Here is a 56,209-nt window from a genome sequence, read left to right as displayed (position 1 = left end):
AGCTGGCATGACATAGCCGGGTGCAGTGGTCGACATGGTTGGAGCCGAAGCCGGTGCGCACCAGCTTCTGGAACAGCCAGGCCTCCTCGTTGGAGCATTTGGCGCTGCCGAAACCGGCCAGGGCGTCGGGGCCATGCGCCGCCTTCAGGTCCACCAGCCCCCCGGCGGCCAGATCCAGCGCCTCCTCCCAGCTCGCTTCAACGAAGTGGCTCAGCGGTCGCGCCGGGTCGAAGTCGGGGTCGAGCCCCTTGGGCACGCCGGGACGGCGGACCAGCGGGGTGGTCAGGCGTGAGGGGTGGCGAGGATAGTCGAAGCCGAAGCGGCCCTTGACGCATAGCCGGCCCTGATTGGAAGGACCATCACGTCCCTCGACGAAGAGGATCCGCTCGTCCTCGGCGTGCTGACCCTTGATGTGATAGGTGAGCTGGCACCCCACGCCGCAATAGGGGCAGACGGAGTCGACGGTACGATCGGCGATCTTCGAGTCGCCGCGCCCCGTGGCGTCGATCAGGGTCGCCGGCATCAGCGCCCCGGTCGGGCAGGCCTGGACGCACTCGCCGCAGGCCACGCAGGTGCTCTCGCCCATGGGGTCGTCGAAGTCGAAGACGACCTTCGAGGCCGCGCCGCGGTGGGCCAGGCCGATGACGTCATTGCCCTGCACCTCGCGACAGGCACGCACGCAGAGGTTGCACTCGATGCAGGCATCGAGATTGACGTTCATGGCCGTGTGGGTGGTGTCGTGGCCTCCGGCATGAGGAAGGGAGGCCGCACGCTCGGCGACATGGTGAACGGTGGGCCCCTCTTGCTCGGCCCGCGCCGGCAGCCGCTCACGCACCGCGGTGGCGTCGATGGCCAGCAGATCGGCCATCGCCCAGAAGTGGCTCGAGCGGTCAGGGCCAGCGTCGCGCTCGGGCTGATCGGCGATCAGCAGCGCCATCACCCCTTCCCGGGATACGCGGGCCCGCTCGGAGGTGGCGCTCTTGACCACCATGCCGGGCGCCGCCTCGCGCAGGCAGCTCGCCGCCAGCACACGCTCGCCCTCCACTTCCACCATGCAGGCGCGACAGTTGCCGTCGGCCCGGTAGCCGGGGGCCTCCTTGAAGCACAGATGCGGAATGGTCTCGCCGGCGCGCTTGGCCACCTGCCAGAGAGTCTCGCCGGGATGGGCGTCGACCTCGGTGCCATCCAGGGTCAGGGTGAAACTTTCCTTCACACTCGGTTCTGTCATGTTCATCTCCGCTACCCCCTGACGATCACGTGCTGGCCGGCGAGCTCGTCGCGAAAATCCTTGAGCAGCCCCAGCACCGGGTTGGGCGCCGCCTGGCCCAGCCCGCAGATCGAGGCGTCCATCATCACCTGCGAGAGCCGCTGGAGCTGCTCGACATCCCATTCGGGGCGCTCGAGCAGGCTCAGCATCTTCTCGGTGCCGACCCGGCAGGGCGTGCACTGACCGCAGGATTCATCGGCGAAGAAGGCCAGCAGATTGCTGGCCACCGCGCGCAGCTCGTCCTGGTCGGAGATCACGATGACCGCGGCCGAGCCGATGAAGCAGCCCTCGGCCTGCAGGGTATCGAAGTCGAGGGGAATATCCGCCTTGGAGGCCGGCAGGATGCCGCCGGAAGCGCCGCCCGGCAGGTAGCCGGCCAGGCGATGGCCGTCGGCCATGCCGCCCCCGTACTCCTCGATCAGCTCGTTCAGGGTGATGCCCGCCGGTGCCAGGTGAACGCCGGGGCGCTTGACCCGACCCGAGACCGAGAAGCTTCTCAGGCCACTGCGACCATGGCGACCGTGACCGGCGAACCAGTCGGCGCCCTTGTCCCAGATCTCGGGAATCCAATACACGGTTTCGACGTTGTTGACCAGGGTCGGGCGGCCGAAGAGCCCTTTCTGCGCGACGAAGGGCGGGCGATGGCGCGGCTTGCCCGGCTTCCCCTCCAGCGACTCGATCATCGCCGACTCCTCACCGCAGATGTAGGCCCCGGCTCCCCGGCGCAGCACGATATAGCCCGGCGTCGCGAGGCCCGCGGCCTCGAGCTCGGCGATCGCCTCGCCGAGCACCCGATGCAGGCCGGGGTATTCGTCACGCAGGTAGATATAGAGCGCACAGGCCTCCACCGCCCAGGCGCTGATCAGTGCCCCCTCGAGGAAGCGATGCGGTGCGCGCTCCAGATAATAGCGATCCTTGAAGGTGCCGGGTTCGCCCTCGTCGGCGTTGATCGCGCAATAGCGCGGACCCGGCTCCTGGCGCACGAACGTCCACTTCTTGAAGGTGGGAAAGCCGGCACCGCCCAGGCCGCGCAGGTTGGCCCGCTCGAGCGCTTCCATCAGTGTCTCGACCGTCACGCGGCCCTCGTGGCAGTCGGCGAGCAACCGATAACCGCCCTGCTCCCGGTAGCCATCGAGGCGTTGCCAGTGAATCGCCTCGGGTTGGAAGTGGCCGGTATCGACCACCGATTCGACGCCCTCGCGGGTGGCGTAGAGCACATGGTGATGCCCCACTTCCACTACCGGTGCGGTATCGCAGCGGCCCATACAGGGCGCCCTCACCACGCGCACCGCCTGAGGATCGACACCGGCTTCCAGTTCCGCCTTGAGCGTCGCGGCACCGGCCAGCTGGCAGGACAACGAGTCGCAGACCCTCACCGTCACCTCCGGCGGCGGCGCCTGGTCGTCATGCACCACGTCGAAGTGGGCATAGAAGGTCGCCGTCTCGTAGATCGCCGCCATCGGCACGTTCATATAGGTGGCCAGCGCACGAAGGTTCACCAGCGACAGGTGATCATGGGCATCCTGGATGGCGTGCAGGTGCTCGATCAGCAGGTCTCGGCGCTGCCGCCCAGGGTCGCGGCGTTCGTCACCGAGCAGCTGGCGCAGCGCGGCCAGGGCGACCGGGGGCAGGTCACGGCCACGTGGTTTGCCGCGGAAACGACGCTGGGGAGTGAGGGTCTCGACGGTCATGGCGGGCTCGTTGTTCTCGGTGGACGTTTGCCTACCTGCGTGTTCGCTCTCGTTCTGGGCAGGGGCGGTGGGCTGTTCGACGCTTGGTTCCTGAACGATTCAGTCCGACGGGCCGGTCTCGAGCCGCTGGCGCAGCTGGAACTTCTGGATCTTCCCCGTCGAGGAGGTGGGCAGCGGGCCAAAGACGACCTTCTTGGGCACCTTGAAACGGCTGATATTCTCCCGGCAGAAACCGATCAACTCGCCTTCGCTCAGCTCGCTGCCGGGGCGCAGCTGGACGAAGGCGGCGGGAACTTCGCCCCACTTGGCATCCGCCATCGCCACGACCGCCACCTGTTCGACATCGGCGTGCCGCTGGATGATGTCCTCGACCTCCAGTGAGGAGATGTTTTCCCCGCCCGAGATGATCACGTCCTTCAGCCGATCACGAATCTTTATGTAGCCATCCGGTTCCATCACCGCCAGGTCACCGGAGTGGAACCAGCCGCCGGCGAAGGCTTCACGGGTGGCGGCTTCGTTTCGCAGGTAGCCCTTCATGACGATATTGCCGCGGAACATGATCTCGCCAACAGTCTGGCCGTCGGCGGGGACGGGGTCCAGCGTGACAGAGTCGAGCACCGCGATGCTTTCCTGCAGTGGATACGTCACGCCCTGACGGCCATTGAGCCGGATCCGCTCCTCCAGGGGAAGCTGATCCCAGCCATCCTGTTTGACGCAAATCGAGGCGGGCCCATAAGTCTCCGTCAGCCCGTAAACGTGGGTGAGTTCGATGCCGATCTTTTCCATCCGCTTGAACACGGATGCAGGCGGCGCCGCGCCAGCGATCAGCCCGGAGACCCTGTGCTCGATCATCGCCTGCGACGCATCGGCCGCATCGGCGATCATGGCGTGGACGATGGGGGCTCCGCAGAAATGGCTCACCCCGTGCTGCCCGATCAGCTTGAGAATCTGCTCGGGGTCCACGCGCCGCAGGCAGACGTTGGTACCGCCGATGGCCGCCAAGGTCCACGGGAAGCACCAACCGTTGCAGTGAAACATCGGCAGGGTCCACAGGTAGACCACCGAGGCGGGAAGGTTCCAGGCCAGCACGTTGCTGGTCGCGTTCAGGTAGGCGCCGCGATGATGGGTGACGACCCCCTTGGGGTTGCCGGTGGTGCCCGAGGTGTAACCCAGCGCAATCGCGTCCCACTCGTCGGCGGGTAACTGCCACTCCTCCCACACCGGCTGATCGGCCAGCAGCGTCTCGTAGTCGAACTCACCGATGGCACGCTCAACGCCCTGGCTCGGATCAGGCACGTTGATCACCGTGGGCGCCGGCCCTTCCAACCGGGCCAGGGCCTTTTCGACCACGTCAACGTACTCAGGATCCACCAGCAGCAGGCGCGAGCGGCTATGTTCGAGAATAAAGGCCACCGCCTCCGGATCAAGGCGGATGTTGATCGCATTCAACACGGCGCCCACCATGGGTACGCCGAAGTGAGCTTCGTACATGGCGGGGACATTCGGCAGCATGACGGCCACCGTATCGCCTCTGTTGACGCCGAATTGCCTCAACATGGAGGCGAGTCGACAGCAGCGGGCATAGGTCTGCTGCCAACTGTAACGGGTCTCGTTGTAGATCAGCGCCGTCCTGTCGGGATATACGGCGGCCGCCCGTCTGATGAAGCTCAAGGGTGAAAGCGAGACATAATTCGCCGCATTTTTCTCGAGAGCATCATTGTAATGGCAGGTTTCACTCATGGTCTTACCCCTGTTATTTTTTAAGTAAGGGTTTGCAATCCAACCTTTCAATCGGCGCGACGGCCGTACCAAGCCATTAGCTGTTCATCTGTCATCACCCCTATCACTCACCATCCCTATCAATCACCATTCCTATCAGTCGCTCCCCCTATCAACGGCCATGCGTCCATAGGAACCACGGCCTGACCGGCACTACGGCTATCTGCCGCGAACCGTGGCGCTAGCGGCCCGGCTGTTCCCAGACGGGTTTGCGCTTGGCAAGAAAGGCATCGATTCCCTCGCCTGCGTCCGGGCTCATCATGTTCTCGGCCATCACGTTGCCGGCAAAGTCGTAGGCGTCGGCCAACGCCATCTGACGCTGAGGATGAAACATGGCCTTACCAAAGCGCACGGCCGCAGGGCTCTTGCCAAGGATCGTCTCCACCTTATCGGCCACGGCGGCATCCAGATCGGCATCCGCGACGACGGCACTCACCAGCCCCCACTCCAATGCCGTATCCGCATCGATAAATTCTCCGGTCACCAGCATGTCGAACGCCCGCTTGGGAGACACGCTGCGTGACAGCGCCACGGCGGGGGTCGAGCAGAACAGGCCCACGTTGATGCCCGATACCCCGAAGCTGGACGATTGGGCAGCGATGACCAGGTCGCAGCTGGCCGCCAACTGGCACCCCGCCGCCACGGCCATGCCCTGGACCTGGGCGATGACCGGCACCGGCAGCGCGACGACACTCTTCATCACCCGGCTGCAGTTGCGAAACAGCTCCTGGTAATAGGAATGGTCGGGATTTGCACGCATCTCCCGCAGGTCATGGCCGGCGCAAAACCCTCGCCCTGCACCCTTGATCACCACACAGCGGACAGCGGGATCGGCGGCGATCGCATCCAACTCTTGCTGCAATGAGGCAAGCACTGCTTCGGAGAGCGTGTTGAATTTATCCGGTCTATTCAACGTGAGGTAGACGGCCCCTTCCTTGTCATCCCTGAGAAGAACACTTTCTGGAGACTGACTGTTATTCATAAATGACTCCCGCCAGAGATGGCTGATTAACTGCTCTTTATCGTCACCTCGGCGGTGATCGAGTGACGCTAGGAAAAGTGCCGCCAGCCCCCAGCATGGATACTGGATATCTTTTCCCGGCATCATGGCTGCGCCGAAGGTGATCTAGGGGGACAGCACGACACCTATCGCCTCCGTCCCTTTTTTCGTTTCGCTCCGGGTAGCCGACCGAGCTATCTTTCTTTGCCAGCTTCGCCAGCGGATGACGAGCCAACAGGCCGACTCGGAGAGGCATCCTGCCTCACGATACCTTCAGCGTAAGTGATCCAGGAAAGCCTTGGAAAGCGACGATTTCTAAGCCGCTGGATTAGCCTGGCTAACGCGAAGACACCCGGCAACGGCGATGATTGCCTGGGTGCACCACCTCCCTTCTCTCCCTATTCTCCCTATTCCCCGCGGGCCGTCAGCCCACCCACATGGATTACGAAAAATAAGCCAAACACTTAGAAACTCTCGCTTTACCGCTGGATCGCCTCACGAGTAGCTTGTATCTGGTAAATGGCCTCCAGGCCGTCACACTGCAAACCACGACAACTTTTACACCTATACACCTAGCTCGACAGGCGTTAACAACCTGGACAGCGACCATAGCCAAGCGCGACGACGTCCCCCATCACGGCACGCCTTGAAAAACCAGGCACCTGGAACATGAGGCGCCCCATGAGCGAATCCACGATGAAAACCATTAATGTTGAATACGCGATCATCGGTGCCGGCACCTCTGGACTTGGCGCCTACTCTAAGATCAGTCGCAAGACTGACAGCGTGTTGATGATCCAGGACGGTCCCTACGGGACGACCTGCGCGCGGGTCGGCTGCATGCCCAGCAAGTTGCTGATCACCGCGTCCGATTACGCGCACCACCTGACCACCAGCGATTTCTTCGGCGTGTCATCCGAAGGTCACGTGGATGGACACAAGGTGTTCGAAAGATTGCGCCGAGAGCGAGATCAGCGCTTTGTCGCCAACAATCTTCGCTACGTCGACAAGATCCCGCCCCATCACAAGCTCGAGGGGCGCGCCAGGTTTATCGGACCGGGCCACCTCAGGGTAGGCGACTCCGTCGAAGTCAAAGCGGAAAAGTTCATCCTCGCCTGCGGCTCCAGGCCGGCGGTGAGCCAGGTGTTCGAGCCCGTCATGGAACGCGTACTCACCAGTGATACGGTATTTGAGCTGGAGGACCTTCCCCACTCGATAGCGGTGATCGGTATGGGCGTTATCGCACTGGAACTGGGGCAGGCACTCCACCGGCTCGGCGTCGACACGACCATCTACGGCCGCTCCGGAAAGATCAACGCCCTCACCCACCCGGACATGCAGCAGGAAGCGCTCGATATCCTCAGCGCCGAACTGGATATCTACCCCAGCGGCCAGGTGGTAAGCACGTGGCAAGATGCTGAAGGTGCCTGGATCGAGTTTGAACAGCCGAACGGCCAGCGGGTCACCAAGGTGTTCGACAGGATACTGGTCGCCACCGGGAGGATCTCCAATGTCGATCAGCTGGGGATGGAGCATACCGGCGCGGAATTCACCGAAGCTGGCAAGGTCGTATTCGACCCGCAGACGATGCTCTGCTCCGACTCCCCCATTTTCATCGCCGGCGATGCGTCCGAATACCTGCCGGTGTGGCATGAAGCCTTCGATGAGGGGCGTATCGCCGCCGATAACGCCTTGAACTACCCGGACCCGGTGCCAGTGGACCGTAGGCCGCCATTAATGGTGTTCTTCACCGACCCTCAGATCGCCATCATCGGGCAGAGCTTTCGGGAACTTGAAGGCCTGGAGATCGTGATAGGAGAGCTACCCTTTGCCAGCCCCCGTCATGTGGTATGGAACAAGGTCGAGGGACGTATTCAGGTCTATCTGGACGCGCGCACCGGCGTGATCCTGGGGGCCGAGCTGCTTGGCTACCAGGCCGAACACCTGGCGCACCTGCTTGCCCTGGCCATCACCCACAGCATGACCGCCGAGCAGGTACTGATGATGCCGGTCTATCACCCCAGTGCCGAAGAGCTGTTAAGGGATGTGCTGATCGATGCCAGGGAGAAGCGTCGGGTCTATGCGGCTGAAACCATGATTCATTCAAACTCGGTCCCGGCATACTCATAAAACAGCCCTGAAAATGGTGAATGGCATCCTCTCTGTAAGTCGTTAATGTCTGCGACCAACCTGATTCGAGAGGGCCATTCGCTATGATCGCCGCGCTTGGTGGCCACCTCGGCCATCCACGCAATCTGCGGCGTGTCTGCCGCCTCCTGTGCCTCACGAAACCTTTTGACACGTCAACAATAAAAACATGTACTTACCGATATAAAAGGCGTTCAACTCATGAGCTCTAGCATGATCCCGATCGGCTTGAACCAGCTGCTGGTAGCGTCTGCTATAGTACTGTACAGCGGGAATGAGTTCCTTGCGTGCGAGAACCTCGGCAACCACTGTAAATCGAATCACTGATCTACCCTGGCGTGCTGCATCTTCATCCCAGCTCATACTCCCGCTCAATATTCCCTTCAGATTGTTCTCGATCTCAAGGCGCAGTATCTAACATCGGAACATACCTCCGCCTTACTCCTGAGCCAGCGCCTACGCTGGGTGTCACAATGGAGGATCAGAACAAATGAGAAAAATCGCCATCGATGCTGCAGACATCCGCATTCTTTGCGCAGTGCAACATCACGGCCATCTCAGTAAAATAAGACTTTCAGAGATCGTCAATCTTTCCCCGACACCGTGCTGGATTCGTTTCAACCGATTAAGGGAAGCCGGGTTGATACGCGGATACTATGCGGACATCGCGCTCGATAAGATCGCAGATGTCACCAGGGTTATTGTTACCGTTTCACTCAAGGAGCATCGGAAGTCGGTCTTTGAGCGTTTCGAGAATCACATCAAACAGGTAGACGAGATCATCGAATGCACGGCGACGGGAGGAGGAATGGATTACATCTTGAAAGTCGTGACGCTTAGTCTCCCCGCTTTTCAGGATGTGATGGATGAACTTCTTTCAGCGGATTTAGGAATCGAACGCTACATGACCTACATCACCACCAGAGAGATCAAATCTTCTCAACTCAACATTACCAACCTGACGACCAGCCCAAACAACTGAATCGAAAGAAGCTTTTTTCGGCTCTTCGTCACACCAGATGGATCTTGTGTGGCCCAGCATGCACACACGCCAGCGTGGTTACTGCAAAGCGCAGGGCGCGGCCGCCGACCATAGCGCCCTGTAACCTCACCTCACTCTCTTCGCTTCATGCTGATCGCGCCGCCAGCACCTGCTCTAGCTCCTGCCGATAGGCCGCCTCGTGACATGCCGGGTCGGCGGGGAAGCGGCCGAGTTCGACGGCCAGCTCGAAGAACCCCAGACGGGGCAGCTCGCCCCGACGGCTGACCACCAGGGCGGCAATCAGCGGGCACCCGGCGGCCACATCGTCACGCATCAGCGCCTCAAGGGCCAAGGCGACACGCTGGATGGTGCGCGGCGGCGAAAGTCCCAGCGCCTCGGCCGCCTGCTGGTAGGTAATCGGCACGCCCTCGTCAGGCAGGCTCGTCAGCAGCTCACGCAGGCGCGCGGCCAGCTTGGGGTCGGGCATCGTCTGGGATCTGGGCGGAGAAATCATGGGTCGGCTCACTCGGTGGATGGGCTTCACGGGAATGCCGGAGAAGGCGCCAAGAGGCTTTTCACGGGTCGCCTGCATGGTAATCGCCGCACGGGAAGGCGTCGAAGGGCTGTCACCAGCAGTGCACGGGAGCTCTGCTACGCTGAGCGAGTCACTCCACCACTCAAGCGACTCGCGAGGCGAATCATGAAAAGGACTTACCGCATGAGCAGGACCGGCGCGCTGCCACGGATGGGCCTGGCGCTTGCCCTGGGCATTGTCGTTGCACTGGCCTCGGCGTCCGCGCTGGCCGTCAGCCCGGAGAAGATCAGCGCCGTCGAGGCGGCCCAGAACGTCACCCTGGGGCCTCGCCCGCTGTTCCTGATTCAAGACATGGACGAGGGCACCCAGCGCGAACGCCAGCTCAAGGAGACCCTGATGCGCTGCGCCGCCGGCACCGAGCAGTGGCAGCGCCGGGACTTCTCGATCGGCCATCGCGGGGCGGCCATGCAGTTCCCCGAACACACCCGCGAATCGTACCTGGCGGCGGCGCAGATGGGCGCCGGCATCGTGGAGTGCGATGTGACTTTCACCGAGGACAAGGCGCTGGTGTGTCGCCACTCCCAGTGCGACCTGCACGCCACGACCAACATCCTCGAGACGGAGCTGGCCGATCAGTGCAGCGTGCCGCCGGCCTTCGATCCCGAAACCGGCGCGCTGACCAATGCCGAGGCGATCCAGTGCTGCACCAGTGACATCACGGTGTCCGAGTTCAAGAGCCTGGAGGGCCGCATGGACGGCGTGAACACCGAGGCCAGTAGCCTCGCGGGCTATCTCGACGGCACGCCCGGCTGGCGCACCGACCTCTACGCCACCCGCGGCACCCTGATGACCCACGCAGAGAGCATCGAACTGTTCCGGTCGCTTGGCGTGCGCATGACGCCGGAGCTCAAGGCACCGGGCGTGCCGATGCCCTTCGATGGCATGAGCCAGGCCGACTACGCCCAGAAGATGATCGATGAGTACAAGGACGCCGGCGTGGCGGCCGAGGACGTTTTCCCGCAGTCGTTCAACCTGGATGACGTGCGCTACTGGATCGACAACGCGCCCGAGTTCGCCGGTCAGGCGGTCTACCTGGATGGCCGCTACGATGACGAGACCTTCGACCACCGTGATCCGGCGAGCTGGTCGCCTAGCATGGATGAGCTCGCCGAGCAGGGCGTGAAGATCCTGGCGCCGCCGATGTGGATGCTGCTCGAGGCCCGCCCCGAGGCCGGAGAGAACGAGGAGCGTATCGTGCCCTCGGTCTATGCCGAGCGTGCCAAGACGGCCGGACTCGAGCTGATCGCCTGGACCTTCGAGCGTTCCGGCCCCCTCAGCGAGGACGGCGAGTGGTACCACCAAAGCGTCGATGCGGTCGTCGACAACGAAGGCGACAAGCTGCTGGTGCTGGACGTGCTGGCCAAGGATGTGGGGATCATGGGCCTGTTCTCGGATTGGCCGGCGACCGTGACCCTCTACGACAACTGCCTCGATCCCGAGCCCGCTACCTGACGCCACCACGAGGATCGACATGACGTCACACCGCTCGCTTTCCACCCATAGAGGCCAGGGAGTGGCCTTCAAGGTGGCCATCGCCGGGGGCATCCTGGCCTGCCTGGCCGCGCTGTCCATGGCCGGGGCCGGGCCGACCTTCCGCCTGGAGATGCTCTCGCTCGGCGAGGCCTTCAGCATGCTGCGCTACGGGGCCTTCGTCGCCCTCGCCGCCGCTGGGCTGGGCGCGGTGAGCCTGCTCATCGCCGCCTTCACCCGCCGCGCGCTGCCGGCAGTGCTCGGTTCGCTGGTGATCCTGGCCGGCCTGGCGCTGGTCGCGGTGCCCTGGCTTCAGATCGATCAAGCGCGCTCGGTGCCGCCCATCCACGATATCACCACCGATCTCGAGGATCCGCCCGCCTTCGAGGCACTGGTCGAGGCGCGCAAGGCCGCGCCCAACGCTGTGGCCTACCCCGGCGAGACAACCGCGAAGCAGCAGCGCGAGGGGTATCCGGCGCTCGGCCCGCTGGTGCTAAAGGCGCCGCTCTCGGAGGTGCAGGAAGCCGTGGAGGCCGTGGCTCGCGAGGCCGGCTGGGAGATCGCCGCGGTAAGCGACAGCCGGCTCGAGGCCACCGACACGACCTTCTGGTTCGGCTTCAAGGACGACGTGGTGATCCGCCTGCGCGAAACGGCCGACGGCGTGCGGGTGGACATGCGCTCCGCCTCGCGGCTCGGCACCAGCGACGTGGGCACTAATGCGGTGCGTATCCGGGCCACCCTCGACGCCCTGGAGGCGCGAGTGAGCGGCTGAGCCGGCACGCAGCCCCTCCAGAAGCGACACGTGCGAGCGGCGGCCCAGGGCCGCCGCTCTCATGCCGTAAGGGCTTGTGCGAGGCTCACTTCATCTCGAAACCGCGCTCGACTAGGAGCTCGCCCATGTGCGGGCGTAGCTTGGTATCGAGCTTGGTATCGAACTTGGTATTGAACAAGGGGGGTGAAGTCGTCGGCGTGCCGGCCAACGGCAGAAGGTCGGCATGGCATTGCTTTCTTCCCATCAGCCTGAGCTGTACCTTGGGCATCATCGAATCGCAATGACAGGGATGACTGTTCCATGCTGACGAGACACCCTCCGCTTCCCGATCCTCGCGTCTGGCGGTTCGCCCTTGTGCTGATCATGGCGATGCTGCTGGCAGGCTGCGGCGTCAACAACATCCCCACCTACGACGAGCAGGTGAAGTCGGCCTGGGCGCAGGTGGAGAACCAGTACCAGCGGCGTGCGGACCTGGTGCCCAACCTGGTCGAGACGGTCAAGGGATTCGCCCGGCAGGAGCAGGAGACCCTGACCGCCGTGGTGGAGGCGCGGGCCAAGGCCACGTCCATCCAGATCGACGCCGAGTCGCTGGATGACCCACAGAAGATGCGCCAGTTCGAGCAGGCCCAGCAGCAGCTCAGCGGGGCACTGAGCCGCCTGATGGCGGTGTCAGAGCGCTACCCCGACCTGAAGTCGAACCAGAACTTCCTGGCCCTGCAGTCGCAGCTGGAAGGCACCGAGAACCGTATCGCCGTGGCGCGGCGCGACTTCATCACCGCGGTGGAGCGCTACAACACCGAGCTTCGCACCTTCCCCGGCCGCCTGTGGCACAGCCTACTCTACGACGAGATGACGCTTCGCGAGACCTTCGACGCCACGACCGAGAACGCCGACCAGGCCCCCCAGGTGGAGTTTGAATGATCGATCTTCTGCGCATTCCGCTATTAGCGCTGCTGCTGTCGGCGGCCCTTGGTCTTCAGGCACAGGACCTGCAGGCCCAGGAAAGTGACGCCCGGCAGCTCGACTTTCCCGAGCTGACCGGCCGCGTGGTTGACCGGGCCGATCTGCTGGACCAGGCCACCGAATCCCGCCTGAGCGAGCAGCTGGCGGCGCACGAGGAGGCCACCACCGAGCAGCTGGTGGTGGCCACCCTGCCGGACCTGCAGGGCGTTACCATCGAGGAGTATGGCTATCAGCTGGGGCGCCACTGGGGCATCGGCCAGGAGGAGAAGGACAATGGCGCCCTGCTGATCGTCGCGCCGAAGGAGCGCAAGGTGCGTATCGAGGTCGGCTATGGCCTCGAGGGTCGACTGACCGACGCTCAGTCGTCGGTGATCATCAACCGGATCCTGACGCCGTCCTTCCGCGAGGGCGACTTCGCCGGCGGCATCATCGAGGGGGTGGAGGCGATGATCCGAGTGCTGGGCGGCGAGCCCCTGGACACCAGCGCCACCCCCACCGCACAGGCCGGCCAACAGCAACCCGAAGGACCGGCCTCGATTCTCTTCTTCGTGATGTTCATCGTCGTGATGACCCTCGTACGGGGCGGTCGCGGCGGCCTGCTGGCCGGCATGCTGCTGGGCGGTGCGCTCGGCGGCAGTTCGCGCGGCGGAGGAGGTGGTTTCGGCGGAGGCGGCGGCTTCGGAGGCGGCGGTGGCGGCTTCGGGGGCGGCGGCGCCTCTGGCGGCTGGTAACCCTGCCTTCCGGCCGGTGGTGACACCGACATGACAATCAGGATTCGGAGATCACGATCCCCATGGCTTTATTGAGTGAAGACGAGCAGCGCCAGGTCACCGAGGCGATTCATCGGGTCGAGCGCGATACCGATGCCGAGCTGGTCACCGTGCTGGCTCCGCGAGCGGACAACTATGCCTATATCCCGCTGCTCTGGGCCGGCCTCCTGGCCCTGGTGGTGCCCGGTGCGGTCAACTACTTCCCCGGCTGGTTGACGGCCTATGAACTGACGCTGGTGCAGTGGGCGACCTTCATCGTGCTGGGAGTGGTGTTCCGCATCCCCACCATCACCACCCGGCTGATCCCGACATCGGTTCGCCACTGGCGAGCGGCCAACCTCGCCCGGCGGCAGTTCCTGGAGCAGAGCCTTCACCATACCGAGGGGGAAACGGGGATGCTGATCTTCGTCTCCGAAGCCGAGCGGTATGTGGAAATACTGGTCGACCGAGGCATCTCGGCGCGCATCGGCGACGAGACCTGGCAATCCATCGTGGCTGCCTTCACCCGGCGGGTGAAGGCCGGCGAAACCCGGAAGGGCTTTCTTGAGTGCATCGAGGCCTGCGGCGAACATCTCAAGGAACAGGTGCCGGCCACCCATGAACGCAATGAACTGCCCAATCATTTGATCGTGCTGGATTGACCCACTGCTGCCCATTCACACAGGCATGGTGAGCGCTTCTCCCCGCCCGATCCTCACCGGAAGCGCTGTCGTTCGCACCTCGCAGGAGCCTGTGAGCCGACTTTCACGGGAGCCCTGCCAGCAAGGCGATGGGCGTCTCAGGCGCCCACCAAGGGCATTCACCCTACCAACGACGCCTAACCCACCACCGCTGCGCGGCGGATCGCGCGGCGAGCAGCGCTCCTACGAACCGCGCCGTTATCACGCTCACTTCATCTCGAAGCCGCGCTCGACCAGGAACGCGCGCATGTGCGGGCGCAGCTTGGTATCGAACAGCGGGGTGAGGTTGTGCGACCAGTCGCTCTGCTTGGTGCCGCCCTTCCGCGACTGGTAATAGGCATGCATGGTGTCGTCGAAGGCCGCCACCTGCTCGCGGTCGTCGCTGTAAGTGTCCTGCTTGAGGATCGCCTCCACCGGCAGGCGAGGCTTCACGTCCGGCTGGTGGGCGGGATAGCCCAGGCACATGCCGAATACCGGGAAGACGTGATCCGGCAGGCCCAGCAGCTCGCTGACCTGCTGCGGGTTGTTGCGGATGCCGCCGATGTAGCAGATGCCGAGCCCCTCGGACTCCGCGGCGACGGCCACGTTCTGAGCCATCAGGGCGGTGTCCACGCTGGCCACCAGCAGCTGCTCGGTCATGCCGCGCACCACGCGGGCATCGGTGCGCTCGGCGGCCTCGGTGGGACGCTTCATGTCGGCGCAGAACACCAGGAAGGCGCCAGAGCTCGCCACATAGGCCTGCCCGCCGGCCAGCTCGGCGATCGTCTCGCGATTGGTGGGATGGGTCACGTGAATGACGCTGTAGGCCTGGACATGGCTGGAGGTGGCCGCGGCCTGCCCGGCGCGAATCAGCTCCTCCAGCAGCTCGCGAGAGACCGGCTGGTCGGTGAATTTGCGGATCGAGCGATGGGACTTGAGCAGTTCGATGGTGGGATTCATGGCGTCTCCTGAGAGGTGAGCATGGATAGGCGGTAAGCATGGAGCCGGCACGCAGGGGAAGCCGGCGACGGTGATCTTAGCTAGCCAGCTTACTATCTTTCGGCCCGTTTTCGCGCGGACAGCGGATGCCGAAGGCGGAGGAGGACGGCTCGTGGGCCGTAAAAAACTTGTACAATAACGATACGCGGACAAAACAAATATGTACGCTTGTGCCATTGGCCCTTTCTCACGTCGAACGGCCACAGCCACGGCAAAGGATCACAAGGAGGTGTCCCATGGGGCGCTGTGCGAGTAGGAACGGACATTGCGGTCGCTGCGAACGAGAGCTGCCCTTCGCCTTCACCATGGCCTTCCAGCCGATCGTCGACCTCCAGCGTCGGCGCGTGCACGCCTACGAGGCGCTGGTCAGAGGCCCCGAGGGCGAGCCGGCGAGCCAGATCCTCGAGCAGGTCACCGAGGCGCTTCTCTACCGCTTCGACCAGGCGTGCCGGGTCAGGGCCATCGAGCAGGCCAGCGCCCTAGGCATGCAGGAGAGCCTCTCGATCAACTTCCTGCCCAATGCCGTCTATGAGCCCGAGGCGTGCATCCAGGCCACGCTGGAGGTCTCCCGACGGGTAGGATGGCCCCTGGAGCGGCTGATCTTCGAGGTCGTCGAGTCGGAGCGCATCCATGATCACGCCCACCTCAGCGCCATCATCACGGCCTATCGTCGCATGGGATTTCGCGTCGCCCTGGACGACTTCGGCACCGGCCACGCCAACCTCGACGTGCTGACCTCCCAGCGGCCCGACAAGCTGAAGATCGATCGCCAGCTGGTGATGGGCTGCGACAGTGACCCGCGACGCCAGGCCCTGCTACGTGCGCTGGTCGGCCTGGCGCGCCCGCTGGAAGTCGACCTGATCGCCGAGGGCGTCGAGACGGTGGACGAGGCGCGCTGGCTCTTCCGGGCCGGCATTTACCTGCAGCAGGGCTACTACTTCGCCCGACCGGCCCTGAATGCCCTGGCGGAGGGCGTGGAAGCGCGCCTCTCGGCGGTGCTCGACGGCCCCTCCCCTGGTAATGGAGCCACCTCATGACGCTGATGCTAGAGCCGTTCGACAACACGGAAACGGTCATCCGTGCCGCCCCCATCGGCATCTGCGTCACCGATGCCGAGGGCCACTTCGAGATGGTCAATCCCGCCTACTGCGACTTCTACGGCTATCGCGAGGAGGAGCTGCTCGGCCAGCACTTCACCCTGGTCGTGCCCGAGGCCGATCACGCCTTGATGAACGACCTGCATCGGCGCTTCGTCGCCGGGGACGGCGACATGGAGGTCTCTCACGAGTGCGAGGTGCTGGGCAAGGACGGCCAGCCAATGAACATCCTCGCGAAGGCCGCCCGCATCCAGGACGGCCGTGGCGAGGTGAAGAAGGTCACCTTCGTGGTCGACATCACCGAGCGCAAGGCCATGGAGCAGCGCCTGGAGTATCTGGCCCACCATGATGAGCTGACCGGCCTGCTCAACCGCCGCGCCGGACTGGGGCTGCTCGAGGAGGAGATCCAGCGCAGCCGCCGCTATGGCACGGCTCTGAGCGTGGCGAGCTGCGACCTGGATCACTTCAAGCGCGTCAACGACCGCCATGGCCACGCGATGGGCGATCAGGTGCTGAGCGAGACCGCCAGGCTGATGAAGGAGACGATGCGCCAGCACGACCACGTCATTCGCCTGGGTGGCGAGGAGTTCCTGATCCTGCTGCCCGGCGTGACGCAGGAGCAGGCGAGCCAGGCCGTGGAGCGCCTGCGCCAGAGCCTGGCGACGACGCCGATCGCCGAGGCGCAAATACACCTGACGCTCTCGGCCGGCATCGCACAGCTACAGGACGATGAGGAAGCCGATGCCCTGATGGAGCGGGCCGATCACACCCTCTACGGCGCCAAGCACAAGGGGCGCAACCAGGTTCAGGAGACCGACGAGTCGCATCCGGCGAGCGAGTCGGCCTCGTAGCCTCTGTTTCAAATCATCGATGACGAGCATCGATAGCAGCGCATCGGCTGCGAATCATCCATCGCGAAGCACCGGCCCGACGAGAGGACTGCCGCGTCCTACCGAGCGGGCCGCCAGCGAGAGATCAAAGGAGAAGAGCACCTTGCCGCACACGCCAGCGCACGAGGCCGACAGCCACGACCACGCCGTCTCGCGCCCGGCCTCGCCCTGCACCAAGGTCTGTCGGATCGACGAGATCACCGATCGCTGCCGGGGGTGCGGCCGCACTCTCGACGAGATCGCCCGCTGGGGCGGCATGAACGCGAAAGAGCGCGAGAGAATATGGCAGCGCCTGGAACGGGCCACGTTCCCCGCGCGCTGAGCCTCGCGCCCGCCACCGGCCCTCCCGCGACGAGACGGGCATGATAGTCTCGCCCCTTTGCCCGATGGAGCCCATCTCGTGAACCCCGAAGACCTCGAGAAACTGGTCACCCTGCGCATGCCCTTCGGCAAGCACGCGGGATGGCTGATCGCCGACCTGCCCGGCCCCTATCTCAACTGGTTCGCCCGCGAGGGCTTCCCCGACGGCCAGATCGGCCGACTGCTGCACCTGATGCACGAGATCGACCACAACGGCCTGAGCGGGCTGCTCGACCCGTTGCGCCAGCGCGGCTGAATACCGTGCCTGTCAGCGGAGTCTCGCCGGGGCGAATCGCGTCGGCTACCTGTCCTCCAGGCGGCGAGTCATCAGCAGCCAGCGGCCGCCATGCGGGCAGCCGGGCCAGGGCACCAGCGGCAGGGAGGCGATCTCCCGAAAGCCCAGCCGACGATAGATCGCGCAGGCCGTACGGTTCTCCTCGGCCACGATCAGGCTCAGCTCGTGGCAGCCGGCGCCAATCGCCGAGGCCTCGGCCTGCGCCATCATCAGCCGCCCGACGCCCTTGCGACGGGCCGCCGGCAGGGTCGCGATGCCGTTGATGTACCAGCTGCCCGGCACCCGGGCCTCGAGACGCAGCAGGGGCTGCACGGTCCCAGGGGCGTCGTCCAAATCGTCGAGGTCGCAGGGATCGGGCAGCCGGTAGGCGATGATCATCCCGACGATCCGCCCGCGCTCGATGCATACCCGAGCGTGACGGTAGCTGAAGCCACCCTCCTCGCGGCCGGCGCGCTCCGCACCGACCTCCAGGGGCGATTTGCCGCCCTCGGCCATCTGCCCCCAGAGGGTCTCGGGCAGCCCCTCCCCCGCCAGGTTGATCAGATAAGCCAAGTCCCGGGCATCGGCCCGGGTGGCGTCGCGCAGTCGCATGGTCGTCTCCCTGCCCTCGCGTCGCGAAGGCCCGGCGGGAACGGCGTCACTCGAAGGTGGCGCAGACCTCCGACTGGGCGCCCGGATCATGGCTCTCCACATGGGTGACCGCCCCGCCGGAGGCCTCCAGCGCCACGCTCCACTGGTGATCGGTTCCCATGGGATCGCAGCTGCCTTCACTGCCACCGCCGAAGTTGGAGTCGATCCAGTAGTGCACCGCGTAGCTGCCGCCTTCGCTCAGGGCGCCGGGGAAGTCGAAGGAGAAGGTCGGGTCATCGTCGGCGGAAACCGTGCCGGAGGCCATCTCGAGCACCTCGCCGGAGTCGGCATCGACCAGGGCCGCCTGCACGGCCTGTCCGCCGTGGGCTCCGGCGAAGCTGGCGTCGCCCTGAAAGGTCAGGTCGTACCCTTCGCTGGCCAGGGTCAGCGGGGCGACGAGGAGCAGGCCCAAGAGTAGCCGCCGGGGAGTGAGGACATCGTGGACGATGGGCGTTGTCATGAAGCACCTCTTTAGCTGTCGACAAGTCGTCAATAGGCGCGCCGCTAGTAGGGCGTTGGCGACCTGTCAGTCAGTCGACGAGCGATAGACTCGTGCCGAGTGCGCAGGCCACGAGGGCCACGAGGGCCGCGACCTGCCCATCTCTCAGCATAGTGCCCCCCGGCGCCCCCTGCAGACGCCCGTCAGTGGTTCTTCAGGCGCTGGACACGCCAGGCCAGCAGGCCGATGATCCCGAACCCCAGGGGCCCCAGCACCCCGGCGGCGACGCTCGGCTGGATGGGCATGCCCAGGGCATCGAGGCCCTCCAGCCCCAGTTTGCCCAGGCTGATGAGGTAGTAGCTGATGACGATGATCGAGAGTCCCTCGACCGCCTTCTGGATCTTCAGCTGGCTGCTGGTGCGTTCGTTGAGGCTCTGGAGAATCTCGGAGTTCTGCTCCTCGATCTCCACCTGGGCGCGGGTCCGCAGCAGGTCGTTGAGCCGCGCCACGCTCTCCGCCAGGCTCTCCTGGCGCTGGTTGATGGCGGCGCAGTAGTGCACCGTCGGCCGGAAGCGGCGCAGCATGAAGGTACCCAGCCGGGGGCGGTCGCCGAGGCGCTCCTCGCGCAGCTCCTCGATGCGGGTGAAGACGATCCGCGCGTAGGCCTCGGTGGCGCTGAAGCGCTGGCGCGAGCGGGCCCCGCTGCGTTCGAGCCGCGCCGAGAGCGCGGAGATGGCTGCCAGCAGCGGGCGCGGGCTCTCCTCCTTGCCGTGGGTATTGCGATCCGACAGTTCACCGAGCTCGAGCTCGTAGTCGCGAAGCGCGAGGCTCAACTCCTTGGCCACCGGCAGCGCCAGCGACGCCATCATGCGGTAGGTCTCGATCTCGAGAAGCCGCCGGGTCATGCGCCCCAGGCGGAAGGCATTGAGCCCGCGATTGACCAGCAGCACGCGGTTGAGACCCGCCGCCGTGAGGCGGAAATCGCTCCACACGGTCGCGTCGCCGCCGCCGACGCTGGAGCCGGCGGGGTCGCGAAAGCCGTAGTGCTCGGCATCGCCCTGCCAGTTCGCCTCCGACTCGACCAGGATCAGGCTCGCATTGATGAGCGCCTTGTGATGCACGGCGGCGATCTCCGCCAGCGTCGCGGGCGGCGCCGGCCACGGCTCGCCCTGGCCGGCGGGCCGCGGCACCAGCAGGGTCAGGGTGAAGAATTCGGTGTGTCGCTCCCACTTCAGGGTCTGGTCGCCGAGATCGATGATCTCCTGGGCCGCCTCGCGATCGGGAGTCCGGCCGGCGACCTCGGCGATCCGGTCGAGGATGTCCGCGGCGATCTCGCCCTCGTCCAGGAAGGCGTAGTGGTGAAGGTGCGCCGGCTCCTCGAAATAGATCGAGGGCCGGGCATGGAGCTCGTTGTGCAAGCGCGCGCGTTGTGGGTGCATGTCAAAGCCTGGAGAGAAAAGAGCCCCCGAGACTAGAGCCTGACGGTGGCCAGGCCAAGCACGATGCATCAACGTGCCCGCTAGCGAAGAAGCGAGGCTGGGCGCGCGGCCCGCCCTACAAAAACGCCAGGATGTGGATCAGGGCTGGCGCTCGTCGGCGGCCTTGAGGCGGTAGAACTCGGCGACGACCTCGTCCATGGCGGCGGCGTCATAGTCGCACAGGCCGCTGACCACCAGCTTCTTGGAGCCGCTGCCGACCGTCTCGCCACCGGCGGTGATGCGAAATTCCAGCAGCGCATCGCCGCGCTTGCCGGCCACCGACAGCGAGGAGTCGAGCAGTTCCAGGCCGGGCAGGCGACCATTCAGCCGCTCCAGCGAGAAGCCCATGCTGTCGTAGATCACCAGCGGGCGACGCGGGTTGAACATGACGCCCTGCTCTTCCATCAGCGGCTTGAGGTAGTGGGGGAAGTTCTTGCCCGAGAAGGCGACGTAGCAGCGCGTAAAGGCCTCGACCACGGCCTCGTCGTGAGTCGTCTCGCCGCTGCGGGTCACCTCCAGGTAGCCCTTTCCCTGCTCGTCGCAGACGCGGATCAGGCCATCGTCGTCCTCGTGGAAGCAGAGCGGCACGCCGTCGCCGACCATGCTCAGGAAGCGAAAGCTCATGTTCTGAGAAAGCCCATAGCGCGACAGCACCAGCGCAAACAGCAGGTCGCCTGGCACGCAGAAACGCCGTGCATCGACGTTATGAATGGGGTTGAAGTCACCGGCAACGCGCTTGGCGAAACGGCTGGCCTGCTCGGCGGAGATCCGGATCCAGCCATCCGTGCGCGTGTGGAAGTCGTCAAGAAACATGTGTCGTGAGCCTGCCCCGAGTCATTGGCAATCCATGGACTCCGGCAGCCGCCGGAAGGGCAGATGATGCCATAAAATAACGGCTTGCGCGGCCCGCGGCCAAGGCCGAGGTGCGTATTCCGGCGCGTTCTTGACTCATACCAAAGATGCACGGGGTAATAAAGAAGGGGGCACACTGCGCTGCAGCACGCTGTGATAACATCGATCCACTTTTTCGCCCTCCCCACCACCTTCTGCCTCAGGATGATTGCAGCCATGCTGAACACCTGTCGTACCTCCCACTGGCCGCGGCAATTCGCCCGCTGGCCGGGCATGCTGATGCTTGCCCTCGTTGCTCTTTTCGCCAGCGGACCGGTGCTCGCCGTGACCGGCGAGCTCGACCTGACCAGCTCCTTCGTGGGCCTGCTCGCCGTTGCCATCTTCGTGCTCGCCTACGCCCTGGTCATGGCCGAAGAGAAGATCCACATGCGCAAGTCGAAGCCAGTGCTAGTCGCCGCCGGCATCATCTGGGCGCTGATCGGCTGGGTCTACGTGAAGGCGGGCATGCCCGCCGAGTCCGAGCACGCCTTTCGCATGACCCTGCTCGAGTTCACCGAGCTGATGCTGTTCCTGCTGGTAGCGATGACCTACATCAATGCCCTGGAAGAACGACGCGCTTTCGACGCCCTGCGCTCTTGGATGGTTCGCAAAGGCTTCAGCTACCGCTCGCTATTCTGGATCACCGGCGTGTTGGCCTTCGTCATCTCGCCGATCGCCGACAACCTGACCACCGCCCTGCTGATGTGCGCCGTGGTGACCAAGGTGGCCGAGGGCGACAAGCGCTTCATCAACCTGGCCTGCATCAACATCGTGGTGGCCGCCAACGCCGGTGGCGCCTTCAGCCCCTTCGGTGATATCACCACCCTGATGGTCTGGCAGGCCGGCATCATCGAGTTCTACGAGTTCTTCGAGCTGCTGATCCCCTCGCTGATCAACTTCCTGATTCCTGCTGTGGTGATGAGCTGCTTCATCCAGAACCGCAAGCCCGACAGCCTGGAAGAGGATGTGTGGCTCAAGCGCGGTGCGCGGCGCATCATCGCCCTGTTCCTGCTCACCGTGGCCACCGCCGTGGCCTGCCACACCCTGCTGCACCTGCCGCCGGTACTGGGCATGATGACGGGCCTTGGCTACCTGCAGTTCTTCGGCTACTTCCTGCGTCGCACCCTGCCCCGCTCTCTGGAGCGCAAACGCACTCGCTACAGCCAGCGTGGCGATTGGAAGAAGCTCGAGAGCCTGGGCAGCGTGGTGCCCTTCGACGTCTTCAATCGCGTGGCGCGTGCCGAGTGGGACACCCTGCTGTTCTTCTACGGGGTCGTCATGTGCGTCGGCGGACTGGGCTTCATGGGATACCTGGGCCTGCTCTCCGACGCTCTCTATACCGGCTGGAACGCCACCGGAGCCAACATCACCCTCGGCGTGCTCTCGGCGGTGGTCGACAACATCCCGGTGATGTTCGCCGTGCTGACCATGGAGCCCGACATGTCCCATGGCCAGTGGCTGCTGATCACCCTCACGGCCGGCGTCGGTGGCAGCCTGCTGTCGATCGGCTCGGCGGCCGGCGTCGCCCTGATGGGCCAGGCCCGAGGCAACTATACCTTCATGGGTCACCTGCGCTGGAGCCCGGTGATCGCCCTGGGCTATATCGCCAGCGTCATGGCCCATCTGTGGCTCAATGCCGAGAGCTTCGCCGTGCTGTGAGGGCTGCTCGAGCGTCCATCCATGCTTTACCCGTGCTTTCCGGCGACTTGAGGGTCGCCGGATTTTTCATTACGCGTTGATACTCCTGCCTGTTAATTTCGTAAAAGTGATGTAGCGTATAAGAGTGACTGGCTCCGACATGGCAGGATGGTTTTTCTAGTGCCTATCGGGCCTCAACGCTAGGACGCAGTAGGATAAAAAACATAAAGAGCTCATGTTCTGCAGGGAGGCGGCGACATCGACTCATACACACAGCGTGAGGGCTGCGCCTGATTGGCGCATGAGCCTGTCGTTCACGAGACAACGGGAACACCTCCCCCGATGCCGGCTTACGTCCTGATTCACTCCTGCAACGCGGCAGCGACCGCCGCTGGTGGGCGCAGCCCTAGGAGGCGCTCATCATGGTGCGCCTGACCGCTCTTGTGCTGACCATCCTCATGATGCTGGCTAGCACCGTTACCGGTGCCCAAGAGATGCCCATTGCGGTCGTGGCTCATCCAGACGTGACCACCCAGCACCTGACCCGCGATACCACCCGCGCCATCTTCGCCATGCGTCAGCGTACCTGGCCCGACGGTCAGGCCGTGCGCGTTTACGTGCTAGACAACAACCATCCCGTGCATGCGCGCTTTGCCAAGGAACAACTGGCCGTCTATCCGCACCAGCTGCAGCTGGCTTGGGATCGCATGGTGTTCTCGGGAACCGGGCAGGCCCCCAACAGGGTCCGTGACCAGCGTGAGATGCTCGAGCGCATCGCCACCACGCCGGGTGCCCTGGGATATCTTGAAAGGGAGTACCTGGATGATCGTGTCCAAGTCATTTCGATGGAGTGATGCGCGCTCTGTAATAGCCATCATCGCCGCGCTGACCATGAGTTTCTCGATCCAGGCCCGGGGCGAGGAGCGCGTGCTGGACACCCTCCAGATGCACGGCTTCCTGAGCCAGGCGCTGATCATCACCGACGACAACGACTTCTTCGGCCCCAGCAGCGAAGACGAAGGCAGCTTCAAGTTCACCGAGATCGGCGCCAACGTCTCGCTGCGCCCCCATGAGGACATACTGCTGGCCACCCAGGTGCTGAGTCGGCGCGCCGGGGGGGACGGTAGTAACGCTCGTCCAATGCTGGATTACGGCATCGTCGACTACCAGATGCTCTCGAACCAGCAGCGCACCTTTGGCATCCAGCTAGGGCGCTTCAAGAACCCTTTCGGCTTCTACAACCGGACTCGAGACGTGGCCTTTACTCGACCCAGTATCTTTTTGCCACAGTCGATCTATTTCGATCGCACTCGATCACTAGGCCTGTCCGCCGACGGAGCCAGCGTTTATGCCGAAGAGCGATTCGAAAACGGTATAGTGCGTTTCCAAGGCGGCATAGGCACACCGACGACTCGAGATCTCGCGACACAGCTATTCCCACCCGACCTCGACTCCAGCGTGGATGGCGACACCTCCTCAATCGCTCAGCTGATGTACGAGCATGACGATGGGCGCTTCACTGCCGCTCTAAGCACCGCTGATGTAAACCTCGACCTCAACACCGGCTCACAGCATGGCACATTGAATTTTCAGCCATGGATCCTATCCCTGCAGTACGACACCGGCAGCTGGGCGCTCACCAGTGAATATGCCATCCGCAATCTCGCCGTGTCGGGTCACGGCGCCATACGCGAATCAGACGTTACAGGCGAGAGCTGGTACATTCAGTATTCGAATCGCTTCTATGAGAACTGGCAGTGGTTGATCCGCTATGACAGCTTAATCAGCGATAAGAAAGACCGGTCGGGTAAAGCGTATGAAAAGCAGGGGCTCGGACCGGCCCATTCACGATTCGCAGAAGACATCACCATGGGATTGCAGTGGAGCGTGCATCCACGGATCCTTCTTGCGGCCGAATATCACCATGTCGATGGTACGGCCTGGCTGCCCATTCAGGATAATCCGGTCTCCTCGGAAACCAGCCGTCGCTGGAACATGCTGCTGTTTCAGCTCTCGCTGCGTTTCTGACGACTCTATGTTTTTGGCCCGGAACCCAATGAGATGACACTCTCCTCGTCCCACCAGTCCCGCCACCGGCTCAGCCTGACTTGGCGGGTCATTGCCCTGAGCAGCCTGCTTCTGGTCGGGCTCGTGGTGCTGTTCACCTGGATGGGCCACGAGAATCTGACGCGTCAGTTTCAGGAGAGCCGTTACGAGCATCATGAGCGCCAGCAGCGCGAAATCCGCCTGGCCCTGCAGCGCTCGGCGGAGAACCTTCGTCAGATGGCGGGCCTGGCCGCGGCCTCGCCTCGCCTCGGCCCGCCACTCGAGGCCGGCGATGCGGACGACGTCGAGAAAGCGCTGGCCTCCCAGTGGCCAACCCTGCAGCTCGACGCGGGTATCGACGAGATCCTGGTGGCCGACGCTCGAGGGCGGCTTCTTGGACACTGGGGCTCCGGCCAGTCCGACGGCAGCCTACCGATCCAGGCCTGGGCGCAGCGGGTCATGAGCACCGAGACTCCTATCACGACGCTGCGCTGCAAGACGAACTGTCAGCAGGTGGCCGCCGTCCCAGTGCTGGTGGATGGGGAAAGCGTCGGCATGGTCATGCTATCGCGCTCGCTCGCCGACGTTACGCGCCAGGCTAGAGAGGTCTCCAACGCCGAGGTCGCCCTGCTGGTTACCGGTCCACTGGTGAACCAGAGCCTTGTAGAGAAGCGCAGGATTACAGCCTGGAACGGTTATCTGCTGGCCCTGACGCGCCAGGAAGAGAGCCTGCCCCTGCTGCAGCGGGCTTCGCATCTCGGGCCCATCGGCGCATTACTGCAACGCCCTGTGCAGCTGAAGGACCAGGGGCAGCATCTCGAGCTCAGCGCGGTTCGCATGGATGAGGATGCGGACGGTCGCGGTAACGGCTATTTTCTGCTGATCTCCGATATAACCTCTCAGATCCAGGCCATCAACGAGGACACGCGCACCCTGATGGCGGTTGGAATGGCCGGCTGGCTGGCCGCCGAGCTGCTGCTGCTGATGATCCTGCTGCGCCCCATGGCGCGCCTGCGCCGCATAGCCAGCCTGCTGCCGACGCTTGCCAGCGGGGGCTTCGAGGATGTCAGGGCTGCAATTCCCGCTAGCCGTCATCGACTGCCGGACGAGATTGACGTACTAGAGAGCACCACCCTGTCACTCTCTCGTCAGCTCGAGAAGCTCGAAGGGGAAGTAGAGGAACGCGGCGACCAGCTAGCGACACGCGTCAACGAGCTGGCCAAGGAGCGGGACTTCGTCAACAGTCTGCTGGATACCGCTCGCGTCTTCATCATCGCCCAGGACAGCAGTGGACGGATCAGCCTGGTCAACGACTATACCCGTGCGATGCTGGACCTGGATGATTCCTCGCTGCTGGGCCGCCATTTCGTCGACGTGTTCGAGGCCGGCCGTCCCTCGCCGTTGAGCACATTCGACATTCCCCACCAAGAAGAGCGGACGTTGCATACCCCGGACCAGCGCCTCCATACCATCGCCTGGTACCACGCCCCGCTGCCATCGGGCAGCGACGACGGCAAGGCACGGATCTCGGTGGGGCTCGACATCACCGAACGCAAGGCAGCGGAGGCGCGCCTGACCTGGCTGGCCGAACGCGATCCCCTGACCGAGCTCCACAACCGACGCTACTTCCAGGACGCTCTGCAGCAGGCGCTGTGGCGCGAGTCACGCGGGGCCGTGCTGCTGCTCGACCTGGATCAGTTCAAGGAGGTCAACGAGCTGAGCGGCCACCATGTCGGCGACCGTCTGCTGCGTGAGGTGGCCGAGACCCTCGTACTAAACCTGGGTTATCGCGGGATCATCGCCCGCCTGGGAGGCGACGAGTTCTCGCTGCTTCTGGAACATGCCGATGCGGACCAGGCGATCCAGGTGGCCCAGCACATCTATCAGCTGCTCGACAGCCTGGGATTCACCGCCGCTGGACGACGCCATCGGGTCACCGCGAGTATTGGCATCGCCCTCTTCCCCTCTCACGGCGCGACGCCGGCCGACATGATGGCCAGCGCCGACGTGGCCATGTACAAGGCCAAGGAGAGCGGCATCCAGCACTGGCACCTGCTCTCGCGATCCGAGAATGCCAAGGACGAACTGCAGAAGCGTGTCTACTGGGTCGAACAAGTACGCAGCGCCCTGGCAGAGGACAGCTTCGAACTAGTGGTGCAGCCGATCATGCGGCTGGAGGATCGCGACGTGAAGCACTACGAGGTGCTGCTGCGCATGCGCGATGCCGACGGCAGCCTGATCTCTCCCGCCGCGTTCATCCCGGTCGCGGAGCGCAGCGGACAGATCGTGCAGATCGATCGCTGGGTGCTGCGTCACAGCCTGCAGCTGCTCAGCGAGATACAGGATCGTGGCATCTGCCTGGCAGTCAACCTGTCCGGCCAGTCCCTGCACGATGAAGGCTTGAAGCAGTTCCTGGCCGATGAACTGGCCGCCAGTGGTGCCGACCCCCACCACCTTATCCTCGAAGTTACCGAAACCGCCGCCGTGACCGACTTCTCCACGGCGCGCGGCGTGCTGCAGGCACTTCGCGACCTCGGATGCCGGACCGCCCTGGACGACTTCGGGGTAGGGTTCAGTAGTTTCCACTATCTCGGACAGCTGCCGGTGGACTACATCAAGATCGACGGTTCATTCATTCGCAGCCTGTTGATCAGCCCAGAGAGCCGAGTGATCGTTCAGGCCATCGCGGATATCGCCGCCGGGTTCGGCAAGCAAGCGATTGCCGAATTCGTCGACCAGGAAGCCCTGCTGCCGGTGTTGGAGTCCTACGGAATCGCCTACGGCCAAGGTTTTCATCTGGGCAGGCCGTCGCTACTCAGAGAAACATTCGAGCAAACACACAGCACTGCTACGCAGTGCGGGCTAAAAGGAGGTAGCCGGTGAGAGACGACACAACAAAAGACCAGCGACGGGCCATGCCCGCCCCCTCTGGAAACGATATCGACCCCGACCAGCTTCTCGACCATTTCAGATTGATCATCGCCCACACCCCTGAACAAAAGGAACGGGCTTTTGCTCTTCGGCATGCGGTTTTCCATGAAGAGCTGCATTATGAGATAGGGGAGAAGACTAGCAGCCCACTAGAAAAAGATACGCATGATCAAAACTCTATATTATGCCTTCTTCAGCACAAATCGAGCAACATAGATGCCGGCTGCTTGAGAGTGGTCATCATTGACAGGTCTAACAACCATCCACAAAAAAGGCTGCCGCTGGAAGAATACAGCGGACACAGCTTAGAGGGCTCTGAATTTCATCCCGAAAAATTTCCGAAAAGTTTGATATGCGAAGTATCTCGACTTGCCGTTCACCCGCTTTTCAGGAAAAAAGAAAGCCCGCCCACGGGTACAAGAGGTAAGGACATAAGCAACATCGGCTATAAGAGCGGCGGAAAGCAATCTGCACTTATAAGTTTAAGTTTATTTCTCGCCGCGACTGCTATCGTGGGACTGACCGAACGCCAACATGTGTTTGCCATGATAGAGCCAAGATTCAATAGATTGCTCAAGGCCTCGGGCCTCAGCTTTCAAAAAGCCGGCGAAACTATTTACCATTGTGGCTTAAGAGCGGCCTACTATATCGACCAAAAACAGGCAGAAAACGACCTTCCAGAAAGGGTAAGGCCACTTTACGAGAGAATCAAAAGCAGCCTGAAACAGCAGCTCCCCATACACAATACCGAGAGTAGCGTCACGCGTGGTCTTTTCCAAGAAGTATAGGAGTTCTTCCAAAGCATAAGGAACTACGATGCCACGAAGACATAGCACTGCGGCACTCGCCACCGACGCTCCTGCTCCCGCACCATGGCCTTTGGGGTGATGAGATGCCCATCGCGCGGGGAATTCGCAGTCAGGTGGACGGAGCCAGCATCGTGCTTACCCCGGCGGGCATCTCATCGTTCACCTCGACTTGCCTCCCCGCCGGGCGCGCCCAGGGGTGATCATCCTCACCCGCGCCTTGGCTCGCCGCTGAGTCGGCGGCGGCGTCTCGTCGTCATGACCGTCCGGTTTCTGGAACTCCGGCGTCTGGGACGGCTGCACCATCACCCAGGCAAACACCGGCAGGGCGAGGCCCCAGTAGATGGCCGAGAGCCGCAGCCCCAGGGTGACCCCGAGCCCGGTGACGATGGAGATTCCCAGCGGAGCGGAAAGGGCCTCCAGGCCGACGAAGGCCACGCCGCCGGCGATGGAGGCGGTGGCATATATCTCGCTGCGCAGTACCATGGGCACCCGGCGCGCCAGCACGTCGCGCGTCATGCCTCCGGCCACGCCGGTCAGCATCCCCATCAGCACCGCCACCACGCCGGGCGCCTCGAGCATCAGGGCCTTATGGGCGCCGATCACCGTGAACAGCGCCAGGCCGAAGGCATCGGCCACCGGCAGGAAGCCTCGCGAGAGGCGGTGGATATAGTGGAAACCGAGGATGGAGAGCCCTACGGTGGCGAGGATCACCCAGAGGTAGGTCGGATCGGTCACCCAGAACACCGGCCGCACGCCCAGCACCAAATCACGCAGGGTACCGCCGCCGATCCCGGTCACCGCCGCCAGCACCAGCATGCCGAACGGATCCATCCGTGAGCGGCAGGCCAGCACCACTCCCGAGAGGGCGAAGACGATCACCCCCGCCATGTCCAGCCAGTAGACCAGCCCCGTCACATCGTTTCTCCCCTGTACGCTGGCCGGCAGCATAGCGCATCGCGGCGCGTTTTGGCCTCATCGCGGGCGGTATGGCGCCCGCGGACCGCTCGCTCACGGCAGGTCGCGCCCGAAGCGCGCCAGCTGCATCTCGCGCAGGCGACTGAGCACCCGCCGGAAGGGGAAGGCGAGATAGCCGTGGGGATAGAGCTCGTCCATCGCCACCTCGGCCTCCAGATAGAGCGGAATGCGCCGGTCATAGCACTCGTCGACCAGGGCGATGAAGCGGCGCACGCCGTCGTCATGGCGAGACAGTGCGGGGAAGTCCCGATCGCCGGCCGCGACCCTCGCCACGCCGTCCTCGGTGCCCCGGGCGATGGCGCTTGCCGGATCGTGACGGCTCAGCCGCGGGACCTCGCTCAGCAGCACGTGATCGAAGCGATCGCCGAGGGCGATGAAGTCCAGTGCCGCCAGCGGCGCCTCGCACAGATCGCCATAGCGACACCAGAGCACCCGCTCGCTGCGCCGGATCACGGCAATTTCGCGATGCCCCAGCTCGATGGGGGCGTGGCTCACCGGCTGTTCCTGGCGCAGCTGGTCGAAGACGTCGGACAGGGCGCTCGGCTGTCCGGGGCGCGAGACCCAGTAGCGGGGATGGGCCCGGCCGGGGTGCAGGCGATGGTCCTGGCCGCCGTCAAGCTCGACCACCTGGGTGTGCCGCTCGATGGCGGCAATGGCGGGGAGGAAGCGCTCTCGGTTGAAGCCTTCGGCATAGAGCTGATCGGGGGCCTGGTTCGAGGTGCAGACCAGGGTGATCCCGTGCTCGAACATGGCGCCGAACAGCCCGCCGAGGATCATCGCGTCGGCGATATCGCTGACGAACAGCTCGTCGAGGCACAGCACCCGCACCTCGTCGGCCAGCTCCCGAGCCAGCGCCGTCAGCGGGTCGGCGGTGCCGGAGAGCCGGAACAGGCGGTGATGCACCCAGCGCATGAAGTGGTGGAAATGCTGGCGCCGCGAGGGCACGCCGAGGTGATGCTGGAAGAGGTCCATCAGCCAGGTCTTGCCGCGTCCGACCGGCCCCCAGAGGTAGACCCCGGGCACGCCACCCGGCCCTTCGTGCAAGGCGTGGAAGCAGGCCTCGAGATGCTCGATCGCCCGGTCCTGGGCCGCGTCGTCGACGATGCCGCCACGCGCGAGCGCCTGCCGGTAGGCCGCCTGAGGCGACCTCGCCTCGCCGCCGATCGCGGCGTCACTGTTCCTGCCCTCGATGGTCCTGACGTCGATGGTCATCCCGTTCCCCTGCGAATCCGCTTCCCTACGTGCAGGCGGATCCTACCGCAGAGGGCCCGCCCCGTCCCGGGGCGGGCCCTCTGGGCGGCTTCCCTCTTCGAGCTCAGCCCCGCTGGAAGGGGTAGACTGCGCCGAGGGAAAGGAGCCGCGTCAGCTCATCCAGGGCGGTGAGGGTCTCGGCGGCGAGCTGCGGATCGGCCAGATCCTCCGGGGCCAGGCGATCGCGGTAGTGGCGCTCGACCCAAGCGGTGAGATCGCCGTGCAGGCCGTCGTCCAGCAGCACCCTTCCTGAGAGCGCGGCCCGCTCGGCCGCCGAGAGCACCACCCGCAGACGCAGGCAGGCGGGCCCGCCGCCGTTGCGCATGCTCTGCTTGACGTCCTTGACCACCACTTCCGCGATGGGATTGTGGCCGGCCAGCAGGTGATCCTGGATGGCGCGCCAGACGCTCTCGCGCTCCTGGCACTCGCCGGGCACCACCAGCGTCATGGTGCCGTCGGGATTGGAGAGCAGCTGCGAGTTGAACAGATACGAGGCCACGGCGTCCTCGAGGCTGACCGCCTCCTCCGGCACCCGCACCGGGATCAAGGGCGTCGCCATCTTCGCGCGCAGCTCGTCCAGGGTGCCCTGCTCGTCGAGAAAGGCTCGCTCGTGATAGAGCAGCACCGGGCCGTTGCCCACCGCGATCACGTCGTTGTGGAAGACGCCGGCATCGATCGCCTCGGGATGCTGCTGGGCGAACACCACCTGGGACTCCGTGAGGCCGTGCTGTCGGGCGATCGCCTGGCTCGCCTCCAGGGTCTGGCGGGCCGGGTAGCGTCGCGGCGCCACGCCTTCCCCCGCGCCCCAGCCGAAGGCCGCCCGGCCGTAGACGAACAGATGCACGCCGGGCTCGCCGTACTCGGCGGCGAGCCGGGTGTGGTTGGCCGCCCCCTCGTCGGAGAAGGCTGGCGTCCCCGGCAGCGCCGGGTGATGGGCGAAGTGGCCCTGATCGCGAAAGATCGAGGCCAACACCCGACCGGTGGTGTCCGGCTCCAGGTAGCGGTGAAAGCTCGACTGCAGGTTGGCCGGCGTGAAGTGCACCCGACCATCCGGAGCGTCGGCCGAGGGGGTCACGGTGGCGGCGTTGGCGGTCCACATGCTCGAGGCCGAGCAGACCGCCCGCAGCAACTGCGGCGCCTCGCCGGCCGCCCGGGCCAGCACCTGGGCATCGCTGCCGTGAAAGCCCAGGCGGCGCAGCGCGCCCAGGTCGGGCCGCTGCTGGGGCGGCAACACGCCCTGGGCGTAGCCGGCGTCCATCAGCGACTTCATCTTCCCGAGGCCCTGGAGGGCGGCCTCCTTCGGGTTGGCCACCAGGCCCTGGTGGGTCATGGAGGCCAGGTTGCCCAGCGCCAGGCCGGAGTAGTTGTGGGTCGGGCCGACCAGGCCATCGAAATTGACCTCGCGCGCGTCCACGATCGGCTGCTGCTCGATATCGTTCATTCCATCGCTCATAGCGTCACCCCCGGCGGCAGCGTCTCGGGCAGGGCCAGCGCCTCGCTCTCCATGGAGGCCACCGGATAGGCGCAGTAGTCGGCCGTGGTCCAGTAAGAGCGCGCTGGCAGCGCCCTGGTCGAGATGGACATCAAATTCTGGCTCATAGCGTCACCCCCGGCGGCAGCGTATCAGGCAGGGCCAGCGCCTCGCTCTCCATGGAGGCCACCGGGTAGGCGCAGTAGTCGGCCGCGTAGTAGGCGCTCGGGCGGTGGTTGCCGCTTTCGCCCACGCCGCCGAAGGGCGCGTCGCCGGAGGCGCCGGTGGTCTGGCGGTTCCAGTTGACGATGCCGGCGCGGATGCGCAGCAGGAAGTCGTCCCAGTCGCCGCGCTCGCCGCCGATCAGACCGGCCGAGAGGCCGTAGCGGGTGTCGTTGGCCAGACGCAGGGCGTCGTCCCAGCTGCGGTAGCGGTAGACCTTGAGCAGCGGGCCGAAGTGCTCCTCGTCGGGTATCTCGAGGCCGGTGACGTCGATCAGCGCGGGGCTCAGCAGGCTGGTGCCGGCCTCGAGGCGCTCCATGCGCGAGAGCACCGTGCCGCCGCGGGCCTCCAGGTCGTCCTGGGCCTTGAGCAGGCCGTCGGCCGCCGCCACGTTGGCGAGGCCCGCATAGAAGGGCGCGGGCTCGCTGAACTGACCGGCCACCCGCAGCCGCGAGATGGCATCACTCAGGGCGTCCAGCAGGTGATCGCCCACCTGGCCCTCGGGCACGATCAGCCGCCGGGCACAGGTGCAGCGCTGGCCGCCGGAGAGAAAGGCCGACTGCAGGATGGTCAGCACGGCGGCCTCCTGGTCGGGCACGTCCTTGACCACCAGCGGGTTGTTGCCGCCAAGCTCCAGGGCCAGGATCTTGTCGAACTGATCGGCGAACTGGCGATGCAGGATGCCGCCCACCCGGGCGCTGCCGGTGAACAGCAGGCCGTCGATGCCCGGGTGCGCGGAGAGCGCCTGGCCCGTCGTGGCGGCACCCTGGACGAGGTTGATCACCCCGTCGGGCAGCCCCGCCTCCTGCCAGCACTGCAGGGTGAGGTCGGCGGTCAGCGGCGTCTGCTCGCTGGGCTTGAAGACCACGCTGTTGCCGGCCAGCAGCGCCGGCACCATGTGGCCGTTGGGCAGGTGCCCGGGGAAGTTGTAGGGGCCGAATACCGCCATCACGCCGTGGGGACGATGGCGCAGCACGGCAGTGGCGTCGCCCAGATCGCGGCTGCGCTCGCCGGTGCGCTCCTGGTAGGCGCGCAGGGAGATCGCTACCTTGCCGATCATCGCGCCGATCTCGGTACGCGCCTCCCAGAGGGGCTTGCCGGTCTCGTGGGCGATGGTCGCGGCCAGATCCTCGCGGTGGCGCTCGAGCACCTCGCGAAAGCGCTCCACCAGTGCCTGGCGCTCGGCGAAGGGGGTGCGCGCCCAGGCCGGGAAGGCGGAGCGGGCGGCCGTCACGGCAGCGTCCACCTGGGCCTCGTCGGCCGCCTGGCCCTCCCAGAGACGCTCGCCTCCCACCGGGTCGCGCTTGGTGAAGGTCTCGCCTCGTCCGGCCTGCCAGGTGCCGCCGATCAGCAGTTGTTGTGTTGCCTTCATCACGCCTCCTCCTCGGTATCCAGTATGCGCAGGGTGTCGCCGGAGGCGACCTCCAGCCGACGCGCCTCGCCCTCGTCGAGGGTCACCACGCCATGCTCGTCAGGCCCCCGGCCCAGCCAGGCGGCGCGGAAGCCGGCCATGCCGGTGGTGCCCGCCAGCCAGCGCGGGCGCGGCGTCGCCTCCAGCGTGCCGGCCTTCACTTCCACCCGGCAGCGCCGCGACAGCCGCACGCCGCGCACGTAGTCGATGTAGGCCTCGACGGTTGGGCCGCCGTCGAAGATGTCGATGTAGCCCTCCCAGCGCAGCCCCTGCTTCTTGAGCATGGCCAGCGCCGGGCGGGTGTGTTCGTGGACCTCGCCGATGCAGGCGCGCGCCGCCTCACTGAGAAACGGGGTGTAGATCGGGAACTTGGGCATCAGCTCGCCGATGAAGCTCTTCTGACCGAGCCCGGTGAGCTTGTCCGCCTCATCGAAGTCCAGCGGGAAGAAGTGGCTGCCCAGGCACTCCCAGAAGGGGCTGCGGCCGCGCTCGTCGAAGACGCCGCGCATCTCGGCCAGCACCTTCTCGGGGAAGCGGTCGCGGAACTCGGCCATGAACAGCCAGCGCATCATCGACAGCAGCGCGCCGTTGCGCTGATGGCGGGGATCGCCGCCGCGGTACTCGGGCCTCAGGAACAGCGAGGCCACCTCGGCGTCGCCGGTGTGGTCGGAGCTCAGGAAGAGGGTATCGATGGTGCGGTGCAGGTCGAGCTGCACCGAGGAGTGCGCCAGGGTGCCCAGGCGATAGTGGTAGAACGGCGTCTCGCGCCCCACCTGGCCCTCGATGGCGCAGCAGCCGGCCAGCCGGCCGGTCTCCTCGTCCTCCAGCACGAAGAAGTAGAGTCGCTGGTCGACCGGGGTACGCTCCTCGAAGGCGCTCACCGTCGAGGCGATCCGGGCGGCCAGGAACTCGCGGTTGTCGGGCAGCGAGGTGAAGCCCACGCCGGTCTCCCGGGCCAGGGCCTGGAGTTCGTCGATATCGGTCTCGACGATCGGTCTCATGCGCATTACAGCTCTCCCTCGTCGTAGCCCGGTTCGTCGGCGTCGGCGCCCGGCAGCGCCAGGGGGGCGGCCAGCACGGCGCGGCCCTCCTCCACGCCCAGCAGCTCGGCGTGCTCGGGCGAGAGCATCAGCTGCCCGGTGGGCGACAGCGCGTAGCGCGCCACCACGCAGCGGAAGTCCGCCAGCCGCTGGTTGGCGATCATGGCCGGCTCGGCGTCGGGCAGGGCATGGGCCGGGCGGATACGCACCGGGTGCCAGGCGGCGCGGCGAAAGCTCGCCAGGCGCTCGCGTTCGCCCTTGATCACCGGGCCGGCATCGAAGATGTCCACGTGGCGGCTGCGCAGGAAACCCTCGGCCAGCATCTCGTTCATCGCCGACTCGTGGTCGGGATGCTCGCGACCGATGGCGGCACGGGCCTGGGGCGTGAGCAGCGCCAGGTAGAGCGGGAACTGCGGCATCACCTCGGCGACGAAGCTCTTCGAGCGCACCCCGGCGAAGTAGTTGATCTCCTGGTAGTCGCGCACGAAGAAGTGGCGGCCCACGCTGTTCCAGAACGGCGACTCGCCCTGCCCGTCCAGGTAGCCCGGGAAGGCCATGGCGAGCAGGTCGGCGAAGCGCTCGGGATACTGGCTGATGAACATCAGCCGCGCGCGGCGCAGCAGGCTCTCGGCGCTGGTGCCCTTGTAGCGGGCATCCAGCGACAGCGCGCAGAGCAGGGTCGCGTCGGAGACCTCGTGGGAGAGCGCCAGGGTCGGCACCTCACGACGCACGTCGAGCTGCTGGGAGGCGTGGATCAACGTCTCCTGGCGATAGGTGTAGTAGGCCTCGCGGGCGCCGGCCTGGGCGCGGATGGTGGCGGTGCCGGCCACCTCACCGCGCTCCAGGTCCTCGAGCACGAAGATGTAGTGCTCGTCACCGGGCGCGTCGATGTCGCCGGCGAAGGCGCGCTGGGAGCGCGCGATGCGCTCCTCGAGGCGGTCACGGTGGGCCGGCAGGTTGGTCAGGCGCGGCGTGGCGCTGCCAGCCAGCCGCTCCAGGGACGGCAGGTCCGCCGGGCGAACGGGACGAATGACCAGCATGGCAGGATCTCCGGTGGGGGATGAGTCGTCGCGCAGAGGGGAGCCGCGGCTCACTGCCCCGCCACCAGCCGCGCCACTGCCCGCTCGAGGCGCGCCATGCCCTCGTGGATGTCCGCCTCTGGGATCACCAGCGACGGCGCCATGCGCAGCACGTTGGGCCCGGCGATCAGCGCCATCAGGCCCTCCTCGATGGCCAGCGGCAGGATCTCCTTGGCGCGCCCCTCGTACTCGTCGGACATCTGGGCGCCCATCAGCATGCCCATGCCGCGGATCTCCTTGAACACGCCGTACTGGCGGTTGATCGCCTCGAGGTGCTCGCGGAACAGATCATGGCGGTACTTGACGCCCTCGAGCACCTCGGGAGTGTCGATGTACTCGACGGCGGCCAGCGCCACGGCGGAGGCCAGGGCGTTGCCGCCGTAGGTGGAGCCGTGGGTGCCGATGGCCATGGCCGGGGCGATGGCGTCGGTGGTCAGCATGGCGCCCACCGGGAAACCGCCGCCCAGCGACTTGGCGCTGGTCAGCACGTCCGGGGTCACCCCGTATTCCATGTAGGCGTAGAGCGAGCCGCTGCGGCCGACGCCGGTCTGCACCTCGTCGAAGATCAGCAGCGCCTGGTGCTCGTCGCACAGCGCGCGCAGCCCCTCGAGGAATTCCTGGGTGGCCGGCACGATGCCGCCCTCGCCCTGCATCGGCTCGACCATCACCGCGCAGGTGTCGTCGCCCATCAGCTCGCGCACCGCCTCGAGATCGTTGAACTCGGCGTGCAGGATACCGCCGGGGATCGGCCCGAAGCCCTGGGAGTACTTGGGCTGGCCGCCGACGCTGACGGTGAAGAAGGTGCGGCCGTGGAACGACTGGCGGAAGGAGATGATCTTGTCCTTGTGCTCGCCATGCTCGTTATAGGCCCAGCGGCGTGCCAGCTTGAGGGCCGCCTCATTGGCCTCGCCGCCGGAGGAGCAGAGGAACACCTTGTCGGCGAAGGTGCGCTCGACCAGCGCCTGGGCGAGCTTCAGGGCCGGCTCGTTGGTGTAGACGTTGGCCAGGTGCCAGAGCTTGTTGGCCTGCTCGGTGAGGGCATCGACCAGCACCGGGTGGCAGTGGCCGAGGGCGTTGACGGCGATGCCGCCGGCGAAGTCGATGTACTCCTTGCCTTCCTGGTCCCACAGGCGGCTCCCCTCGCCGCGCACCGGAATCGCCTTCTGGGGGGCGTAGTTGGGCACCATGTACTGGTCGAAATCGGCGCGGGTCGGGGTCTGGCTCATGTGGTTCTCCATTCTCGGAATGACGATATTTTCTATCACTCGAGTATAGGGAGAGCCGGGTCGGGAAGCTTTCAGCAATGGGACGGGGAGTTGTGTAAAAGGATGGGGTAGGCTGAAGATACCCATCCACCAGGAGTCCCTCATGCTCAACACCACGGCCTGGAACCGGGTCCGCTATGGACTCTACGCGCCGGTCTACGACCTGGTGGCCGAGCGCGCCTTCCGCGAGGCGCGCCGCCGGGCCGTGGCGCAGGTGGACTGGCGCCCCGGCATGCGGGTGCTGCTGGTCGGGGCCGGCACCGGACTCGACCTGCCCTGGCTGCCCCGCGACATCGAGCTGCACGCCACCGACCTGTCGCCGGCCATGGTGCGGCGCCTCGAACGCCGCGCCGAAAGCCTCGGTCGAGATGTCCAGGCCGAGGTGATGGACGCCGAGCGGCTCGACTATCCCGACGATCACTTCGATGTGGTGGTGATGCACCTGATCCTGGCGGTGATGCCCGACCCGGCGCGGGGACTGGCGGAGGCCCGCCGGGTCCTGAAGGGCGACGGCCAACTCTGCGTGATGGACAAGTTCCAGGCCGACGCGCGCCCGGCGAGCCTGCCCCGCCGCGGCCTCAACGCCCTCACCTCGGCCATCGCCACCGACATCACCCGCCAGGCCCGGCCGCTGCTTTGCGAGGCCGGCTTCGTCATCGAGCAGGACACCCCGGTGATGATGGGCACGCTGTTTCGCGCCCTGCTGGCCCGCCCCGGCTGATCGTTCACCGCGCCCGAGCACGTCCACCGCAAGGCCTTCAGCCCAGGCGTTCCTCCCGGGGCGTGATGCCGAAGTGGTTGCGGTAGGCGGTGGAGAAGTGGGCCGCCGAGGAGAAGCCGGTCAGCAGGGCGATCTCGCCGGCGGGGTGGTCGCTCTCGCGCAGCAGGCGACGTGCCCGCTGCAGGCGCAGGTCCAGGTAGTAGCGGCTGGGCACGGCCTGCAGGTACTTCTTGAAGAGCCGTTCGAGCTGACGCCGCGAGATGCCCAGGTGCTCGGCCAGCTCATGGGTGGTCAGCGGCTCCTCGATGTTGGACTCCATCAGCGCCACCGCCTCGGCGAGGCTCTCGGGAGCATGGCCGAGCCGCGAGCGCAGCGGCATCTGCTGGGGCTCGTCGCCCATGCGGATGCGCTCCAGCACGAAGTGCTCGGAGATGCGCTCGGCGAGCCGGGGGCCGTGCTGGCTGCCGACCAGAGTCATCATCATGTCCATGGCCGCGGTGCCGCCGCCGCAGGTCAGGCGGTCGCGGTCGATCTCGAAGAGCTGGCGCGAGAGGCGCACCTGGGGGAAGTCGTCGGCCACGGCGTCGAAGCGCTGCCAGGGCAGCGCAGCCCGATAGCCGTCGAGTACGCCGGCCCGGGCCAGCACCTCGGTGCCGCCGCCGATACCGCCCAGCAGCACTCCGGCACCGGCGAGCCGACGCAGCCAGTCGACCAGCGCCTCGGGGACGCGACCGGCGAGCGGCCCGGGGGCGCACACCAGCAGCAGGTCCAGCGGCTCATCCACTTCGCCGATGCCGGCCTGGGGCATCAGCGCCTGCTGGGAGGCGCTCGCCACCGGGCCCGAGGCGGTCGCGAAGGTGGTGAGCCGATAGAGCGAGCGCCCCTCCAGCCGATTGGCCACGAACAACGGCTCGGTGGCGCAGGCCTCGGCTAGCAGGGAGAAACCGGGCAGCACCACCACGCCGACATGCCGTGAAATCGACATGCTCGGTGAGGCCATCGAAGACTCGGGCATGGGGCGCTCTCGTTGCGGGTGAAAGGTCACATTCTATCCAATGGCGACGCGCTCGACAGCCGTCCAGACGCGACGACGCCGGGCACGGAGCCCGGCGTCGCAGCGCAAGGAAGACGAACGGTCAGCCACCCAGGCCGAACACCAGCAGGCCGATCACCACGGCGGCCACCGCTCCGATCAACACGAGCAGCAGCCACGACATTCCGCCGGCGTCCTGCCTGGCCTCGGGCTGCTCCGCGTCCGGCTCGGGGTGCTCGAAGTCCTCGGGCTGGCTCACTTCCTTGAGATGCTGCAGTTCCTCTTCCGGCGTCTTGCTGTCGCGGGTATCCATGGCACGACTCCTTCACTAAAGAACCGATCCCGCGCCATGCCCACCTGCCGCAAACGCGGGTCCTACAGGTTCACGACATCGAAATCGGCCACCGGGTTCACCTCGGCGTCGTAATCGACATCGTCGCGCTCGAAGCCGAACAGCTTGAGGAAGTCGTGCTTGTAGCCGGCGTAGTCGGTGATCTCGAAGAGGTTCTCGGTGGTCACCTGGGGCCACAGGTCCTTGCAGGCCTGCTGAACGTCGTCACGCAGTTCCCAGTCGTCCAGGCGTAGGCGGCCGGCCTCGTCGGTCTCGGCGCTGCCGCCATAAAGCCGCTCGCCGAACAGGCGGTTGAGCTGGTCGATGGTGCCCTCGTGCAGGCCCTTCTCCTTCATCACCCGGTAGACCATGGCGATGTAGAGCGGCATGACCGGGATGGCGGCGCTGGCCTGGGTGACCACCGACTTGAGCACCGCCACGTTGGCGCCGCCGCCGGTGGCCGCGAGGCGCTGGCCGATCTCGCTGGCGGCGCGATCCAGGTCTTCCTTGGCTTTGCCCAGCGCCCCGTGCCAGTAGATCGGCCAGGTGATCTCGGTGCCGATGTAACTGAAGGCCACGCTGCGCGCGCCCGGTGCCAGCACGCCGGCGCGGTCCAGGGCATCGATCCACAGCTCCCAGTCTTCGCCGCCCATCACCGCCCTGGTGTCCTCGATCTCCTGCTCGGTGGCGGGCTCGACCTCGGCCTCGATGATGGCGTCCTTGTTGGTGTCGATGGCGGTGGCGCGGTAGGTCTCGCCGATCGGCTTGAGGCTGGAGCGCTTGAGCTCGCCCGAGTCGGGCAGCTTGCGCACCGGCGAGGCCAGCGAGTAGACCACCAGGTCCACCTGGCCCATGTCCTGCTGGATCAGCTCGATGGCCTTCTCACGCGCTTCATGGGAGAAGGCGTCGCCGTTGATCGACTTGCTGTAGAGCCCTTCCTGCTTGGCGAACTTGTCGAAGGCCGCACTGTTGTACCAGCCGGCGGTGCCGGGCTTCTTCTCGGTGCCCGGCTTCTCGAAGAACACGCCCAGGGTGTCGGCACCGTAGCCGAAGGCCGCGGTGACGCGCGCCGCCAGGCCGTAGCCGCTGGAGGCACCGATCACCAGCACCTTCTTGGGGCGCGGCTCTCCGTCACCCAGGGCCTTGTCCAGCCCCCGTGCACGGGTCGCCTCGATCTGCTCGAGCACGTTCTGCTCACAGCCGACGGGATGAGTGGTGGTGCAGATGAAACCGCGAACCTTGGGCTTGATGATCACGACAGACCTCGTTTTTGCTGACGGACTCGACGGCCTGACACGGCCGCCGAACTCGAATGAGTGACACGAACGCATGGGCCGTGCCGGAGTGGGCCACATTCTAGCGGCAAGGGCGCCGGCTGTCCGCCCTTGAGGCTACTGCCCGGCTGGTGCAGGATTGCCGGCGACGCCCGAGCGGCAAACCTGGCAGGAGAGAGTGGATGGATGCGCAGACCCTGGTCGATGAGCGCGGCGAGCTGTGGCTCGCGCTGGCCCCGCTGTGGCTGGAGCGTGAGCCCCGCGAGACCGACTACGCGCACATGGTCGCCGAGATCGAGCGCCACGAGCTGAGCCTGCGCGACCTGGAGTGGATCTTCCGCCTGGAGCTCGCCCCGGTGATGGCCCGCCACCAGCTGTCGGTGGCCGGCGAGTGGCGCTCCTTCGACGACTATCAGCTGATGCAGCAGCTGGTGTCCCACAACCTGCGGCTCAAGGGCTGGCGGCGCAAGAGCTGGGCGCTGTTCTCGGGGCTGACCACCATGATGACGCGCCACCGCTGGAACGAGCTGATCGGGCGGCTGATGGTCGAGCGCGGCGAGACGCCCTGACCCTGGCGCGAGGAGCCTGCGGTACGAGCCTGCGGCCCGAATGAGAGTGATGATAAGCCGGCGCGAGCGCCAGTGGATCAGGACTCGTCGAGGGCCTTCTCGAGCGCCTCGAGAAGCTCCGTCTCGCCGTCGCGCGGGGAGAAGCGCCGGATCACCCGGCCATCGCGACCGACCAGAAACTTGGTGAAGTTCCACTTGATCATGCCGGTGCCCAGCATGCCCGGCGCCTGGCGCTTGAGTTCGACGAACAGCGGATGGGCGCCGCTGCCGTTGACCCGTACCTTCTCCATCAGCGGGAAGGAGGCCCCGAACTCATGCTCGGCGAAGCGGCTGAAATCCAGCGCCGATTCGGGCGACTGGCGAGCGAACTGGTTGCAGGGGAAGGCCAGCACGGTAAAACCGCGGTCACGGTAGCGCACATAGAGGTGCTCGAGGTCGCGCAGCTGCGGGGTGAAGCCGCACTGGCTGGCCACGTTGACGATCAGCAGCACCTGGCCCCGCAGGGCGCGGAGGTTGAAGGGCTGGCCGCTCTGGGTGCGGCATTCGTGGTCATGAAGGGTCATGGATCAGGCTCGCTCTCAATATTCCTACGATGCCACGCCGATTCCTGACGCGCCAGTCCCGCCCCTCTCGGCCGCCGATGCCGCGCGCTTCAGCCTTGCCGCGCCCAGTTCATCGAGCCGCGCGGGACGGTTCATGGCCGGGCCTTGCGCTTGGGCTTGAGTGCCAGCTCGCCGGCGGCCCGCAGCGCCTCGACCGCTTGGCGGGTATCCGGGGTGATGCCCTCCAGGGCCAGGGCCTCGTCGGGCGACAGCCAGAAGGCATCGGCCACCTCTTCGGCCTGCAGGGTCAGCGGCCCATCGTGGTCGACCAGGAAGACGCTGCCGAAGATATGGTTGCCGCGCTCGGCATGCACGAACTCCAGGGCGTGGCGCAGCGGCACGCCGCGGATACCGAGCTCCTCGGAAAGCTCGCGGCGCGCCGCCACGTGGACCGCCTCGCCGGCCCCCACTACCCCGCCGGCGGCCAGGTCCAGGCCGCCCGGGAAGACCTCCTTGGTCAGGGTGCGACGCTGCACGCAGAGCTCACCGCGGGCGTTGCGCACCACGATGTAGGTGGCCCGGTGCCAGAAACGAAAGCGCCGCATGGCGGCCCGCGGCGCGCTGCCGCAGGGGCGGTTGCGGGTATCCACCAGCTGGATCTGCTCATCGGCGATGAGCGGCTCGGGCGGCGCATCGGCCTCGGAGGATGAGACGGTCATGGGGGACTCCAGTGAAATTGCCTTCAGCCTAACCAGTCGCGACGGAAGCGTCACGCCACGCGTTGACCGCCCACGGAGCGCCGACCATGCTCAGGGAAGGCCCACACGCGGAGCTCGACCATGTCCGACGCCGCCGCCCGCACCCGCCTCGCCACCCACGCGGTGACCAACCAGCCCGCCCCGCCGAGCGCGCGCGACCTGCTCGCCGAGGACGCCCCGCTGTGCGAGGCGCTGGCCCGCGAGGCGCCGGACTGGGTGGCCAGACGCCTCGCGCCACTGGGCCGCGAGGCCGGTAGCGCCGAGGTCCAGGCGCTGGGCGAGGCCGCCAACCGCTACCCGCCGGAGCTGCGCCTGTTCGACCGCCACGGCCGGCGGCTCGACGAGGTGAGCTACCACCCGGCCTACCACGCGCTGATGCATCTCGCCATCGACCACGGCTGGCACGCCGTGGCCTGGCAGGAGGAGGGCCGCGGCGGCCATCAGGCGCATGTCGCCGCCCTCTACCTGCTGACCCAGGCCGAGCCCGGATTCTGCTGCCCGATCACCATGACCCACGCCGCCATGCCGGCACTGCGCCAGTCGCCCGCCGTCGAGGCCCGCTGGGCGCCGGGCCTGCTGGCCTGGGACTACGACCCCCGCGCGCTGCCGGCCACCGAGAAGAGCGGCCTGACCGTCGGCATGGCGATGACCGAGAAACAGGGCGGCAGCGACGTGCGAACTAACACCACACGAGCCGATGCCCTCGTCACTTCCACGCGAGCCGACCCCCTCGCCAGCATCACACGAGCCGAAGCCCTTATCAGCACGCGCGCCGAAACGGGCATGGACGGCTGGCGCCTGACCGGCCACAAGTGGTTCTGCAGCGCCCCGATGTCCGATGCCTTCCTGACCCTAGCCCAGACCGACGCGGGCCTCTCGTGCTTTCTCGTGCCGCGCTTCACGCCGGACGGCGAGCGCAACGCCATCGAGCTGCAGCGCCTCAAGGAGAAGTGCGGCAACCGCGCCAACGCCTCGGCGGAGATCGAGTACCGCGGCGCCTGGGCCGAAGCGATCGGCGAGCCCGGGCGCGGCATCGCCACCATCCTCGAGATGGTCCAGCAGACCCGGCTCGATGCCGCCACCGCCCCGGTGGGCATGATGCGCCAGGCGCTGGTGGAGGCCTGGCGGCACGTGGGCGAGCGTCACGCCTTCGGCCGCGCCCTGGCCGAGCAGCCGCTGATGCGGGTGCTGCTGGCCGACATGGCCATAGAGGTGGAGGCCGGCCTGGCCCTTTCGCTGCGCGCCGCCCGGGCCTTCGATGGCGCGGCCCGCGGCGAGGCGTCGGAGGCCGCCCTGGCCCGACTGCTGCCCACCCTGGCCAAGTACTGGCACAACAAGCGCACCCCCGGCTTCATGGCCGAGGCCATGGAGTGCCTCGGCGGCATCGGCTACGTGGAGGAGACGCCGCTCGCCCGGCTCTATCGCGAGGCGCCGGTGAACTCGATCTGGGAGGGCTCGGGCAACGTGATCTGCCTCGACCTGCTGCGGGTGATGGCCCGCCACCCGGCGTCGCTTGCGGCCGTGCGCGAGGAGGTGAGCGCGGCGCGGGGCCAACAGGCCGATCTCGACTGCGCCTGGACGAAGCTGGAGGCGGAGCTTGGCGCGGCGCCGAACACGCTCGAGCCGCGTGCCCGCTGGCTGGCCCAGCGCCTCGCGCAGTGTCTGCAAGGAGCGCTGCTGCTGCGCCACGGCCCGCCGGCGGTGGCCGAAACCTTCTGCCGCTCGCGGCTGGGCGGCGAGGCCGGCCCGGCCTACGGCGTGCTGCCGGTCGATGCTCCGCTGGCGGCGCTGCTGGCGCGGATCGGCGACTGAGCATCGGCCAGCGCCAGGATATCCGCGGCGGGCATCGGCCGCCCCAGGCCGAAGCCCTGCACGTGGGTGCAGCCGAAACGCTCCAGGGTCGGCAGGCAGGCGAGATCCTCGATCCCCTCGGCCACCACCCGGATGCCCAGCCGGCGCCCGAGCAGCGCCACCGCCTCGACGATGGCGGCATCCTGGGGATCCTCGAGCAGGCGACTGACGAAGCTGCGATCGACCTTGAGCTCGCTGATCGGCAGCAGCTGCAGCCGCGCCAGCGACGAGAAGCCCACCCCGAAGTCATCCACCGAGACCTCCAGGCCGCTCAGGTGCAGCCGGGCCGCGACCTCGCTGCCGAGCAGCTCGTCCTCCATGGCGGCGGTCTCGGTGATCTCCAGCACCACCGGCGTCTCGCCGAAGGCGCGTCGCCCCTCGCTGACCAGCGACAGCAGCTCCGGGCACATCAGGTCGTCGGCGGTGACGTTGACCGACAGCGACAGGGCAAGCCCGGCCCGGCGCCAGCGGTGGGCGTCCTCGAGGGCCAGCTGCAGCACACGGCGAGTCAGGTGGCGATTCTGATCGGGGGTCAGCAGGGGCAAAAAGCGGCCCGGCATCAGCAATCCCGCCTCGGGGTGGGCCCAGCGCACCAGCGCCTCGACGCCGCTCAGGCGACCACTGGAGAGCTCGAACTGGGGCTGATAGTGGAGCGTGATCTCCTGGCGGGCGAAGGCCCGGTCCAGCTCATCGAGGCGACACGGATGGAGGGCATCGGGCTCGTCGTCCGGGGCCTCGCCTTCGAGGCGCTGGCGCAGCTCGGCGAGGCGCATCGGCTTATCCAGCGAGGGCAGCATCGCGAGCCCTAGGGCCTGGCCCAGCCGCTCGGCGATGCGCACGATCTTTCGCTCGACCCCGCTGAGCAGCAGAAGCCGGCCGCGATAACCGCATTCGGCGAGCCGGCGCAGTATGGAAAAGCCATCGTGATCGCCGAACTCGAGGGCCATGATGACCAGATGCGGGCGCCGCGCCACGACCTCGCCGATCAGATGCTGGCCCTGGCGACAGTAGCGGGATTCCATTCCCAATGTACGCAGCTGCAAAGAGAGCGTGGCGGCGGCATCGGGATCCTCCTCTAGCACCAAGGCCAGCCGCGAGACCTGCATTGTCAGATCGTTCATCCAGGGTGATTCCGGCCTATAGACTTGCGTCCACCCTATCAGCAAAACGCCTGACTCACTGGCGCGAGAAGCATCAAGCCAATCAACGCTGGAATTCCATCGAAAGGGTGAGCCAAAAGCCTCACTCAACGGGATCAACCAAGCGAATCAGTCGACAGCATCGATATGGAGAGGGACCGTCGAGGGGTTCAGCCGAGGGCGTCAGCCGAGCGGCCCCACCACCACCCTCAACGCCAGCGCCAGCAGAAGCACCCCGGTGAGGCGATTGAGCCAGTGGGCTCGCGCCTGCAGCCACGGCAGCACCCGCGAGTGCGACAGGCCCACCGCCACCAGCACGTACCAGCCGGCGTCGATGACCATCGCCGTACCGACCACCAGCGCCTTGGCCTCGAGACTCATCTCCGGGGTGACGAACTGGCTGAGCAGCGCAATGAAGAAGAGGATCAGCTTGGGGTTGGCCAGGGCCACCAGCATGCCCTCGCGGGCGGCCTGAGAACGGCTGGTGGCGCTTCCCGTAGCGTTCAGGGCACCGCCCCGGCCGGCCATCAGGGCCCTGACACCGAGCCACGCCAGATAGGCAGCCCCCGCCCAGGTGATCACCTGGAAGAGCATCGGCAGGCGCACGATCACCGCGCCCAGCCCCCACACCGTCAGCAGGGCATAGAAGCCCACCCCCAGGGCATGGGCGAGCGCCGCCGAGACACCCGGCATGCGCCCGCCTCCCAGGGTGTGGCGCAGCACCATGGCCAGGCTCGGGCCGGGCGACATCGCCCCCATGGCGCAGACCGCGGCCAGCGAGAGCCAGAGAGAAAACGGCATACCACTATCTCCGTTATCGGAAGGGGGACGGCCTCAGCGGTGGAACTGGCCTTCCCGCTCGGGCTGCCAGAGAATGGCATCGATGCGCAGCCGCGACTCGCGACCGCCCGGCAGGGGCCAGACGATCGTATCGCCGATGCGCAGGCCCAACAGGGCCGCCCCGACCGGCGCCATCACCGAGATGCCGTCCTCGGTGGTGCTCAGCGCATGGGGATAGACCAGGGTGCGGATGATCTGGCGATCGCGGTCCAGATCGCTGAACTGTACCTGGCTGCACATGCTGACCACGTCCTCGGGCACATCCTCCGGGTCGACGACCTCGCCGCGCGCCAGCTCCTCCTCGAGGGCCTCGGCCACCGCCAGGGTGTCGTCGTCGGCATCGTCGATGAGCCGCTGCAGCCGCTCGGCATCGAGCCGGTTGATGATAAGGGGGGGACGCGTCGTCATAGGGCCTCCTGGACAACATTAACGCTGATTGCACGCTTGCGGGGTTGCCAACGAAAACAGCCCTTCACCGACAAAAGGGCGAAGGACTGTAAACGAGCTACTCTACGCCATCCCGCCGGCCGGTGACAGTCCTGGGCGGACAGACCATCGGGTGGCTACAGCCCCGGCGATCAGGCAGTTACACTGGCCGGACACCCGCACGGAGACACCGCCCATGTCGGTTCGCACCCTGGCCATCGCCCTGCTGATCGCAGGCGCCCTGCTGCCGGTCATCGGCTGGCAGACCGACAGCCCCGTCGGCTTCGTCGGCCCCGCCCTGCTGCTGCTCGGCATCCTGCTGCTATGGACGCGCAAACGCCATGGCCGGTGAGGCCACCGACCCCGAGCCGGAGCCCCCCCGGGGCGAGCTGGGCCAGCTGCTGGCGCGAGTCCAGGGGGCCGGGCGCCACGCCGAGAGCGTCAGCCTCGAGGCCATCCTCGACAGCCTCGGGCAGCGCTCCTTCGCCCCCTTCCTGCTGGTGGCGGGGCTCGTCACCCTGGCGCCGCTGATCGGCGACATCCCTGGCGTGCCCACCCTGATGGCGGCGCTGGTGGTGCTCGCCGCCGTGCAGCTGCTGGCCGGCCGGGAGCATATCTGGCTGCCGAGCTGGCTGCTGAGCCGCCGCGTTTCCCGGGCACGCTTCGTTGCGGTCGTGCGCTGGATGCAGCGACCGGCGCACTGGATCGACCGCCTGCTCAAGCCGCGCCTGACATGGCTCACCCGACCGCCGGCGCACCTTCCCGTGGCCGTGACCTGCCTGCTGATCGCCCTGGCCATGCCGCCCATGGAGGTGGTGCCCTTCACCGCCAACGGCGCGGGGCTCGCCCTGACCCTGTTCGCCCTGGCGCTTCTCGCCCACGACGGCTTGATGGCCCTGCTGGGCTATTTCCTGACCTTCGGTACCCTGGCCCTGGTCGTCATTGGCCTGGCCTGAAGGACTCGGGCTCTTGAGCTACGGGCTCTACTGCCTGATCAACGTCGGCTTCCGGGAAACCCGCATCGACTGAGCAGGCAGGCGAAGACGCCACGCTTGATGGAGGGCGCGGGAATCAAAGGATCGAGAAGGAGTAGTGCTGGGGAGGCGCCGCGGAGGGCGTGATGGTGCTGGTACCGGCGGTCGGACTCGAACCGACAAGAGGTTGCCCCCGGCGGATTTTGAATCCGCCGCCATATCTTGTAAATCAATACCTTGATGGAATTATAAATAATTTACCAACATCCCTACCAACATCTAGCGATGTTCTTGGATGGTACCAATTGCCAGTTCATGCCAGTGTGGTCGGTCGACTTTTTTGACGGCGACTTCACCAAGTCATAACCATCAAAAGGCTACCTTGCTCACTTATCCATCTCATAAGACGTCGATGGTGGCGTAAGCACAAGCCACTTCGCCTCGCTCCACGCCATTTTTCTCGTCAAGTCCGACCGCTATCAGGCTATCCATCTCCATCCTTGCGAGACTAGCGCCACCATCGGCTCGTTTTGGCTCTGAGCCAGGCTCAGCCAATAGAGCGCTTGTCAGACATGTGCACAAAGCCCGGCTCGTAGTCCTTGAAGGGCTTGTGCCGGGCTTTACCGCATCGCCAGCGTCCTGCCGAACCAATTCCGCCAGTTTCGGCACCTCGCGCCGCTGAAGCATGCAATGCAGTCCGGAGCGTGAAAAGCGGGGGTTTAGGAACTCACACGCTACCACGATAAGGAGATCATTTAGGCCGAGGAGAAGGAACGCGAGCGCCGCGATCAGCAACTCCTCCTGCTCTGGCGAGGGAGTGGCCAGCAGGTTGTGACACGTGTACGGGTTGGTAATGGACATCGCAAGGTGCCGCCAGCGCCGGATGGTCGCGGTGGAGACGCCATACTGACAGGCCAACTCGCTATCCGTGATGCTGGTGGATGATGCCTAAACCTCGGACCGGATCTTCGGTGTCGTGGTCGCGTGTAGATGGTGCTTGATGTCCATGAATCTGCTTCTGGATGACTTACTGAAGAAACTCCCTGACGGCTTGCAGAGATTGGCTTCTGCACATAACTTGACCATCTGGGAGCCTACAAATGGTGAAAGATTACTCAAGCCGAGAAAAATAATTAAAATAAATTAATATTTACATTTTTACTCAAAGCTCTTCTCGATGAGAATGGGAGAAATTTTCGAAGTAGTCATGGCGATTTTTTGAATTCTTTGACGAGATGCTTTTCGGTTTTTTGATTCAAAATCCCCGCCAGTCGCCTCATCGAACAAGTCGGAAATCAGTTCCTCTAACTTAAGCTTTTTTTCTTTTTTTAAGCCATAGTCGCCATGCTTTGCATAAAGCCTAAGCTGTTTGTGGCCGGCTTTTATCTTAGCTTCTTCTATAACACTCTCTTTTTCATCGTGCTCTTTACTCCAATACTCTAGGCATTGAGTCTCGAACTTTTCAAGGAGCCCTAAAAGCGATTTTGCCGACTCAGGCTTCAGGTGTTTTTTGTGCGACAGGTGCCCTGCTGTATATGCTAAAACAGCACCTAAAACAGTAGAAATAATACTAGTAGCAGAGAAATATATAAACCGGAGATGCGAAGATTCGCCGCTCGACAAAACCAAAGCCTTAATCGTCTCGCTTTGACTTGCTACTACTCCAAATAGGTATTCGGTCATTGCCGCCCTCCAGCAGCTGAACCATAGTGGGCTTCTTGGATATACTCCTTTATTTTATCTTCAAAAAAGGAAAAGTCTTCATCAGTGTATTTAAAAGTCAGTTTTTTTAGGAGTTCATCTGCATGCATGTAGCCGACTTTTACCACTCCTGCAAAAGCTTCAACTAAAAAAGACGAGCCGTAACCATCAACTCCATCATCAAGAATGATTTCCAGAATCTCGTTACTCTCAAGACCCTCAAGCTTAGGGATCAAGTAGTCATCTCTGAAAACCTGGCCACTTTCCGGCCCGTCTTCACGGTAACGGCCAATGGGGTGGTCGGAAAAATCTTTCCCAATATTTATACGTTGCATGAGGGCTTCCTCAAAGTTGCACCCGCCAGATAATAAGCGTCCCCTCAACGGGAAGCCTTAGAGTATCTGATTTATGAGTCTCTTGGCCATTACTAACCATGAGCTTGTACATGCCATGTCCACTCATTATAGCAAGATAACCTGCTCCACGCTTCCTGATAAATTCTTTCATGTCCGGAAGGCCTTTTCCACGATCGCTTTGGTTAGTACTTGTCCTGCTGACCTCCATAGCCGCCTTTAATAGAGTGGCATGTTTACTACGATTTACATTGGGGAGCGAGGAAGTCCACTCAAGAACTTTCTCCCAAATCTTTGAAGATGGCAAAGACTTAGGTATTCCGACCCCTTGGTCACAAAAAACTATTTTAAGCTCTCTAGTCACCTTGTCGAAAGCGCCGGTTAAATACCAGTTTTGATCTTTCTTTAGAGTTCGAGTGTTCTTTGGGTAAGCGTGATGACAAACATTGGTTATAGCTTCATCTAAACCGCCATGTAAAAAAACCCACTTTTGCACACGTTCCCCAATCACCTCATGAAGTTGAACCTTTAGTCTGCGATAGTCCTTGTCCTCATGGTTGCCCTTCAGGTATTTCATGAACTGTACGTTCGGTTCTTTTTTTTCTTTTGGTGGGCCTACCTGAGCCTTTCGGAAAAGATTGAAAAATCCAAGCGAGTTGAATTTTTCGAATATTATTGGGTCCCAATTATTGACTTGGGGTGTGAGCCTGTTACGGATGCTGTCATCCCAACGTGAAAGCTCGGAAGTCAGAAGAAGGGCTGCGGAAGAGGAAATTTCCCTTAGCGCATCAAATTTAACATATGCAAGGCGGTAATATCTACGCGACCGTGGATTTTGTGACAATGCGCGGATGGCGCTTATGTAAGGCATTGTCTCATCATAGTGCGTTGAGAGGTTCATTTTTTCGGGGAGAGTCAAAAAAACCCTACCTTTTTCCGTGATACTTGCTTTTAAACCACTCTCCACTAACCTATCAATTTTCTGGTTTATGGTTTTTTCCATGTACTCGTTCAGAGCCCGCTTTCTTCTGGATGAACGAGTGTAAAATTTGTACCCAAGCTTTCTTTGAAGATGAGTTCGCCTGACATCTCTCTGGCGCTGTTTTTTACTGTATTTTTTCACATCTATTCCTTAGCACCCAACGCATTTCGAAAGCAGATTTATTTGAAGCTTCTAAACACTGAAAGCTAAGCACGGGCTCTCTTTTTGGCTCTATTATTTATTGTCTGCGATCCCAAGAAATCACTTGCCGGGATGAGCACCTCCATAATTCGATCTCCCCGCCAGCAGCTTGAGGATCAGCAGCGCGAACTCCCGGCCTGTCTCGCTATCGTTGAGCAGAGGCAGGGAAAGCTTCTCCTGATCGCTCATGGCATCCATGACCGCGTCTTCGACTTTCTTGGGGAAGAGGCCGTGCATGACTTGAGCCTCGTCGTGATGGCGGATCTGGGCCATCACCGATTCGTCGCGCTCGATGCGATCGGCGATGCCGTTGGCGAAGTGCAGCTTGTCGTCGTCGCTGACCTCGGCGCCGAAGAGGTCGTTCAGCTTGTCGATGATCTCGTTCAGGCGCTTCTTCTCGGGGTCGTGGGGCTTGCCGGAGCCGACCTCGCTGATCGGCTGAAGGCCGTAGTCGCCCTGCTCCTCCTCGAGGCGCAGCTGGTGCTCGGCACGCTTGGTCAGTCGGTAGTGGGTCAGGGCCAACTCGCTGACATCGATGGTGTCCTCGTCGAGGCGCTCCATGCGCAGCAGCGGGGCGAGGTGTCGGGCGAACACGCACAGCTGTTCCAGCTCGCGGTCGTCGAAGTGCACGATCTGCGATAGGAATTCATAGGTGCGCACGAAGCTTGCGAGATTCTTGCGGAACAGGTCGAGCTCATCGCGGGTGGTGCCGGCGTCCTTGAGCTCCTGATCGGCACGGTGCATGCCAGCCTGATCGCCGTGCTGTTCGGCCTGATGCCTCGCCGCCTGCCAGGTCTGGATCTGATCGAGGATCGCCTTGTAGCGCGTGGTGAAGCGCTCCTTGGCCGGCTTGCAGTAGAAGCTCAGCTTGCTGGCCGGGGCCTTGGGGTCGAAGAATGCCATGGCGAAGGCCTCGACCTCCTCCCAGTGGTAGATCCCGCTGGCGTCCAGGGCCTGCTGCAGGTCGTAGACCACGTTGGCGTCGGAGACATCGGCCAGCTCGGCCTTGCGGTAGTAGGGGGCGAAGGCGGCCAGGATCTCCTCGGGGTCGTTGAAGAAATCGAGGATGAAGGTCTGCTTGCCCGGAAAGATGCGATTGAGCCGCGACAGGGTCTGTACGCAGTCCACCCCCTGCAGCTTCTTGTCCACGTACATGGCGCACAGCTTCGGCTGATCGAAGCCGGTCTGGTACTTGTTGGCCGCGATCATGACGTTGAAGTCGTCGGTGTCGAAGGCCTCGGCCAGGTCGCGGCCCTTGAGACCCGGGTTGAGCTTGCTGCTGGTCTCGGTGACCTCCTCGGGAATCTCGCCATCCGGCGGCACGCTGCCCGAGAAGGCGACCAGCGGGTGGACGTCCTGATAGCCCTTCTCCTTTACGTACTGGCGCATCGCGAGGGCATAGCGCACCGCCTCCTGACGGCTGGCGGTGACCACCATGGCCTTGGCCTGGCCATCCAGCAGATGCCTAACGTTGGCCCGGTAGTGCTCGACGATCACCTCGACCTTCTGGCCGATGTTGTGGGGGTGCAGCCGCACCCACTTGGCCAGGGTCTTCGAGGCCTTCTTGGCGTCCACCTCCTGGTCGTCGCCGTCCGGATGGGCGAGCTTCCAGGCAGTGCTGTAGGTGGTATAGCGCTCCAGCACGTCGAGAATGAAACCCTCCTCGATGGCCTGGCGCATCGAGTACAGGTGGAAGGGCTCGGGCTTGTTGTCGCCGCTGGGCGGCAGCTCGGGATCGGGCGTTCGACCGAACAGCTCCAGGGTCTTGGCCTTGGGGGTGGCGGTGAAGGCGTAGTAGCTGATCTTATCGCTTGGCTTGCGTGCGCTCACGGCGGCGTCCATCAGCGCCTCGGCGCTCACTTCCTCGTCGTCGCCTTCGGTGGCTTCCCCGGCCGCGGCCAGCAGCGCCTTCAGCTTGCTGGCCGAGGAACCCGTCTGGGAGGAGTGCGCCTCGTCGGCGATCACCGCATAGCTGCCCTCGGCCAGCTGTGGGCGCTTGTCGAGGGCATCGAACAGTGCCGGGAACGTCTGGATGGTGACGATGATGATGCGAGTGTTGGAGGCCAGCGCCGCCGCCAGCTGCTCGGACTTGCTCTGGTTGCCGACGTCGCGGGTGATCGGGCACACCACCCCATGGGCATGCTCGAACTGGTAGATGGTGTCCTGCAGCTGGCTGTCGAGCACGGTGCGGTCGGTGACCACGATCACCGAGTTGAACTGCTTCTGGCCGCTCTCGTCGTAGAGGTTGGCCAGCTGGTGGGCCGCCCAGGCGATGGAGTTGGACTTGCCCGAGCCGGCGCTGTGCTGCACCAGGTAGCGGTGCCCCGGCCCTTCGTGGCGGGTGGTCTCGACCAGCCGGTTGACCACGTCCCACTGGTGGAAGCGGGGGAAGATCAGCGTCTCCTTGGTCTGGCGGCGGCCGTCGAAGTCCTCCTTGGTGACCTGCTCCAGGTGCAGGAAGCGCCCGAGGATCTTCAACCAGGCGTCGGGCTGAAAGACTCGGTCCCACAGGTAGGCGGTGGCGTAGGTGGCGTCATCGGGCGCCGGCGGGTTGCCGGCCCCGCCCTCCTCGCTGCCCTGATTGAAGGGCAGGAAGAAGGTGTCCTTGCCGGCCAGCCGGGTGGTCATCGCCACCTCGTCCTGGCTGACCGCGAAGTGCACCAGAGCGCCGCGCTTGAAAGCCAGCAGCGGCTCCGGCTTGCGGGTCACGGGGTCCTTGATCGGGCGGTCGTAGCGGTACTGGCGCTTGGCGTTCTCGACCGACTGCTTGAAGGCGCTCTTGAGCTCCAGGGTGGCCACCGGCAGGCCGTTGACGAACAGCACCAGGTCGAGCCGCGGGTTATAGCTCTTACCTGCCCCCTGCGCCGCCTCTGAGCCGCTCTCACGGGCGTGGGGGGAGTAGGAAACCTCCGGCACCACCCGCAGCCGGTTCGCCCGGTAGCGAGCCTGAGCGTCCGGATTCATGCCGTGGTCGGGCTTGAAGCTGCACAGCTCGATCTTATTGCCCGGCACCTTGAAGCCGTGGCGCAGCACCTCAAGGGTGCCGGCACGTTCCAGTTGGCGCACCACCGCCTTGATCAGCGCCGTCTCGGGGGCCTTGGGGTGGGCCCTGGCGAACTTGTCCCAGCGCTCCGGGTAGGCCTCCTGGAAGTAGCCGATCAAATCCTCGGGATAGACGGCATTGACCCGGTCATAGCCGCTGGCCTGGCCCACGCGCCAGCCGTTGGCGGCCATGGCATCGATGATGTCCTGCTGGAACTGTGCTTCCCTGCTGTCCGCCATGCTCGCTCCCTGCGCGTCCTTCGGTCTTAAACTTTAGTTTTCCTTAGCCTACTCCTGCCTGCAGCAGGCGGGCAATTGCCCCAGGCCGAGGAACTGGCCGATGCGGCCGGCGATGTTCTCCTTGCCGCCGATTCGATCCGGCACTTCGCGACGCAGCGCGAGGATCCCCTTGCGAGCCTCTAGATAGGCCTCAATGGCCTGCTTGATCTCGTCGTCCCTAGACTGGCTGTGGGATGGTGGCATTGAAAAACACTCCATGTCATAGATACCTATGAGGGCGAAGGGCTCTGGTGTTTAGTCCCGGAGTGTAATGGTCCATGGTACGAACCATTGTCCGAGGAGGATCCATGGCTCAAGTACTTCATCAACGCGCCAAGACCACGCACGCCATCCGAGAAGACATACAGCGATCGTCAGCTTCGGTCGCGGAGTTGAGTCGGCGTTACAACCTCAACCCCAAGACAGTCCGCAAATGGCGTCGTCGTACGTCTGTTCAAGATGAGCGCATGGGGCCTAAACAGCCGAGCTCCACGTCGCTGTCAGTCCTTGAGGAAGCCGCCGCTGTGACTTTCCGGCGCACCACCTGGCTTCCCTTGGATGACTGCCTCTTCGCGTTGCAGCGCTGCATCCCTCATCTGACGCGCTCAAGCTTGCATCGGCTATATAAACGCAACGACATCAGCCAGCTGCCGCGTCAACTCGAAGAGAAACCGAACACATCGTCATTCAAGCGTTACCCAATCGGTTACCTACACATGGACATCTGTGAGGTCCGCACCGGCGAAGGCAAGGCATACCTGTTCGTAGCCGTCGACCGCACCTCCAAGTTTGTGCATGCCCGGCTCTATCGCAAGGCGCAGCGGGAGCAGGCGGCTGAGTTCCTCGAAGACACCCTCCAGCAGCTGCCTTACCGGGTTCATACCGTAGGTACTACGGCGCACAATTCGCCAAGCGCCCCGGGACAGAAGCCTACAAGCCGCACCGGTTCGATGTGGCATGCCATCGACATGGCATTGAACACCGTCTGACACGGCCGTTCCACCCTTGGACCAACGGCCAGGTCGAACGGATGAATCGCACCATCAAGGAAGCGACGATTCGAAGCTTTCATTACGCGACCCTAGAGGAACTCAGCTCCCACCTGAAGGACTACCTGAGGGCCTATAACAGTGCTCGTCCATTACGGGCGTTGAAGGGCAAAACGCCCGTTGGTTTTATTCTTGAGCGCTGGAAGGATGAGCCCGGGAGATTTCATGAAGACCCTGTCCACTACTTCCCGGGACCATACACCTAGAGGCTCAATCAGTGAGAGGGCATGCTCCACCGGCCGATTTTTCTGGAGGCTCTTCGGCCGGGAGTTAGCAACTCATGTGAAATACTTTATCAATCAGATGCCACGAGTTTTGCTATTCCAATAACCTTCTCTGCAACCCTTTTATCTTCATCATCAAATTGGACATTCATTACCTCTTCCTCCCCATACCTTTCCATCATCTCTCTTTGAGCTTCTTCAATGCACAGTGATGTGCGCTCCTCTTTTTCGGAAAGTTCTTCCATAGTCTCAATTTCGCCTCTTATATAGCCAGCTGTATTTTCATACCTACTGTCAAAGCATTCTTTTAATGGATTTCTATCACTGGCCACATAGTGCAGCACATAATTCCCTGTGGAAAAAACCTTGAGTGCCCATGCGGAAGTAGCCTGACCATTGGAATACAGCGACTCAAACTCATCCTCAACTTCTAAAAAGGCATACAGCGTCGCACTAACCTCTTGAATAGCTGGCATAGCTCGCAGCTTTTCACGGAGATCAACTACAGCATTATTCTCCGACGAAAAAACGGCGGTCTCAATGACCAAGTGCAACACGTGACCCATCAGGTACGGTGTTGCTATGACTCACTGCTATCGCCACCTCT

The 56,209-nt window shown here is 64.5% G+C and carries 54 protein-coding genes and 2 pseudogenes (1 of these 56 cut by a window edge); 22 read left to right on the top strand and 34 right to left on the bottom strand.

Annotated features, from left to right (window positions below; genetic code table 11):
- The 4 genes from fdhF to RSO68_RS08330 form a co-directional block, all read right to left on the bottom strand.
- A protein-coding gene (gene fdhF, locus RSO68_RS08345) for a formate dehydrogenase subunit alpha (protein WP_315586251.1) crosses the window boundary here: on the bottom strand, window positions 1-1,228 show its beginning. It extends 1,643 nt beyond the left edge of the window; only the first 1,228 of its 2,871 coding nucleotides appear in the window; the start codon lies at window positions 1,226-1,228; its stop codon lies beyond the left edge, outside the window.
- Between the two features lie 11 nt (window positions 1,229-1,239).
- Entirely contained in the window at window positions 1,240-2,958 is a 1,719-nt protein-coding gene (locus RSO68_RS08340; RefSeq protein WP_315586250.1) for an NADH-ubiquinone oxidoreductase-F iron-sulfur binding region domain-containing protein, read from the bottom strand.
- Window positions 2,959-3,057: 99 nt separating this feature from the next.
- Window positions 3,058-4,698: an acyl-CoA synthetase gene (locus RSO68_RS08335; RefSeq protein WP_315586249.1), complete on the bottom strand. Its 1,641-nt coding sequence runs from the start codon at window positions 4,696-4,698 to the stop codon at window positions 3,058-3,060.
- Between the two features lie 220 nt (window positions 4,699-4,918).
- A complete protein-coding gene (locus RSO68_RS08330) occupies window positions 4,919-5,719 on the bottom strand; it encodes an enoyl-CoA hydratase (protein ID WP_089851345.1) in 801 nt (266 codons plus the stop codon).
- 699 nt (window positions 5,720-6,418) lie between these two features.
- Here RSO68_RS08330 and RSO68_RS08325 point away from each other — a divergent pair.
- Both RSO68_RS08325 and RSO68_RS08320 read left to right on the top strand, forming a co-directional pair.
- Window positions 6,419-7,867 (top strand): dihydrolipoyl dehydrogenase, encoded by a 1,449-nt coding sequence (locus RSO68_RS08325; RefSeq protein ID WP_315586248.1) that lies wholly within the window; start codon window positions 6,419-6,421, stop codon window positions 7,865-7,867.
- 508 nt (window positions 7,868-8,375) lie between these two features.
- Window positions 8,376-8,867 (top strand): Lrp/AsnC family transcriptional regulator, encoded by a 492-nt coding sequence (locus tag RSO68_RS08320; protein WP_089851350.1) that lies wholly within the window; start codon window positions 8,376-8,378, stop codon window positions 8,865-8,867.
- A 145-nt stretch (window positions 8,868-9,012) separates the two neighbouring features.
- Here the strand turns inward: RSO68_RS08320 and RSO68_RS08315 are convergent, their stop codons facing one another.
- Window positions 9,013-9,354, bottom strand: a complete 342-nt coding sequence (locus RSO68_RS08315; RefSeq protein WP_315586247.1) for a hypothetical protein — start codon at window positions 9,352-9,354, stop codon at window positions 9,013-9,015.
- A gap of 231 nt (window positions 9,355-9,585) precedes the next feature.
- Between RSO68_RS08315 and RSO68_RS08310 the strand changes: the two genes are divergently transcribed.
- Window positions 9,586-10,914 carry a glycerophosphodiester phosphodiesterase family protein gene (locus tag RSO68_RS08310; protein WP_315586246.1) on the top strand — a complete coding sequence of 443 codons (1,329 nt, stop codon included), beginning with the start codon at window positions 9,586-9,588 and terminating at the stop codon, window positions 10,912-10,914.
- A gap of 19 nt (window positions 10,915-10,933) precedes the next feature.
- Window positions 10,934-11,704, top strand: a complete 771-nt coding sequence (locus tag RSO68_RS08305) for a DUF1499 domain-containing protein (RefSeq protein WP_315586245.1) — start codon at window positions 10,934-10,936, stop codon at window positions 11,702-11,704.
- Between the two features lie 85 nt (window positions 11,705-11,789).
- On the opposite strand, the gene RSO68_RS08300 is transcribed toward RSO68_RS08305, so the two are convergent.
- On the bottom strand, window positions 11,790-11,972 hold the full coding sequence (locus RSO68_RS08300) for a hypothetical protein (RefSeq protein ID WP_315586244.1): 183 nt from the start codon (window positions 11,970-11,972) through the stop codon (window positions 11,790-11,792).
- Window positions 11,973-12,004: 32 nt separating this feature from the next.
- On the opposite strand from RSO68_RS08300, the gene RSO68_RS08295 reads away from it, so the two are divergent.
- The 3 genes from RSO68_RS08295 (at window position 12,005) to RSO68_RS08285 (ending at window position 14,078) form a co-directional block, all read left to right on the top strand.
- Window positions 12,005-12,625, top strand: coding sequence for a LemA family protein (locus RSO68_RS08295; RefSeq protein WP_089851358.1), 621 nt, complete (start codon window positions 12,005-12,007; stop codon window positions 12,623-12,625).
- Window positions 12,622-13,398: a TPM domain-containing protein gene (locus RSO68_RS08290; protein WP_315586243.1), complete on the top strand. Its 777-nt coding sequence runs from the start codon at window positions 12,622-12,624 to the stop codon at window positions 13,396-13,398. The genes RSO68_RS08295 and RSO68_RS08290 overlap by 4 nt, the downstream gene beginning before the upstream one ends.
- A 62-nt stretch (window positions 13,399-13,460) precedes the next feature.
- Complete coding sequence (locus RSO68_RS08285) at window positions 13,461-14,078, top strand: TPM domain-containing protein (RefSeq protein WP_089852299.1); 618 nt, start codon at window positions 13,461-13,463, stop codon at window positions 14,076-14,078.
- Window positions 14,079-14,324: 246 nt separating this feature from the next.
- On the opposite strand, the gene nfsA is transcribed toward RSO68_RS08285, so the two are convergent.
- On the bottom strand, window positions 14,325-15,056 hold the full coding sequence (gene nfsA, locus RSO68_RS08280; protein ID WP_089852297.1) for an oxygen-insensitive NADPH nitroreductase: 732 nt from the start codon (window positions 15,054-15,056) through the stop codon (window positions 14,325-14,327).
- Between the two features lie 275 nt (window positions 15,057-15,331).
- Between nfsA and RSO68_RS08275 the strand changes: the two genes are divergently transcribed.
- The 4 genes from RSO68_RS08275 to RSO68_RS08260 all read left to right on the top strand — a co-directional run bounded on the left by RSO68_RS08275 (window position 15,332) and on the right by RSO68_RS08260 (window position 17,698).
- The gene (locus tag RSO68_RS08275) at window positions 15,332-16,132 is read left to right on the top strand and encodes an EAL domain-containing protein (RefSeq protein WP_315586242.1); all 801 of its coding nucleotides are present in this window, start codon (window positions 15,332-15,334) and stop codon (window positions 16,130-16,132) included.
- Window positions 16,129-17,043, top strand: coding sequence for a sensor domain-containing diguanylate cyclase (locus tag RSO68_RS08270; protein ID WP_315586241.1), 915 nt, complete (start codon window positions 16,129-16,131; stop codon window positions 17,041-17,043). The genes RSO68_RS08275 and RSO68_RS08270 overlap by 4 nt, the downstream gene beginning before the upstream one ends.
- A gap of 142 nt (window positions 17,044-17,185) precedes the next feature.
- A complete protein-coding gene (locus RSO68_RS08265; RefSeq protein WP_315586240.1) occupies window positions 17,186-17,404 on the top strand; it encodes a DUF1289 domain-containing protein in 219 nt (72 codons plus the stop codon).
- Window positions 17,405-17,482: 78 nt separating this feature from the next.
- The gene (locus RSO68_RS08260; protein WP_315586239.1) at window positions 17,483-17,698 is read left to right on the top strand and encodes a DUF3820 family protein; all 216 of its coding nucleotides are present in this window, start codon (window positions 17,483-17,485) and stop codon (window positions 17,696-17,698) included.
- A gap of 45 nt (window positions 17,699-17,743) precedes the next feature.
- Here RSO68_RS08260 and RSO68_RS08255 read toward each other — a convergent pair whose 3' ends face one another.
- The 4 genes from RSO68_RS08255 to RSO68_RS08240 form a co-directional block, all read right to left on the bottom strand.
- A complete protein-coding gene (locus RSO68_RS08255) occupies window positions 17,744-18,328 on the bottom strand; it encodes a GNAT family N-acetyltransferase (RefSeq protein ID WP_315586238.1) in 585 nt (194 codons plus the stop codon).
- A gap of 46 nt (window positions 18,329-18,374) precedes the next feature.
- Window positions 18,375-18,827 (bottom strand): hypothetical protein, encoded by a 453-nt coding sequence (locus RSO68_RS08250; protein WP_315586237.1) that lies wholly within the window; start codon window positions 18,825-18,827, stop codon window positions 18,375-18,377.
- Between the two features lie 182 nt (window positions 18,828-19,009).
- Window positions 19,010-20,245: a DUF3422 domain-containing protein gene (locus RSO68_RS08245; protein WP_315586236.1), complete on the bottom strand. Its 1,236-nt coding sequence runs from the start codon at window positions 20,243-20,245 to the stop codon at window positions 19,010-19,012.
- 138 nt (window positions 20,246-20,383) lie between these two features.
- Window positions 20,384-21,097, bottom strand: a complete 714-nt coding sequence (locus RSO68_RS08240) for a DUF3581 domain-containing protein (protein ID WP_089852281.1) — start codon at window positions 21,095-21,097, stop codon at window positions 20,384-20,386.
- Window positions 21,098-21,352: 255 nt separating this feature from the next.
- Here RSO68_RS08240 and nhaD point away from each other — a divergent pair, with 255 nt between their 5' ends.
- From nhaD to RSO68_RS08215, 5 genes are all read left to right on the top strand, one after another.
- Window positions 21,353-22,834, top strand: coding sequence for a sodium:proton antiporter NhaD (gene nhaD / locus RSO68_RS08235; RefSeq protein ID WP_089852279.1), 1,482 nt, complete (start codon window positions 21,353-21,355; stop codon window positions 22,832-22,834).
- 437 nt (window positions 22,835-23,271) lie between these two features.
- Window positions 23,272-23,667, top strand: a complete 396-nt coding sequence (locus RSO68_RS08230) for a hypothetical protein (protein WP_089852303.1) — start codon at window positions 23,272-23,274, stop codon at window positions 23,665-23,667.
- Window positions 23,636-24,841, top strand: a complete 1,206-nt coding sequence (locus tag RSO68_RS08225) for a hypothetical protein (protein ID WP_315586235.1) — start codon at window positions 23,636-23,638, stop codon at window positions 24,839-24,841. Before RSO68_RS08230 ends, RSO68_RS08225 begins: the two co-directional genes overlap by 32 nt.
- A gap of 33 nt (window positions 24,842-24,874) precedes the next feature.
- Window positions 24,875-27,742, top strand: a complete 2,868-nt coding sequence (locus RSO68_RS08220) for a bifunctional diguanylate cyclase/phosphodiesterase (RefSeq protein WP_089852469.1) — start codon at window positions 24,875-24,877, stop codon at window positions 27,740-27,742.
- Window positions 27,739-28,578, top strand: a complete 840-nt coding sequence (locus tag RSO68_RS08215) for a PEP-CTERM/exosortase system-associated acyltransferase (protein WP_315586234.1) — start codon at window positions 27,739-27,741, stop codon at window positions 28,576-28,578. The genes RSO68_RS08220 and RSO68_RS08215 overlap by 4 nt, the downstream gene beginning before the upstream one ends.
- A 180-nt stretch (window positions 28,579-28,758) precedes the next feature.
- On the opposite strand, the gene RSO68_RS08210 is transcribed toward RSO68_RS08215, so the two are convergent.
- The 8 genes from RSO68_RS08210 to RSO68_RS08175 form a co-directional block, all read right to left on the bottom strand.
- Complete coding sequence (locus RSO68_RS08210; protein WP_089851422.1) at window positions 28,759-29,514, bottom strand: trimeric intracellular cation channel family protein; 756 nt, start codon at window positions 29,512-29,514, stop codon at window positions 28,759-28,761.
- 93 nt (window positions 29,515-29,607) lie between these two features.
- Entirely contained in the window at window positions 29,608-30,786 is a 1,179-nt protein-coding gene (zapE, locus tag RSO68_RS08205) for a cell division protein ZapE (protein WP_315586233.1), read from the bottom strand.
- Window positions 30,787-30,889: 103 nt separating this feature from the next.
- A complete protein-coding gene (gene astB, locus RSO68_RS08200; protein WP_089851426.1) occupies window positions 30,890-32,266 on the bottom strand; it encodes an N-succinylarginine dihydrolase in 1,377 nt (458 codons plus the stop codon).
- Window positions 32,267-32,274: 8 nt separating this feature from the next.
- Window positions 32,275-32,424 (bottom strand): hypothetical protein, encoded by a 150-nt coding sequence (locus RSO68_RS08195; protein ID WP_315586232.1) that lies wholly within the window; start codon window positions 32,422-32,424, stop codon window positions 32,275-32,277.
- Window positions 32,421-33,890: a succinylglutamate-semialdehyde dehydrogenase gene (gene astD / locus RSO68_RS08190; protein ID WP_315586231.1), complete on the bottom strand. Its 1,470-nt coding sequence runs from the start codon at window positions 33,888-33,890 to the stop codon at window positions 32,421-32,423. Before astD ends, RSO68_RS08195 begins: the two co-directional genes overlap by 4 nt.
- Window positions 33,890-34,936: an arginine N-succinyltransferase gene (astA, locus tag RSO68_RS08185; RefSeq protein ID WP_315586230.1), complete on the bottom strand. Its 1,047-nt coding sequence runs from the start codon at window positions 34,934-34,936 to the stop codon at window positions 33,890-33,892. The genes astD and astA overlap by 1 nt, the downstream gene beginning before the upstream one ends.
- On the bottom strand, window positions 34,936-36,009 hold the full coding sequence (locus tag RSO68_RS08180) for an arginine N-succinyltransferase (protein ID WP_315586229.1): 1,074 nt from the start codon (window positions 36,007-36,009) through the stop codon (window positions 34,936-34,938). Before RSO68_RS08180 ends, astA begins: the two co-directional genes overlap by 1 nt.
- Before the next feature lie 50 nt (window positions 36,010-36,059).
- Window positions 36,060-37,274 (bottom strand): aspartate aminotransferase family protein, encoded by a 1,215-nt coding sequence (locus RSO68_RS08175; RefSeq protein WP_315586228.1) that lies wholly within the window; start codon window positions 37,272-37,274, stop codon window positions 36,060-36,062.
- A gap of 142 nt (window positions 37,275-37,416) precedes the next feature.
- Between RSO68_RS08175 and RSO68_RS08170 the strand changes: the two genes are divergently transcribed.
- Entirely contained in the window at window positions 37,417-38,034 is a 618-nt protein-coding gene (locus RSO68_RS08170; RefSeq protein WP_315586227.1) for a class I SAM-dependent methyltransferase, read from the top strand.
- Window positions 38,035-38,071: 37 nt separating this feature from the next.
- Here the strand turns inward: RSO68_RS08170 and RSO68_RS08165 are convergent, their stop codons facing one another.
- From RSO68_RS08165 to fabV, 3 genes are all read right to left on the bottom strand, one after another.
- The gene (locus tag RSO68_RS08165) at window positions 38,072-39,049 is read right to left on the bottom strand and encodes a GlxA family transcriptional regulator (protein WP_315586226.1); all 978 of its coding nucleotides are present in this window, start codon (window positions 39,047-39,049) and stop codon (window positions 38,072-38,074) included.
- A gap of 121 nt (window positions 39,050-39,170) precedes the next feature.
- Window positions 39,171-39,380, bottom strand: coding sequence for a hypothetical protein (locus RSO68_RS08160; RefSeq protein WP_089851440.1), 210 nt, complete (start codon window positions 39,378-39,380; stop codon window positions 39,171-39,173).
- 62 nt (window positions 39,381-39,442) lie between these two features.
- Window positions 39,443-40,654, bottom strand: a complete 1,212-nt coding sequence (gene fabV, locus RSO68_RS08155) for an enoyl-ACP reductase FabV (protein ID WP_315586225.1) — start codon at window positions 40,652-40,654, stop codon at window positions 39,443-39,445.
- Between the two features lie 200 nt (window positions 40,655-40,854).
- On the opposite strand from fabV, the gene RSO68_RS08150 reads away from it, so the two are divergent.
- Entirely contained in the window at window positions 40,855-41,241 is a 387-nt protein-coding gene (locus RSO68_RS08150) for a DUF7079 family protein (protein ID WP_089851444.1), read from the top strand.
- 77 nt (window positions 41,242-41,318) lie between these two features.
- On the opposite strand, the gene RSO68_RS08145 is transcribed toward RSO68_RS08150, so the two are convergent.
- On the bottom strand, window positions 41,319-41,804 hold the full coding sequence (locus RSO68_RS08145; RefSeq protein WP_315586224.1) for a glutathione peroxidase: 486 nt from the start codon (window positions 41,802-41,804) through the stop codon (window positions 41,319-41,321).
- Between the two features lie 131 nt (window positions 41,805-41,935).
- Entirely contained in the window at window positions 41,936-42,502 is a 567-nt protein-coding gene (locus RSO68_RS08140; RefSeq protein WP_315586223.1) for an NUDIX hydrolase, read from the bottom strand.
- A 120-nt stretch (window positions 42,503-42,622) separates the two neighbouring features.
- On the opposite strand from RSO68_RS08140, the gene RSO68_RS08135 reads away from it, so the two are divergent.
- A complete protein-coding gene (locus tag RSO68_RS08135) occupies window positions 42,623-44,353 on the top strand; it encodes an acyl-CoA dehydrogenase family protein (RefSeq protein WP_315586222.1) in 1,731 nt (576 codons plus the stop codon).
- Here RSO68_RS08135 and RSO68_RS08130 read toward each other — a convergent pair.
- The 3 genes from RSO68_RS08130 to rnk form a co-directional block, all read right to left on the bottom strand.
- The gene (locus RSO68_RS08130) at window positions 44,293-45,513 is read right to left on the bottom strand and encodes an EAL domain-containing response regulator (protein WP_315586221.1); all 1,221 of its coding nucleotides are present in this window, start codon (window positions 45,511-45,513) and stop codon (window positions 44,293-44,295) included. The two genes, RSO68_RS08135 and RSO68_RS08130, sit on opposite strands and share 61 nt — an antisense overlap.
- A 201-nt stretch (window positions 45,514-45,714) precedes the next feature.
- On the bottom strand, window positions 45,715-46,332 hold the full coding sequence (locus RSO68_RS08125; protein WP_089851453.1) for a LysE family translocator: 618 nt from the start codon (window positions 46,330-46,332) through the stop codon (window positions 45,715-45,717).
- Window positions 46,333-46,365: 33 nt separating this feature from the next.
- Window positions 46,366-46,779: a nucleoside diphosphate kinase regulator gene (rnk, locus tag RSO68_RS08120; RefSeq protein WP_089851455.1), complete on the bottom strand. Its 414-nt coding sequence runs from the start codon at window positions 46,777-46,779 to the stop codon at window positions 46,366-46,368.
- A 214-nt stretch (window positions 46,780-46,993) separates the two neighbouring features.
- On the opposite strand from rnk, the gene RSO68_RS08115 reads away from it, so the two are divergent.
- Complete coding sequence (locus RSO68_RS08115; protein WP_175535114.1) at window positions 46,994-47,149, top strand: hypothetical protein; 156 nt, start codon at window positions 46,994-46,996, stop codon at window positions 47,147-47,149.
- Window positions 47,139-47,753 carry an exopolysaccharide biosynthesis protein gene (locus RSO68_RS08110; RefSeq protein WP_315586220.1) on the top strand — a complete coding sequence of 205 codons (615 nt, stop codon included), beginning with the start codon at window positions 47,139-47,141 and terminating at the stop codon, window positions 47,751-47,753. The genes RSO68_RS08115 and RSO68_RS08110 overlap by 11 nt, the downstream gene beginning before the upstream one ends.
- A gap of 580 nt (window positions 47,754-48,333) precedes the next feature.
- On the opposite strand, the pseudogene RSO68_RS08105 reads toward RSO68_RS08110, so the two are convergent.
- From RSO68_RS08105 to RSO68_RS08080, 6 genes and pseudogenes are all read right to left on the bottom strand, one after another.
- Window positions 48,334-48,779 (bottom strand): annotated as a pseudogene (locus RSO68_RS08105) (IS481 family transposase); the annotation flags it as partial.
- 150 nt (window positions 48,780-48,929) lie between these two features.
- Window positions 48,930-49,454, bottom strand: coding sequence for a hypothetical protein (locus RSO68_RS08100; protein WP_315586219.1), 525 nt, complete (start codon window positions 49,452-49,454; stop codon window positions 48,930-48,932).
- Window positions 49,451-49,807 carry an STAS-like domain-containing protein gene (locus RSO68_RS08095; protein ID WP_315586218.1) on the bottom strand — a complete coding sequence of 119 codons (357 nt, stop codon included), beginning with the start codon at window positions 49,805-49,807 and terminating at the stop codon, window positions 49,451-49,453. The genes RSO68_RS08100 and RSO68_RS08095 overlap by 4 nt, the downstream gene beginning before the upstream one ends.
- Window positions 49,808-49,817: 10 nt before the next feature.
- A complete protein-coding gene (locus tag RSO68_RS08090) occupies window positions 49,818-50,948 on the bottom strand; it encodes a hypothetical protein (protein WP_315586217.1) in 1,131 nt (376 codons plus the stop codon).
- 120 nt (window positions 50,949-51,068) lie between these two features.
- Entirely contained in the window at window positions 51,069-54,290 is a 3,222-nt protein-coding gene (locus tag RSO68_RS08085; RefSeq protein ID WP_315586216.1) for a type I restriction endonuclease subunit R, read from the bottom strand.
- Between the two features lie 48 nt (window positions 54,291-54,338).
- On the bottom strand, window positions 54,339-54,533 hold the full coding sequence (locus RSO68_RS08080) for a hypothetical protein (protein WP_315586215.1): 195 nt from the start codon (window positions 54,531-54,533) through the stop codon (window positions 54,339-54,341).
- A 104-nt stretch (window positions 54,534-54,637) separates the two neighbouring features.
- Here RSO68_RS08080 and RSO68_RS08075 point away from each other — a divergent pair.
- A pseudogene (locus RSO68_RS08075) lies at window positions 54,638-55,584 on the top strand (IS481 family transposase).
- 89 nt (window positions 55,585-55,673) lie between these two features.
- Here RSO68_RS08075 and RSO68_RS08070 read toward each other — a convergent pair.
- Window positions 55,674-56,150, bottom strand: a complete 477-nt coding sequence (locus tag RSO68_RS08070) for a hypothetical protein (RefSeq protein ID WP_315586214.1) — start codon at window positions 56,148-56,150, stop codon at window positions 55,674-55,676.
- Window positions 56,151-56,209 lie beyond the last annotated feature (59 nt).

Origin of the sequence: Halomonas saccharevitans, from assembly GCF_032333995.1 — a bacterium.
In the GTDB taxonomy this organism is placed as follows: Bacteria; Pseudomonadota; Gammaproteobacteria; order Pseudomonadales; family Halomonadaceae; genus Halomonas; species Halomonas saccharevitans.
The sequence above is the reverse complement of the archived record's forward strand: the minus strand, read 5'-3'. Positions and strand labels throughout refer to the sequence as shown.

Coding starts and splice junctions, on each gene's coding strand:
- RSO68_RS08170 (WP_315586227.1), top strand. CDS start 37,417: ATGCTCAACACCACGGCCTGGAACCGGGTCCGCTATGGACTCTACGCG.
- RSO68_RS08255 (WP_315586238.1), bottom strand. CDS start 18,328: ATGCGACTGCGCGACGCCACCCGGGCCGATGCCCGGGACTTGGCTTAT.
- RSO68_RS08140 (WP_315586223.1), bottom strand. CDS start 42,502: ATGACCGTCTCATCCTCCGAGGCCGATGCGCCGCCCGAGCCGCTCATC.
- astA (WP_315586230.1), bottom strand. CDS start 34,936: ATGCGCATGAGACCGATCGTCGAGACCGATATCGACGAACTCCAGGCC.
- RSO68_RS08340 (WP_315586250.1), bottom strand. CDS start 2,958: ATGACCGTCGAGACCCTCACTCCCCAGCGTCGTTTCCGCGGCAAACCA.
- RSO68_RS08080 (WP_315586215.1), bottom strand. CDS start 54,533: ATGCCACCATCCCACAGCCAGTCTAGGGACGACGAGATCAAGCAGGCC.
- RSO68_RS08110 (WP_315586220.1), top strand. CDS start 47,139: ATGGCCGGTGAGGCCACCGACCCCGAGCCGGAGCCCCCCCGGGGCGAG.
- RSO68_RS08195 (WP_315586232.1), bottom strand. CDS start 32,424: ATGAGCCAGAATTTGATGTCCATCTCGACCAGGGCGCTGCCAGCGCGC.
- RSO68_RS08285 (WP_089852299.1), top strand. CDS start 13,461: ATGGCTTTATTGAGTGAAGACGAGCAGCGCCAGGTCACCGAGGCGATT.
- RSO68_RS08145 (WP_315586224.1), bottom strand. CDS start 41,804: ATGACCCTTCATGACCACGAATGCCGCACCCAGAGCGGCCAGCCCTTC.
- RSO68_RS08245 (WP_315586236.1), bottom strand. CDS start 20,245: ATGCACCCACAACGCGCGCGCTTGCACAACGAGCTCCATGCCCGGCCC.
- RSO68_RS08250 (WP_315586237.1), bottom strand. CDS start 18,827: ATGACAACGCCCATCGTCCACGATGTCCTCACTCCCCGGCGGCTACTC.
- RSO68_RS08180 (WP_315586229.1), bottom strand. CDS start 36,009: ATGCTGGTCATTCGTCCCGTTCGCCCGGCGGACCTGCCGTCCCTGGAG.
- RSO68_RS08310 (WP_315586246.1), top strand. CDS start 9,586: ATGAGCAGGACCGGCGCGCTGCCACGGATGGGCCTGGCGCTTGCCCTG.
- RSO68_RS08305 (WP_315586245.1), top strand. CDS start 10,934: ATGACGTCACACCGCTCGCTTTCCACCCATAGAGGCCAGGGAGTGGCC.
- RSO68_RS08150 (WP_089851444.1), top strand. CDS start 40,855: ATGGATGCGCAGACCCTGGTCGATGAGCGCGGCGAGCTGTGGCTCGCG.
- RSO68_RS08160 (WP_089851440.1), bottom strand. CDS start 39,380: ATGGATACCCGCGACAGCAAGACGCCGGAAGAGGAACTGCAGCATCTC.
- RSO68_RS08290 (WP_315586243.1), top strand. CDS start 12,622: ATGATCGATCTTCTGCGCATTCCGCTATTAGCGCTGCTGCTGTCGGCG.
- RSO68_RS08225 (WP_315586235.1), top strand. CDS start 23,636: ATGATCGTGTCCAAGTCATTTCGATGGAGTGATGCGCGCTCTGTAATA.
- RSO68_RS08240 (WP_089852281.1), bottom strand. CDS start 21,097: ATGTTTCTTGACGACTTCCACACGCGCACGGATGGCTGGATCCGGATC.
- RSO68_RS08330 (WP_089851345.1), bottom strand. CDS start 5,719: ATGAATAACAGTCAGTCTCCAGAAAGTGTTCTTCTCAGGGATGACAAG.
- RSO68_RS08275 (WP_315586242.1), top strand. CDS start 15,332: ATGGGGCGCTGTGCGAGTAGGAACGGACATTGCGGTCGCTGCGAACGA.
- RSO68_RS08100 (WP_315586219.1), bottom strand. CDS start 49,454: ATGACCGAATACCTATTTGGAGTAGTAGCAAGTCAAAGCGAGACGATT.
- RSO68_RS08315 (WP_315586247.1), bottom strand. CDS start 9,354: ATGCCCGACCCCAAGCTGGCCGCGCGCCTGCGTGAGCTGCTGACGAGC.
- RSO68_RS08320 (WP_089851350.1), top strand. CDS start 8,376: ATGAGAAAAATCGCCATCGATGCTGCAGACATCCGCATTCTTTGCGCA.
- zapE (WP_315586233.1), bottom strand. CDS start 30,786: ATGACCATCGACGTCAGGACCATCGAGGGCAGGAACAGTGACGCCGCG.
- RSO68_RS08335 (WP_315586249.1), bottom strand. CDS start 4,698: ATGAGTGAAACCTGCCATTACAATGATGCTCTCGAGAAAAATGCGGCG.
- astD (WP_315586231.1), bottom strand. CDS start 33,890: ATGAAGGCAACACAACAACTGCTGATCGGCGGCACCTGGCAGGCCGGA.
- RSO68_RS08135 (WP_315586222.1), top strand. CDS start 42,623: ATGTCCGACGCCGCCGCCCGCACCCGCCTCGCCACCCACGCGGTGACC.
- RSO68_RS08295 (WP_089851358.1), top strand. CDS start 12,005: ATGCTGACGAGACACCCTCCGCTTCCCGATCCTCGCGTCTGGCGGTTC.
- rnk (WP_089851455.1), bottom strand. CDS start 46,779: ATGACGACGCGTCCCCCCCTTATCATCAACCGGCTCGATGCCGAGCGG.
- RSO68_RS08325 (WP_315586248.1), top strand. CDS start 6,419: ATGAGCGAATCCACGATGAAAACCATTAATGTTGAATACGCGATCATC.
- nfsA (WP_089852297.1), bottom strand. CDS start 15,056: ATGAATCCCACCATCGAACTGCTCAAGTCCCATCGCTCGATCCGCAAA.
- RSO68_RS08230 (WP_089852303.1), top strand. CDS start 23,272: ATGATGCTGGCTAGCACCGTTACCGGTGCCCAAGAGATGCCCATTGCG.
- RSO68_RS08130 (WP_315586221.1), bottom strand. CDS start 45,513: ATGAACGATCTGACAATGCAGGTCTCGCGGCTGGCCTTGGTGCTAGAG.
- RSO68_RS08300 (WP_315586244.1), bottom strand. CDS start 11,972: ATGCCCAAGGTACAGCTCAGGCTGATGGGAAGAAAGCAATGCCATGCC.
- astB (WP_089851426.1), bottom strand. CDS start 32,266: ATGAACGATATCGAGCAGCAGCCGATCGTGGACGCGCGCGAGGTCAAT.
- RSO68_RS08165 (WP_315586226.1), bottom strand. CDS start 39,049: ATGCCCGAGTCTTCGATGGCCTCACCGAGCATGTCGATTTCACGGCAT.
- RSO68_RS08220 (WP_089852469.1), top strand. CDS start 24,875: ATGACACTCTCCTCGTCCCACCAGTCCCGCCACCGGCTCAGCCTGACT.
- nhaD (WP_089852279.1), top strand. CDS start 21,353: ATGCTGAACACCTGTCGTACCTCCCACTGGCCGCGGCAATTCGCCCGC.
- RSO68_RS08175 (WP_315586228.1), bottom strand. CDS start 37,274: ATGAGCCAGACCCCGACCCGCGCCGATTTCGACCAGTACATGGTGCCC.
- RSO68_RS08115 (WP_175535114.1), top strand. CDS start 46,994: ATGTCGGTTCGCACCCTGGCCATCGCCCTGCTGATCGCAGGCGCCCTG.
- RSO68_RS08270 (WP_315586241.1), top strand. CDS start 16,129: ATGACGCTGATGCTAGAGCCGTTCGACAACACGGAAACGGTCATCCGT.
- RSO68_RS08095 (WP_315586218.1), bottom strand. CDS start 49,807: ATGCAACGTATAAATATTGGGAAAGATTTTTCCGACCACCCCATTGGC.
- RSO68_RS08125 (WP_089851453.1), bottom strand. CDS start 46,332: ATGCCGTTTTCTCTCTGGCTCTCGCTGGCCGCGGTCTGCGCCATGGGG.
- RSO68_RS08085 (WP_315586216.1), bottom strand. CDS start 54,290: ATGGCGGACAGCAGGGAAGCACAGTTCCAGCAGGACATCATCGATGCC.